At 56.4% G+C, this 57,003-nt stretch carries 54 protein-coding genes (1 of these 54 only partly in view); 23 read left to right on the plus strand and 31 right to left on the minus strand.

Annotation, left to right across the window (positions count from 1 at the left end; all coding sequences use genetic code 11):
- Positions 1-87 precede the first annotated feature (87 nt).
- Complete coding sequence (locus tag ABD735_RS16105; protein WP_344808326.1) at positions 88-2,442, plus strand: PAS domain-containing protein; 2,355 nt, start codon at positions 88-90, stop codon at positions 2,440-2,442.
- Here ABD735_RS16105 and ABD735_RS16110 read toward each other — a convergent pair.
- A complete protein-coding gene (locus tag ABD735_RS16110; protein WP_344808328.1) occupies positions 2,437-2,859 on the minus strand; it encodes a secondary thiamine-phosphate synthase enzyme YjbQ in 423 nt (140 codons plus the stop codon). The genes ABD735_RS16105 and ABD735_RS16110 overlap by 6 nt on opposite strands.
- Positions 2,860-2,901: 42 nt before the next feature.
- Positions 2,902-3,720: an SIR2 family NAD-dependent protein deacylase gene (locus ABD735_RS16115; protein WP_344808330.1), complete on the minus strand. Its 819-nt coding sequence runs from the start codon at positions 3,718-3,720 to the stop codon at positions 2,902-2,904.
- Between the two features lie 112 nt (positions 3,721-3,832).
- Here ABD735_RS16115 and ABD735_RS16120 point away from each other — a divergent pair, with 112 nt between their 5' ends.
- The gene (locus tag ABD735_RS16120) at positions 3,833-6,094 is read left to right on the plus strand and encodes a putative bifunctional diguanylate cyclase/phosphodiesterase (RefSeq protein ID WP_344808332.1); all 2,262 of its coding nucleotides are present in this window, start codon (positions 3,833-3,835) and stop codon (positions 6,092-6,094) included.
- A gap of 144 nt (positions 6,095-6,238) precedes the next feature.
- Positions 6,239-6,937: a phosphatase PAP2 family protein gene (locus ABD735_RS16125; RefSeq protein ID WP_344808334.1), complete on the plus strand. Its 699-nt coding sequence runs from the start codon at positions 6,239-6,241 to the stop codon at positions 6,935-6,937.
- On the opposite strand, the gene ABD735_RS16130 is transcribed toward ABD735_RS16125, so the two are convergent.
- Both ABD735_RS16130 and ABD735_RS16135 read right to left on the minus strand, forming a co-directional pair.
- Complete coding sequence (locus ABD735_RS16130) at positions 6,924-8,069, minus strand: RICIN domain-containing protein (RefSeq protein WP_344808336.1); 1,146 nt, start codon at positions 8,067-8,069, stop codon at positions 6,924-6,926. The two genes, ABD735_RS16125 and ABD735_RS16130, sit on opposite strands and share 14 nt — an antisense overlap.
- A 139-nt stretch (positions 8,070-8,208) precedes the next feature.
- Positions 8,209-8,676: a hemerythrin domain-containing protein gene (locus ABD735_RS16135; RefSeq protein ID WP_344808338.1), complete on the minus strand. Its 468-nt coding sequence runs from the start codon at positions 8,674-8,676 to the stop codon at positions 8,209-8,211.
- A 137-nt stretch (positions 8,677-8,813) separates the two neighbouring features.
- Here ABD735_RS16135 and ABD735_RS16140 point away from each other — a divergent pair, with 137 nt between their 5' ends.
- Positions 8,814-9,263 carry an RDD family protein gene (locus tag ABD735_RS16140; protein WP_344808340.1) on the plus strand — a complete coding sequence of 150 codons (450 nt, stop codon included), beginning with the start codon at positions 8,814-8,816 and terminating at the stop codon, positions 9,261-9,263.
- Here the strand turns inward: ABD735_RS16140 and ABD735_RS16145 are convergent.
- A complete protein-coding gene (locus ABD735_RS16145; RefSeq protein WP_344808342.1) occupies positions 9,246-9,710 on the minus strand; it encodes a hemerythrin domain-containing protein in 465 nt (154 codons plus the stop codon). The two genes, ABD735_RS16140 and ABD735_RS16145, sit on opposite strands and share 18 nt — an antisense overlap.
- A 148-nt stretch (positions 9,711-9,858) precedes the next feature.
- Between ABD735_RS16145 and ABD735_RS16150 the strand changes: the two genes are divergently transcribed.
- Complete coding sequence (locus ABD735_RS16150) at positions 9,859-10,866, plus strand: 2-hydroxyacid dehydrogenase (protein WP_344808344.1); 1,008 nt, start codon at positions 9,859-9,861, stop codon at positions 10,864-10,866.
- A 31-nt stretch (positions 10,867-10,897) separates the two neighbouring features.
- On the opposite strand, the gene ccoM is transcribed toward ABD735_RS16150, so the two are convergent.
- Both ccoM and ABD735_RS16160 read right to left on the minus strand, forming a co-directional pair.
- A complete protein-coding gene (gene ccoM, locus ABD735_RS16155; protein ID WP_344808346.1) occupies positions 10,898-11,026 on the minus strand; it encodes a cytochrome c oxidase subunit CcoM in 129 nt (42 codons plus the stop codon).
- 138 nt (positions 11,027-11,164) lie between these two features.
- The gene (locus ABD735_RS16160) at positions 11,165-11,902 is read right to left on the minus strand and encodes an OmpW/AlkL family protein (protein WP_344808348.1); all 738 of its coding nucleotides are present in this window, start codon (positions 11,900-11,902) and stop codon (positions 11,165-11,167) included.
- A 245-nt stretch (positions 11,903-12,147) separates the two neighbouring features.
- Between ABD735_RS16160 and ABD735_RS16165 the strand changes: the two genes are divergently transcribed.
- The 6 genes from ABD735_RS16165 (at position 12,148) to ABD735_RS16190 (ending at position 17,931) form a co-directional block, all read left to right on the plus strand.
- Positions 12,148-12,519, plus strand: a complete 372-nt coding sequence (locus tag ABD735_RS16165) for a metalloregulator ArsR/SmtB family transcription factor (RefSeq protein WP_344808350.1) — start codon at positions 12,148-12,150, stop codon at positions 12,517-12,519.
- Positions 12,516-13,526, plus strand: coding sequence for an ArsJ-associated glyceraldehyde-3-phosphate dehydrogenase (locus tag ABD735_RS16170; protein ID WP_344808352.1), 1,011 nt, complete (start codon positions 12,516-12,518; stop codon positions 13,524-13,526). The genes ABD735_RS16165 and ABD735_RS16170 overlap by 4 nt, the downstream gene beginning before the upstream one ends.
- Before the next feature lie 24 nt (positions 13,527-13,550).
- Entirely contained in the window at positions 13,551-14,783 is a 1,233-nt protein-coding gene (gene arsJ / locus ABD735_RS16175; protein ID WP_344808354.1) for an organoarsenical effux MFS transporter ArsJ, read from the plus strand.
- On the plus strand, positions 14,780-16,036 hold the full coding sequence (locus ABD735_RS16180; protein WP_344808356.1) for an MFS transporter: 1,257 nt from the start codon (positions 14,780-14,782) through the stop codon (positions 16,034-16,036). The genes arsJ and ABD735_RS16180 overlap by 4 nt, the downstream gene beginning before the upstream one ends.
- Positions 16,037-16,077: 41 nt before the next feature.
- Positions 16,078-17,409 (plus strand): cyclic nucleotide-binding domain-containing protein, encoded by a 1,332-nt coding sequence (locus ABD735_RS16185; protein WP_344808358.1) that lies wholly within the window; start codon positions 16,078-16,080, stop codon positions 17,407-17,409.
- 102 nt (positions 17,410-17,511) lie between these two features.
- Complete coding sequence (locus ABD735_RS16190) at positions 17,512-17,931, plus strand: CBS domain-containing protein (protein ID WP_344808360.1); 420 nt, start codon at positions 17,512-17,514, stop codon at positions 17,929-17,931.
- A gap of 107 nt (positions 17,932-18,038) precedes the next feature.
- Here ABD735_RS16190 and ABD735_RS16195 read toward each other — a convergent pair whose 3' ends face one another.
- The 13 genes from ABD735_RS16195 to ABD735_RS16255 all read right to left on the minus strand — a co-directional run bounded on the left by ABD735_RS16195 (position 18,039) and on the right by ABD735_RS16255 (position 32,385).
- Positions 18,039-19,004, minus strand: coding sequence for a lysylphosphatidylglycerol synthase transmembrane domain-containing protein (locus ABD735_RS16195; protein WP_344808362.1), 966 nt, complete (start codon positions 19,002-19,004; stop codon positions 18,039-18,041).
- Between the two features lie 37 nt (positions 19,005-19,041).
- A complete protein-coding gene (gene pip / locus ABD735_RS16200) occupies positions 19,042-19,995 on the minus strand; it encodes a prolyl aminopeptidase (RefSeq protein WP_344808364.1) in 954 nt (317 codons plus the stop codon).
- Positions 19,996-20,052: 57 nt separating this feature from the next.
- On the minus strand, positions 20,053-20,484 hold the full coding sequence (locus ABD735_RS16205) for an acyl-CoA thioesterase (protein WP_344808366.1): 432 nt from the start codon (positions 20,482-20,484) through the stop codon (positions 20,053-20,055).
- Complete coding sequence (recQ, locus tag ABD735_RS16210; RefSeq protein ID WP_344808368.1) at positions 20,484-22,316, minus strand: DNA helicase RecQ; 1,833 nt, start codon at positions 22,314-22,316, stop codon at positions 20,484-20,486. The genes ABD735_RS16205 and recQ overlap by 1 nt, the downstream gene beginning before the upstream one ends.
- A gap of 70 nt (positions 22,317-22,386) precedes the next feature.
- Complete coding sequence (locus tag ABD735_RS16215; protein ID WP_344808370.1) at positions 22,387-23,460, minus strand: glycosyltransferase; 1,074 nt, start codon at positions 23,458-23,460, stop codon at positions 22,387-22,389.
- 34 nt (positions 23,461-23,494) lie between these two features.
- On the minus strand, positions 23,495-24,406 hold the full coding sequence (locus ABD735_RS16220; protein ID WP_344808372.1) for a glycosyltransferase family 2 protein: 912 nt from the start codon (positions 24,404-24,406) through the stop codon (positions 23,495-23,497).
- Complete coding sequence (locus ABD735_RS16225; protein ID WP_344808374.1) at positions 24,403-25,665, minus strand: glycosyltransferase; 1,263 nt, start codon at positions 25,663-25,665, stop codon at positions 24,403-24,405. Before ABD735_RS16225 ends, ABD735_RS16220 begins: the two co-directional genes overlap by 4 nt.
- Entirely contained in the window at positions 25,662-26,648 is a 987-nt protein-coding gene (locus ABD735_RS16230) for a glycosyltransferase family 2 protein (RefSeq protein WP_344808376.1), read from the minus strand. Before ABD735_RS16230 ends, ABD735_RS16225 begins: the two co-directional genes overlap by 4 nt.
- A complete protein-coding gene (locus ABD735_RS16235) occupies positions 26,645-27,703 on the minus strand; it encodes a glycosyltransferase family 2 protein (protein WP_344808378.1) in 1,059 nt (352 codons plus the stop codon). Before ABD735_RS16235 ends, ABD735_RS16230 begins: the two co-directional genes overlap by 4 nt.
- Entirely contained in the window at positions 27,700-28,677 is a 978-nt protein-coding gene (locus ABD735_RS16240) for a glycosyltransferase family 2 protein (protein WP_344808381.1), read from the minus strand. Before ABD735_RS16240 ends, ABD735_RS16235 begins: the two co-directional genes overlap by 4 nt.
- Positions 28,674-30,104: an oligosaccharide flippase family protein gene (locus ABD735_RS16245; RefSeq protein WP_344808383.1), complete on the minus strand. Its 1,431-nt coding sequence runs from the start codon at positions 30,102-30,104 to the stop codon at positions 28,674-28,676. The genes ABD735_RS16240 and ABD735_RS16245 overlap by 4 nt, the downstream gene beginning before the upstream one ends.
- Positions 30,101-31,297: a glycosyltransferase family 4 protein gene (locus ABD735_RS16250; RefSeq protein ID WP_344808385.1), complete on the minus strand. Its 1,197-nt coding sequence runs from the start codon at positions 31,295-31,297 to the stop codon at positions 30,101-30,103. The genes ABD735_RS16245 and ABD735_RS16250 overlap by 4 nt, the downstream gene beginning before the upstream one ends.
- Positions 31,294-32,385: a glycosyltransferase family 2 protein gene (locus ABD735_RS16255; protein WP_344808387.1), complete on the minus strand. Its 1,092-nt coding sequence runs from the start codon at positions 32,383-32,385 to the stop codon at positions 31,294-31,296. The genes ABD735_RS16250 and ABD735_RS16255 overlap by 4 nt, the downstream gene beginning before the upstream one ends.
- 254 nt (positions 32,386-32,639) lie before the next feature.
- Between ABD735_RS16255 and rimO the strand changes: the two genes are divergently transcribed.
- Positions 32,640-34,028 (plus strand): 30S ribosomal protein S12 methylthiotransferase RimO, encoded by a 1,389-nt coding sequence (rimO, locus tag ABD735_RS16260; RefSeq protein WP_344808389.1) that lies wholly within the window; start codon positions 32,640-32,642, stop codon positions 34,026-34,028.
- A gap of 61 nt (positions 34,029-34,089) precedes the next feature.
- Here the strand turns inward: rimO and ABD735_RS16265 are convergent, their stop codons facing one another.
- Entirely contained in the window at positions 34,090-34,680 is a 591-nt protein-coding gene (locus tag ABD735_RS16265; protein WP_344808391.1) for a HupE/UreJ family protein, read from the minus strand.
- A 328-nt stretch (positions 34,681-35,008) separates the two neighbouring features.
- On the opposite strand from ABD735_RS16265, the gene ABD735_RS16270 reads away from it, so the two are divergent.
- From ABD735_RS16270 to ABD735_RS16280, 3 genes are all read left to right on the plus strand, one after another.
- The gene (locus ABD735_RS16270; RefSeq protein ID WP_344808393.1) at positions 35,009-35,494 is read left to right on the plus strand and encodes a DUF3015 domain-containing protein; all 486 of its coding nucleotides are present in this window, start codon (positions 35,009-35,011) and stop codon (positions 35,492-35,494) included.
- 150 nt (positions 35,495-35,644) lie between these two features.
- Complete coding sequence (locus ABD735_RS16275) at positions 35,645-37,573, plus strand: Lnb N-terminal periplasmic domain-containing protein (protein ID WP_344808395.1); 1,929 nt, start codon at positions 35,645-35,647, stop codon at positions 37,571-37,573.
- Positions 37,560-38,438 (plus strand): alpha/beta hydrolase, encoded by an 879-nt coding sequence (locus tag ABD735_RS16280; RefSeq protein WP_344808397.1) that lies wholly within the window; start codon positions 37,560-37,562, stop codon positions 38,436-38,438. Before ABD735_RS16275 ends, ABD735_RS16280 begins: the two co-directional genes overlap by 14 nt.
- Here the strand turns inward: ABD735_RS16280 and tpx are convergent.
- The 4 genes from tpx to gatC form a co-directional block, all read right to left on the minus strand.
- Complete coding sequence (tpx, locus tag ABD735_RS16285) at positions 38,398-38,895, minus strand: thiol peroxidase (RefSeq protein ID WP_344808503.1); 498 nt, start codon at positions 38,893-38,895, stop codon at positions 38,398-38,400. The genes ABD735_RS16280 and tpx overlap by 41 nt on opposite strands.
- 69 nt (positions 38,896-38,964) lie before the next feature.
- Entirely contained in the window at positions 38,965-40,413 is a 1,449-nt protein-coding gene (gatB, locus tag ABD735_RS16290; RefSeq protein WP_344808399.1) for an Asp-tRNA(Asn)/Glu-tRNA(Gln) amidotransferase subunit GatB, read from the minus strand.
- A gap of 22 nt (positions 40,414-40,435) precedes the next feature.
- Complete coding sequence (gene gatA / locus ABD735_RS16295; RefSeq protein WP_344808401.1) at positions 40,436-41,917, minus strand: Asp-tRNA(Asn)/Glu-tRNA(Gln) amidotransferase subunit GatA; 1,482 nt, start codon at positions 41,915-41,917, stop codon at positions 40,436-40,438.
- Positions 41,918-42,016: 99 nt separating this feature from the next.
- Positions 42,017-42,298, minus strand: coding sequence for an Asp-tRNA(Asn)/Glu-tRNA(Gln) amidotransferase subunit GatC (gene gatC, locus ABD735_RS16300; RefSeq protein WP_344808403.1), 282 nt, complete (start codon positions 42,296-42,298; stop codon positions 42,017-42,019).
- Positions 42,299-42,535: 237 nt separating this feature from the next.
- Here gatC and ABD735_RS16305 point away from each other — a divergent pair, with 237 nt between their 5' ends.
- From ABD735_RS16305 to ABD735_RS16335, 7 genes are all read left to right on the plus strand, one after another.
- The gene (locus tag ABD735_RS16305) at positions 42,536-43,573 is read left to right on the plus strand and encodes a rod shape-determining protein (protein WP_344808405.1); all 1,038 of its coding nucleotides are present in this window, start codon (positions 42,536-42,538) and stop codon (positions 43,571-43,573) included.
- A gap of 77 nt (positions 43,574-43,650) precedes the next feature.
- Positions 43,651-44,517 carry a rod shape-determining protein MreC gene (gene mreC, locus ABD735_RS16310; RefSeq protein WP_344808505.1) on the plus strand — a complete coding sequence of 289 codons (867 nt, stop codon included), beginning with the start codon at positions 43,651-43,653 and terminating at the stop codon, positions 44,515-44,517.
- A 20-nt stretch (positions 44,518-44,537) separates the two neighbouring features.
- Positions 44,538-45,008 carry a rod shape-determining protein MreD gene (gene mreD, locus ABD735_RS16315; protein ID WP_344808407.1) on the plus strand — a complete coding sequence of 157 codons (471 nt, stop codon included), beginning with the start codon at positions 44,538-44,540 and terminating at the stop codon, positions 45,006-45,008.
- Positions 45,009-45,025: 17 nt separating this feature from the next.
- Complete coding sequence (locus tag ABD735_RS16320; protein WP_344808409.1) at positions 45,026-45,628, plus strand: Maf family protein; 603 nt, start codon at positions 45,026-45,028, stop codon at positions 45,626-45,628.
- Between the two features lie 28 nt (positions 45,629-45,656).
- The gene (gene rng, locus ABD735_RS16325; protein WP_344808411.1) at positions 45,657-47,153 is read left to right on the plus strand and encodes a ribonuclease G; all 1,497 of its coding nucleotides are present in this window, start codon (positions 45,657-45,659) and stop codon (positions 47,151-47,153) included.
- Between the two features lie 18 nt (positions 47,154-47,171).
- Positions 47,172-51,266: a YhdP family phospholipid transporter gene (locus tag ABD735_RS16330; protein ID WP_344808413.1), complete on the plus strand. Its 4,095-nt coding sequence runs from the start codon at positions 47,172-47,174 to the stop codon at positions 51,264-51,266.
- Between the two features lie 27 nt (positions 51,267-51,293).
- The gene (locus ABD735_RS16335; RefSeq protein ID WP_344808415.1) at positions 51,294-52,151 is read left to right on the plus strand and encodes a carbon-nitrogen hydrolase family protein; all 858 of its coding nucleotides are present in this window, start codon (positions 51,294-51,296) and stop codon (positions 52,149-52,151) included.
- A gap of 24 nt (positions 52,152-52,175) precedes the next feature.
- On the opposite strand, the gene yjgA is transcribed toward ABD735_RS16335, so the two are convergent.
- Positions 52,176-52,766: a ribosome biogenesis factor YjgA gene (gene yjgA / locus ABD735_RS16340; protein WP_344808417.1), complete on the minus strand. Its 591-nt coding sequence runs from the start codon at positions 52,764-52,766 to the stop codon at positions 52,176-52,178.
- A 47-nt stretch (positions 52,767-52,813) separates the two neighbouring features.
- Positions 52,814-53,644: a DUF6279 family lipoprotein gene (locus ABD735_RS16345; protein ID WP_344808419.1), complete on the minus strand. Its 831-nt coding sequence runs from the start codon at positions 53,642-53,644 to the stop codon at positions 52,814-52,816.
- A gap of 85 nt (positions 53,645-53,729) precedes the next feature.
- Here ABD735_RS16345 and ABD735_RS16350 point away from each other — a divergent pair, with 85 nt between their 5' ends.
- On the plus strand, positions 53,730-54,050 hold the full coding sequence (locus ABD735_RS16350) for a DUF3301 domain-containing protein (RefSeq protein ID WP_344808421.1): 321 nt from the start codon (positions 53,730-53,732) through the stop codon (positions 54,048-54,050).
- Positions 54,051-54,058: 8 nt separating this feature from the next.
- Here the strand turns inward: ABD735_RS16350 and mgtE are convergent, their stop codons facing one another.
- The 4 genes from mgtE to ptsN all read right to left on the minus strand — a co-directional run.
- Complete coding sequence (gene mgtE / locus ABD735_RS16355) at positions 54,059-55,444, minus strand: magnesium transporter (RefSeq protein ID WP_425548623.1); 1,386 nt, start codon at positions 55,442-55,444, stop codon at positions 54,059-54,061.
- Positions 55,445-55,505: 61 nt separating this feature from the next.
- A complete protein-coding gene (locus tag ABD735_RS16360) occupies positions 55,506-55,775 on the minus strand; it encodes an HPr family phosphocarrier protein (RefSeq protein ID WP_344808423.1) in 270 nt (89 codons plus the stop codon).
- Positions 55,776-55,862: 87 nt separating this feature from the next.
- Positions 55,863-56,723: an RNase adapter RapZ gene (gene rapZ / locus ABD735_RS16365; RefSeq protein ID WP_344808425.1), complete on the minus strand. Its 861-nt coding sequence runs from the start codon at positions 56,721-56,723 to the stop codon at positions 55,863-55,865.
- Between the two features lie 9 nt (positions 56,724-56,732).
- On the minus strand, positions 56,733-57,003 hold the 3' portion of the coding sequence (gene ptsN / locus ABD735_RS16370) for a PTS IIA-like nitrogen regulatory protein PtsN (RefSeq protein WP_344808427.1). It continues 203 nt past the right edge of the window; only the last 271 of its 474 coding nucleotides appear in the window; the start codon falls outside the window, past its right edge; the stop codon is at positions 56,733-56,735.

Genomic DNA, 57,003 nt, shown 5'->3' on the forward strand with positions numbered 1-57,003 from the left:
TCCAAGATTACTTGACCACTACACAATCAAGAGAACCGTCATCGTGTATCCGAGCTTAGTCAGCTTTCTGACGACCTCCAGCATCTGATGGCAGCCACACATATAGCCACTCTGTTTCTCGACCGAAAGCTGCGAATTCTGCGCTTCACCCCGCAGATAGGAGAATTGTTCAATCTTCGAAATGTCGACAAGGGGCGGCCGCTATCTGACCTGACTCATCATCTGAACTATGACCAATTAATGAATGATGCGCAGGCTGTACTGAAGGATCTCATTCCCACCGAACGCGAGGTGCGCGACAATCAGAATAACTGGTTCCTGGCTCGCATGCGGCCGTATCGAACTGCTGACGATCGAATCGAAGGCGTCGTACTCACCTTTTTCGATATCAGTGCGCACAAGCATACGGAGCTGGCTCTGCGCAAGAGCGAGGAACGCTATCGTACCCTTTTCGAATCGATGGATGAGGTGTTCTGCGTGGTGGATAAGGTCCAAGATGCCGAGCAGTCTCCGAACATCGTCGCGGCGAATTCGGCCTTTTATCGACTCACTGGTGTAAATGGGCTGGTAGGGCGAAGAATCGCCGAGGCGATTCCTCATCTTACGGAGTTCTGGCAGGATATTTTCCTGCGCGTGAGCCAGGAGCAGGACGCTGTGCGTTTTCAGTGTGCGCGATCCGTTTTTGGAAGAGCGGTAGATGTTCATGCTTTCAGCCTTCCGAGTAGCGGCAGTAGTGAGGACGCGCATGTGGCTGTGCTGCTGGCTGATATTGAAGATCACAAGCGTGTTGAAGAGGCCCTGCGCGAGGCTAGCCTTCGAGATACCTTCCGAATCGAACTGGCAGATGCCCTCCGGCATTCAGACGACGTCGAAATGTCGAGTTGTCGACTGCTCAGCGAATATCTACAGGTCGACAAAGTTATCTTCGAGAGTGCGCTGCCCGACCAGTCGGCTGGCAAGTATATCTGTAATGCAGGTGGATCCGTCATTTCTGATGACTTCCGGCCCTGGGATGAGGTTGACGGTCTGCCGACGGATTTTGAACCTGGGGCTAGCGTGAGCTTCGACGACCTGAACGCGGCTGAAGGGCTTGAGCCGGAGCGGTTGGCTGCATGTAGACGGGCCGGTGTTGAAGCCTTTCTGGTGGCTTTCGTGATCGTGGACAGCAGTCCTGCTGCCTTGACAGTGATGCACTCCAGAGCTCGGCATTGGAGCGATGAAGAGCGAACACTGATCAAGGAAGTGGCCGAGCGGACCCGGGACGCGATCGAGCGGCTGCAGTCGGAGAAGGCCGTCCACGATCGGGAATCGGAGCTGCATGAAGCGGATGAGCGCAAGAATGAATTTCTGGCGGTCCTGTCGCACGAGCTGAGGAACCCGCTAGCGCCCATTCAGAACGCTATTCAACTCATAGAGGGCGCGAAACCCGACAGTGATGCTGCTCATCAGGCTTTTTCGATCCTGAAGCGTCAGGCAGCGCAAATGACGCGACTGATCGATGATCTCCTGGATATCACACGTATCGCACGTGGAAAGATACAGATCATCAAGGAGAAGCTTGAGCTGAATGAACTGCTCAAGGCGACAATGAGAGACTATAAAAGGCTCTTCGAAGCGGGAGGTATTCGTCTTGAATTTTCACCTGCAGAGCGGGAAGCCTGGATACTCGGCGACGAAAATCGGCTCTCGCAAAGCATAGGTAATCTGCTGCAGAACTGTTTGAAGTTCACCCCGAAGAATGGGCTGACATCAGTGGCGCTGCGGCAGGAGGGCCCCAACGCCGTACTCACGGTGAGTGATTCCGGGGTGGGGATGAGCCCGGAACTGCTGGCGCGTCTTTTTCAACCTTTTTCCCAGGGGCCAGCAGCGCTCGATCGTGCAAACGGGGGGCTTGGATTGGGACTCGCGCTCAGCAGACGACTAATCGAGCTGCACGGCGGCAGTATTTCTGCCAGTAGTGAGGGGGCTGGTACTGGCTCGGAATTCGTGATTCGTCTGGCCCTTGTTGAGCGCCCGTTGCCCAGTAAAGAAAGACGTCCACGAGTGAATGAGGTGTTTCGCAATCGCATTCTCATCATCGAAGATAACATCGACTCAGGGACTACCATGCGTGATCTGCTGCAGATGCATGGGCATGAAGTCGTGGTGGTTCATGATGGCCAGACTGGATTGGACACCGCTCAAACCTTTCGTCCAGATGTCGTGCTCTGTGATATCGGTCTTCCCGGTATGGATGGCTACGACGTCGCCCGGCGGATCAGGTCTGACAAGCATCTTGCCGATACAGTGCTTATCGCCCTCAGTGGCTATGCCATGCCTGAAGATCTTGAACGCGCTTCCGGTGCAGGTTTCGATCACCATCTCGCCAAGCCTGCAGACCTGCGTAAGCTCAGCACACTGCTGGCTTCGATAGAAAGCCGTACCACTACCAATAGCTCATGAAGCGCCGTTGAGCGTGAGTACGAGTTTGCGGCTACCACCATGGTCGCGGTGCTCACCGAGGTAGATGCCCTGCCAGGTGCCGAGGCGCATCCGGCCCTTGTCAACCGGTATTGTCAGTTGGCTGCCGAGCAGACTTGATTTCAGGTGAGCAGGCATGTCGTCCGGGCCCTCGTCCGTGTGTTGATACCAAGGCTCATTCTGTGGAACGGCCCGGTTGAAAAACCGCTCGAAGTCGCCGCGAACGGTGGGATCGGCATTTTCGTTGATCGTGAGCGATGCCGAGGTGTGCAGAATGAAAATATGCAGTAGGCCGGTGGCTACTGAGCGCAATTCCGGTAGCCCCTGCTCGATATCATCGGTGATGAGATGAAAGCCGCGTGGGCGAGGCTTCAGCGAGAGTTCTTTCTGTATCCACATGCCGATCTGATACGCTCAAACATGGCGATGGGATGCACATGCTCAGGTGTTTTGCTCGTTCACAGCATCGAGCAGCGCAGGTAATATTTCGCCCGCCTTTCCCCTAAGGTTTATGGTGGCCCGTGTATCCAGGGCGGTAGGCTCGGGATTGACCTGAACCACCTGACCACCGGCTTCGAGCACTATGCCCGGAAGATGCGCAGCCGGGTAGACGAGTGAGGAAGTACCGATGCAAAGCAGTACGTCGCATCGCTGAGCGGCAGCTTCCGCCTCAGCCCAGGCTGCCGCAGGGAGCATCTCACCAAACCATACCACCGAGGGGCGAATGAAGGCGCCGCAGTGGACACAACGAGGCGGCATCGCCTCCGACCCAGTGGCCGTAGCTCGATCTTTTTCCTCGGCGGTATCAGCCTCTTCTGAACAGGGCGCAAGACATTCGAAACAATGTGTGCCGAAAAGCTCTCCATGCAGATGAATCACGCGCTCGCTGCCTGCGCGCTCGTGAAGATCATCCACGTTCTGGGTGACCAGTGGATAGCTGCCTATGCGCTCTGCCAGGCGGGCCAGCGCCTTGTGACCAGCGTTGGGCTGTACCCTGCGAAGATCACGACGGCGTTGCTGGTACCAGCGCCAGACCAGCCCGGGGTTGCGCTGAAAGGCTTCAGGGGTGGCGAGATCTTCAGGACGATATTTTGCCCATAGTCCGGATTGCGCATCACGAAAAGTGGGAATACCGCTTTCAGCAGAAATTCCGGCACCCGTCATGACGAGAGCTCTTCGACTGGCTGCCAGCATCTTGGCAGCCTTGCGGATATCCCCCGTCTTAACTTTTGCTGCGTCCGCAATCTGTCCGCGAAGCATTTTTATCCCCTGAATCAGTATTTTGGATTAAGATAGTATTCAAATTCGATGCCGGCGCTGATATCGTTAAACAATACAGCAGTTCGATGAAACCTTGTCAGGATTGCTCATCGTGAATGCTACCCGATATTCTGCCCTCATCGAGGCGCAGCAGGAAGTCATAGAGAAGATAGCGCTCGGAAACGACCTGTCCAGTTGTCTCGATCTCATTTGCAATCGGATCGAGGCGATTATCGACTCTCCTCTGGTCAGAAGTTCCATCATGATTCTTAGTGGCGATAAGCTTTCACATGCTGCCGCCCCATCACTCCCTGCCACTTACTGCAGCGCAGTAGACAATCTGCCGATCGGCCCCGACATGGGCTCCTGCGGCACAGCCGCATATACGGGGCAACAGGTCATCGTCAGCGATATCGATCATGACCCGCTCTGGAAGGATTTCCGCGAGGTCGCGCTCGAGCATGGGCTGCATGCTTGTTGGTCGACGCCTATTCGCGCTTCGGATAATACGATCATTGGTAGCTTCGGCATCTATTATCTCGAGCCAAAACAGCCTGAAGCATTTCACCTCGAACTGATCAAACGCTTTTCCTGCCTGTCCAGCCTCGCTATCGAAACTGACAGCTCCAGGCAGCGTGAGGCACAACTGCATAATGAGTTGCAGTGCACCAAAGACAAGCTTGAAGCCTTTATTGAAGTGATGCCCGACGTGGCGCTCATACTTGATCTGCATGGCAAATGTGTAGATATCTATGGTACCGATACCCACCTGCTGATCAGGCCGCCTCAGGAGATGATAAACCATGCGATCCAGGATCTGTTGCCCGCGGACATCGCCCGACGATTCATGTCGGTCGTCGAGCGAGCGGTGAACTTAGATGAAGTGCAATTCTTCGAATACAGCCTGCCTGGTCAACATGAAGTCTGCGTATTCGAAGCCAGAGTGGTGAGGCTGGAAGGCTATCTGGACGAACGACCAGCGCTACCACATGTGCTCTGGCTGGCCAGGGATATCACTGCCAGGAAAAAGGCTGAAGATCAGATCGAGCAGTTGGCATTCTATGATCCGCTGACGGCGCTGCCGAACCGGCGCCTGCTCAAGGACCGCTTGCAGACGGCGATTGACCGGGCGGAGCGTCATCAGCAGTGTAGTGCACTCCTGTTTCTCGACCTGGACGACTTCAAACGGATCAACGACTCCCTCGGTCACGCGGTCGGGGACAAGCTGTTATGCACCGTGGTGTCACGCCTGAAGGCATTACTCAGGGAAGCGGACACACTGGCGCGACTTGGCGGAGACGAGTTTATCGTGATGCCTGATCTTTCTCACGATAGTCTCATCGAAGTGGCGGATGAGGTGTCGCGACTGGCAACGAAGATTCTCGGGGCCTTCAGGGAGGCTTTCGAACTTGAAGGCAACCTGTATCGAATTGGCATCAGTATTGGCATAAGCCTTATTGATGATGGCAAGAAGACGGCTGATGAAGTGATCCGTCAGGCCGACACGGCGATGTATCAGGCAAAGAAGCTCGGTGGCAGCTGCATGGCCTTTTTCGAACCGGAGCTGCAGACAGCGGCCGACGAAAGGATGCAGCTTGAACGCGAGCTGGGCTCCGGTATCGCTGAGGGACAATTCGTCGCCTATTTTCAGCCGCAATTTGATTGCGCCGGCGCACTCATCGGTGCGGAGGCGCTCATACGCTGGCAACATCCGACCCGAGGTCTGGTCCTGCCTGATGAATTCATTCCGTTTGCCGCCCAGTCTGATTGCATCAACCAGCTCCATGCGCTGATGCTGGCGCAGGTCTGCGAAGTGCTGGTGAAGATCGGTAACTTCGACACATTGCCGTCCGGTTTTTCGATTGCAGTCAATATCTGTCCGCGGCAGTTTCGTGATCATAAGCTGGAAAGCCATCTTGATAGCGTGTTGAGTGCATATGGCATATCGCCCCACCTGATCAAGCTCGAAATTACGGAAAATCTTCTGATGGATACACTGCAAGATGCTGCGGCTCAGCTCAGCCGGCTGCGGGAGCTGGGTTTTCGGGTATCGCTGGACGACTTTGGTACCGGCTATTCCTCATTGAGCTACTTGCAAAATATCCCGGTCGACGAGCTCAAGATCGACAAGACCTTTATCCACGCCATGCATTCGGGCACCGGTGGAACCGCCATTGTGGATGCTGTTATTGCACTGGCAAATCTGCTGGGTTTCGGGGTGATTGCTGAAGGTGTGGAAAGCGAAGACCAGCTGAAGCTGCTGCATGATAAACCGATCAGTGGACTTCAGGGCTACCAGACCTGCCGACCTTTGCCGGCAGATGCCTTTCTCTCGAGCATTGCCAACAGCCAGCCGACGCCGGAGCCTGCCTAGAAATGAGCTTCAGGCGGTCACCGCCAGTGATCTCTCGCAAGGCGACGTCGTATCTCCTTGATACCGTGAGTGTGAATTGAGGAGGCATTGATTTTGAGCGTAATCAGCAGGGGCTGGCAGTTGATTCGGCGACAGGAGCTATCGATGCTTCTGGCCATGTTCCTGTTGGCTGGTCTGGCCTGGATTTTTATCTGGGTGACAGGTGAGGTGATTGAAGGCGACAGTCATGGCTTCGACGAACGATTGCTGATGTCCATGCGGACGCCGGGAGATCAGACTGACCCGCTTGGCCCGCACTGGCTGGAAGAGCTCATGCGCGATATCACTGGCCTCGGTGGCGTGGGTGTGCTGACTTTTATCACGCTGGTGGTGGCCGGCTTTCTGGTGCTGGAGCGAAAAGCCAAGGTGGCGCTGGTGGTGCTGGTCACCATTGGCAGTGGTATCGCACTGAGCCTGCTGATGAAGATGGGTTTCGACCGACCGAGACCTGATCTGGTGCCGCATGGTAGCTATGTGTACACCACCAGCTTCCCAAGTGGTCACTCGATGATGTCGGCTGTGGTGTATCTGTCGCTGGCGAGTCTACTCGCCCGTGTGCAGAAAAATCGCAAGGCCAAGGTGTATCTCATCGCGGTGGCCATGTTTCTCACCATTGCGATTGGCATCAGCAGGGTCTACATGGGTGTGCATTGGCCTACCGATGTTCTGGCAGGATGGATGGCTGGCGCCTTCTGGGCCTTGCTCTGCTATATGGTCGCTCGACATCTGCAGCACACGGGGTCAGTCGAGCAGGAGGGACTCGACGACCCCGACGAGGCAAGGGCGCCGTCTACTGTCCGCTGATGTTGGCGCTGGTGCAGCTCTTCCACTTGCCAATACAGATCGAACCGGCGTTATCCAGGGTACTGTTGGTGATACGCGCCGTGGACGCTGAGCTGTCCGTTCGGAATATGCCTTCCTTCATGTTGGCGATACTGCAGTTGTCGACAGTGATCGAGACGGGGAACTTGGTACCGCCATTCTGCCGGATGAACTTGCCCATGCTGTCGACCGTGCAGGCGCTCACCTGAATGGTACTGGCCGCGTTGGCCTGCAGGAACTTGTCGCTGCCATCATAGGCCTCGATATTCCTGAGCACGACCTTGCCGCCGCTCGACTTTACAGTCAGGGCGTCTTCGCCGACGTTGGTCCAGCGAACGTTCTCAACGGTGGCACCATTGTAGACGTGAATGCCATCGGCGCCGTTGTTTCCAATGATAACGTTCTTCAGTGTGGCGCCATTTTCGAGGCGAAATACGGGCTTCTGACTCTCGTTCTGGCTCCCATCGCCCAGTGCTGAGGTAGGGTTGAAGGTCTTGCATTTGCCATCATACACGCCACCATTCACCCTGATGGTTTCAGAGACGCTCTGACTGCCAGTAGACTTGCAATTGGACCCCCTGTTCGGCAGCTTCGGCGGCTGTACCGTGCCGCCGTCAGTGCTCACAGGACGGAAATACCACTGCTGATTATCGCCACCTGTCAGCGGCCACTGCCGCACATCAGCGCCAGCGGCCTTGTTCCAGCCCCATACATCGAGTGCCAGCCCGCTGTGGCGTGACACGACGGTATAAAATCCATCGCCGCTTTCGCTGATTTTCCACTGCTGATTATAGTTGCCAGTAGCTGACCACTGACGGATGTCACCACCGGCCTCGGTACTGAACTCCCAGACATCTAGGGACTTGCCGCTGTGTACGGCATGGATGGTGTAGTAGCCATTGCCCAGCTTATCGACCTTGAAGTGCTGGTTTCTGGCGCCCCTATAATCCCATTGAATAACATCAGCGCCGTCCGCTGAGCTGGCACCGGTGACATCAAGAGCGAGGTTGCTGTGCTTTGCAACAAGGGCATATTGCCCGGTGGCGACTTCGGCCATCGCAAAAGGGGTCAAAAAAGTGAAGGCAAGGGCAATACTTGTTCTTTTAAATGACATGGGACATCCTGGCTTATTCGAGTGACACGGGCTTAGCGCCCTTTTGGGCTTTCCGGTGCCTACGCTAAAGGGCAGGTGTGCGAACTGTCATCATCGGTTTGGGTGAAATTGCGCATTCTGCGACCTGATTCACTGTTGGTCAGAGAACCAGTATGTCACTCCTGTCCTTGCTGTCTTCGTCAGCTTTCGCAGCGCGATACAACTCACCAAGTCTTATTTTCTGGTCGGCTGTCAGCAAATGCTGACCCACGGGAAAGAGTTCATTCTCTTCTTCATCGAGATGCCTCTTTACCAGCGTCTTCAATTGCAGAAACGTCGCTGGCCAGTCAGTGGGTGCCTCCCTCTTTCCGCCCAGCGTGTGGATAAGCTCGCTGATGGCATCATGTTCAGCGATGTGCAGGCTTTCGTCGTGAGAGGGACTTTCGCCAAGCATCGTGTCGTATAGCGAGCGCTCTTCGGCCTTGGCGTGAGCGATGAGGGCCTTCGCAAGGTTGGCAAAAGCCTCGCGCCGGAGGTCCGCGTCTTTTCCGCAGTCGTCTACCGCCTTCATCAGCACCCTGATAGTCGCATGATCCTTGATGACTGCCTGGAAAATATCGTCTGCCATGTCTGAAACTCCTCCGAAGCTGACGCTTGAGATCTGCGCCAGCGTCTGATGTTAACGCTAATGATAGATCACGTGGACGCAGACGATACTGATTGCTACCTTAGCAGCTTCAGTATGATCAGGCTCGGGGAAGTGAAATGCGCGAAATGGACTACGCCGGATTCTGGGTGCGGGCAGGGGCTGCGCTCATCGATTCGATACTGATTCTGCTCATCATCGCACCCTTGCTCACAGTGATTTATGGTGAACGCTACTGGACTGGCGCAGCCATTGTTTATGGACCGGCAGATGTGCTGATCACTTACGTCGCCCCGGCAGTGGTCGTCATTCTGTTCTGGATGTTCAAGTCCGCCACCCCTGGCAAGTTGTGGCTCAAGCTCGAAATTATCGACGCTGACACCGGCGGCCAACCAACTACTGCCCAGCTGATCAAACGATACCTTGGCTACTACGTCTCAATGCTACCGTTCTGTCTGGGTTTTTTCAGCGCAGGCAGAGATCCCCGGAAGCAAGGTTGGCACGACAAGCTGGCCAGTACGCTTGTCGTTCGCAGGGCGGCGGATGAGGCTTCAGGGCAGAAAGTCTGATCGATCTTTCTTGTCTTCCACCACTTTCTCCTTCTCGTACTGGGAACCCAGTTCATTCTGCCTGGTGGTGGAGAGCACGTCTCTGGCGGCCTCGAAGATCTCCTGTTCTTCCTCCTTCATGTGATGCTCGGTCAGTTCCCTGAGTTCGCGGAACTTTGGCAGCCACTGTGAGGAAGACATCTCCGTTTTGGCGAGTGCCTCCATGGCCTCTTCCATGTCCTGATGCTCGCCGATGCTGTGTGTGGCTTCATCCTGGCTTTCGGCCGAGCCGAGCATGGCATGGTAGAGCGTGCGCTCTTCGGCCTTGGCGTGGGCAAGCAGCTCCTTCACCAGCTTCGGATAATGTTCCTGCCGCTCAGCTGATGCGCCTTCGGTTTTTTCCAGTTTTCGCATGATGTCTCGGGCGACCTCATGGTCCTTGATCAGGGCTTCGAAGATATCTGCCATTTGTTTACTCCTTGTTGTTTTCCACCCATTGTCGGGTGTACCTCTCCGCTAGGTACGCCGGAGCATCCGAAATCGCTCAGCTAGCCTGTCATACCGACGTCGCGCGCCGTATCATGAAGTCTTCAGCCCCTGCCACGGAGTCCTGATCATGCGTGTAGCCTTCTTCAGTACACAGACTTACGACCGCACATTCTTTGACAGGCTGAACAGCAGCCATGGACACGAACTTATCTGGTTTGACACTCATCTGAATCAGAAAACGGCAGCGCTTGCCGCCGGTGCAGAGGCCGTTTGTGTGTTCGTGAACGACACGCTCGACGCGTCCACGCTGGAAACGCTGTCTGCGCTGGGTGTGCGTTTCGTAGCCCTGCGTTGTGCTGGGTTCAACAATGTCGACCTGCCTGCGGCCGCCGGCCTGGGCATGACAGTCGTTCGGGTGCCGGAGTACTCGCCCTATGCCGTCGCAGAACATGCCGTCGCACTGATACTGGCGCTGAATCGCAGAATACCCAGAGCTTACAATCGCGTGCGTGATGGCAACTTCAAACTGGACGGTCTGATGGGTTTCGACCTTCATGGCAAGACAGTCGGCGTGGTTGGAACAGGCAAGATAGGGGCTATCTTCGCCAGAATCATGCTGGGATTTGGCTGTCGCGTCCTGGCTGTTGATCCGTATCCTGATCTGACGCTGAAAAGCGATCTTGAAGCGGCCGGTAGCGGCTATGCGGAACTGGCTCAGGTGTTTGCCGAAAGCGACGTACTGAGCCTGCATTGTCCGCTCAATAAACACACTCATCATCTCATCGACGCCGCTGCCTTCGGCACCTCCAAATCGACACTGATGCTGGTCAATACCAGTCGCGGCGCGCTAGTGGATACCACCGCCCTCATTCAGGCGCTCAAGCAGGGACGAATCGGTAGTGTAGCCCTCGACGTGTATGAAGAAGAGGCTGAGCTGTTCTTTGCAGATCATTCAGCATCGCTCATTCAGGACGACGAATTCATGCGGTTGCTGACCTTTCCCAATGTGCTGATCACCGCTCATCAGGCTTTTTTCACTGAGGAGGCGGTTGAGAGCATCGCAACCATCACCTTACAGAATATGAGCGACCTGCAGGATCGGGGTAAATGTTCGAATGAGGTGGTGGCATCCTGAACGAACATTGCGAGCGGTGGTTCATCGGCAATCAGGGCTGCCCGGACTTCTTCTTGTGTGCGTCTTTCCAGACAAAGGTTCCAAAGGCCACGAGAAAGCCAATGGTCATTGCAACCACCGCCAGACCGGCCAATACATACTGATCCATGAACATGCTCATCGCTGCTTTCTCCGCTGAATACTGGTACTGATCACCTTGTCATTATACTGCTGCGAGCGGATGCCGAATTGACATGAATCAAGTCGGACGCTCGCGAGCATCACCTGCAATGATCAGATCTCTGCAGGTTTCACCAGATCAGAGTTTGATGGCTACACCCACCATGTAGACCCAGGGATCGATGTCTACGTCGACATCTGCCCTGACTCTGCCGGCATTCGTTTCTGCAGTGATGTCTGCCTTGGTGTCTATGTCTACATACCAGACAGCCGCGTTGAGACCGATGCGCTCTGTGAGTCGGTAGTCGAGGCCCGCCTGAGCGGCCAGCCCAATGGAGTCTTCCAGCTCAAGGTCAGTTGACGTGGCCTGTACGCCGGCTACAGGATTGTTCGGCAGACTGGCGAGTGCGCCAACCGAGTTGGTCAATGTCTGGGTGGTGTCTTCCTTGAAGAAGATGGTGTAGTTCAACCCTGCGCCGACATAGGGCTGCAGTTTCGCTTCTGATGGCATGGGGTAGTACTGGACGCTCAGAGTAGGTGGAAGATGCTGCACCTCGCCCAGCTTGCCCAGTCCGGAAAGAATGCCTGCGCCTTGGATGCTGTGTTTGAATGGCGTGGCCCCCAGTAGCTCGATCGCGATCTGTGGCCTGATGAAGTAGGTAAAACTGATGCCGAGACTGATATCACCGTCGACCCCAACTTCGGTGCCGGTCTTGTCGCCGGCGGCTGCAGACGGACGGTTGACCGCAATCGCCGAGCTGCTCTCAGCAGGATCGACGCTGGCAAGACCACCACGGATGACAAAGTCGCCAGCATCGTAAGCAGATGCGCTGGCGGCAGCGAGACATGAGGCAATCAACAACGGTGTTCTGAACATGGAAGCTCTCCTTGGATGATGAGAAAAGCTTACCGAAAGGCGCCGAGGAGGCCGTTGAGATAAATCAATGAGCAGGTCTATCCTGAAAATGTTTTTCCGGCTTCGGTTCATTGAAAATCATCATGGCCTTGTCATCAAACTGTAAACATCCAGCCGTAAGATCAATCGCGCAACATATGCGGCTTCACGAATATGTCGAAGTCCAGATATGGTATCGACTTGAGGCTTCCCCATGGATTCCATGCATGCATGACATTGCCGGGCTGAGTCCACCAGAATTGTTCAAGTGTCTCGCCGATGACACTCGCATTCGAATCGTCTTGCTCGTCGCGCGGGAGCTTGAGCTTTGCGTGTGTGAGCTCACAGAAGCGCTGGACGCTGCGCAGCCAAAAATTTCGCGTCATCTTGCGCAGCTTCGCGCCTGCGGATTGCTGGAAGATAGTAGGCAGGGCCAGTGGGTGTACTACCGGATTCATCCATATCTACCCGACTGGGCAAGGCAAATTATTGCCATTACAGGCCAGGCCAATCAGCAATGGCTGCTCGAGACTAGCGGGCGCCTGGAATGCATGGGAGACAGACCAATGCGAGCAACGAACTGCGGAGCAATGTCATGAGTAGAACGGTAAAGGTCGGTATCAATGGCATGGGCCGGATAGGGCGGCTGGCAGTGCGCGCACTGTGGGATATGGATGCCATCAGCATAGTGCAGGTCAACGACCCGGCCGCTGATGCAGCCACTTTTGCACACCTGATCAATTTCGACTCGGTACATGGGCGCTGGAAGAACGAGGCGAAGTCAGAGGGTGAAACGATCATTATCGGCGACTCGCGCATTGGCGTCACAGCTAACAAGGCCATCGAAGATACCGACTGGTCTGCCTGTGATGTGGTCATCGAAGCTAGTGGCAAGATGAAGACCACCTCAATGCTGGCTGCCTATCTGGAACAAGGCGTGAAGCGCGTCGTGGTGAGCGCGCCGGTGAAGGAGGCGAGTGTGCTCAATGTCGTGATGGGCGTGAATGATCATCTATATGATCCTTCCAAGCATCGAATCGTGACTGCGGCGTCCTGTACAACCAACTGTCTGGCACCGGTGGTCAAGGTCATTCATGAGGAACTCGGCATCCGCCATGGCTCCATCACGACGATTCATGATCTCACCAATACTCAGAGTATTCTGGATCAGCCGCACAAGGATTTGCGCCGTGCGCGTGCCAGTGGCATGAGCCTGATACCAACGACAACCGGATCAGCGACGGCTATCACCGAGATTTTCCCTGAATTGAAGGGGCGTCTGAATGGGCATGCCGTGAGGGTCCCGCTGGCCAACGCTTCGCTCACGGATTGTGTGTTCGAGGTAGAGCGCGAGACCACAGCCGAAGAGGTGAACCAGGTACTGAGAAAGGCAGCAGAGGGCGAACTCAGGAATATACTTGGCTATGAAGAGAGGCCCCTCGTGTCCATTGACTATAGGACAGATCCACGCTCGTCGATTATCGATGCGTTATCGACGATGGTCATCAACGGTACGCAGGTGAAGATCTATGCCTGGTACGACAACGAATGGGGCTACACCTGCAGAACCGCTGAGCTGACCCGCCTCGTGGGGCTGTCAGACTAAGTGCATGCCACTGGATTCGTCGTTATGAAAAACCTGGCAAGCCTGTCCCCCCAGATTCGTCAATACATGGTGGTCACCGGTAATTATTGGGCCTTTACGCTGACCGACGGTGCCCTACGCATGTTGGTCGTGTTGCATTTCCATAGCCTCGGTTACAGTCCTTTAGAGATTGCCTCACTGTTCCTGTTCTACGAATTCTTCGGCGTGGTCACCAATCTTGTCGGTGGCTATCTCGGTGCCCGGCTAGGTCTGAACCGCACCATGAACCTGGGCCTGGTGCTGCAGGTAGTGGCGCTGATGATGCTATTTGTTCCAGCGGACTGGCTTACGGTGGTCTGGGTCATGGCCGCCCAGGCACTCTCCGGTATAGCGAAGGATCTCAACAAGATGAGCGCCAAAAGCGCCATCAAGCAGTTGATTCCGAACGATCAGCAAGGGGCTTTGTATCGCTGGGTCGCCCTGCTGACTGGTTCGAAAAATGCGCTTAAGGGCGTTGGATTTTTTCTCGGCGGCGCGTTGCTGACCTGGGTCGGCTTCCAGCACGCCGTATTGACGATGGCGATTGCCCTCAGCCTGGTCTGGCTAAGCAGTCTGGTTTTGTTGAAGAAAGATCTTGGCAAGACCAAAGCCAAACCAAAGTTCAGCGAAATGCTATCGAAGAGCAGGGCTGTGAACGTGTTATCGGCGGCCAGGTTGTTTCTCTTCGCAGCCCGCGACGTCTGGTTTGTGGTAGCGCTGCCTGTCTATCTCAGCAGTCAGCTCAACTGGGATTTCTGGAAGGTTGGCGGTTTCCTGGCGCTCTGGATCATTGGTTACGGGGCCGTTCAAACCTTGGCCCCAACGATGACGGGTTTCCGCTCAGGTCGTGTGCCTGATGGGCGCACTGCCTTCGGTTGGGCCATGGCGCTCGCGGCCTTTCCAGCGCTGATTGCGCTGTCCATGGGAACGGAAATTCCCGTTGAAGTCGTACTGATAGGGGGGCTGCTGGCCTTCGGCGTCCTGTTCGCAGTGAATTCCTCACTGCATAGCTACCTCATCGTGTCGTACGCCAGAGAAGAAGGGGCCTCGCTCGATGTCGGCTTCTACTATATGTCGAATGCAGGTGGACGACTCTTCGGAACGCTCCTGTCAGGGTGGATTTACCAGGCTTATGGTCTGGAAGTCTGTCTCTGGGTCTCTACCGCCTTTGTGACGCTCGCTGCTGTCATTTCTGTCGCCCTGCCGCGGCATCCTGAACCGACTGTTGCCCAGGCATGAGCCTGTCCCCGGCTAGCGCGAACCGCCTGTTGATAGCGCTCGGTCTGGTGCTGATACTCAGTTGGGGCAGTCTTTACTACAGCCTGGCTGTGCTAGCTCTGCCCTTGCGCACAGAACTGGGGTTCAGCGAACTCACAGTGTTTGGCGCATTCACGCTAGGTGTACTGGTCTCTGGACTGGCCGCGCCGGCGGTTGGGCGCTGGATTGACCGTTCAGGTGGCCGCGGCCCTCTGGCTCTCGGTTCCATTCTCGCTGCCCTGGCATTCGTGCTACTAGCCACGGCCAACGGGCTTGTGGTCTATTTTCTGGGCTGGCTGATCGCCGGGGCTGCGATGGCGCTATGCCTGTACGATCCGGTTTTTGTCGTGATTCATCAGGTCTTGCCCGACCGGTTCCGTCGCTCGGTGACGGTGCTGACACTGTTTGGGGGCTTCGCCAGTACCGTGTTCTGGCCCCTGAGTCACTGGCTGGTGGAGATCGCGGGCTGGCGCGAAGCGCTATTGATGTTTGCCGCTTTTCAGCTGTTGATTGCGCTGCCCGTACACCTGTTCATGGTGCCCCCGAAGCCGGGTGTAGGCGATTCATCGGCGGCTGCTGAAGCACTGTCGATGCATGCCCAATCCGCGCCTGCGCCGCCTGAAAAAATTGAGCTGGCCTGGTTATCACTGGCCTTCGCCTCGGCCATGGGTGTCTTCGGCGCGCTGTCGCTCTTTTTGATCGATGCCCTGGAAAGCCGCGGATTCGATCGGGCTGATGCTGTCTGGCTGGCAGCCGCTATCGGACCAATGCAGGTGGTCGGCCGCCTGGTTGAGTGGCGCTTTGCCAACAGAAGCAGGGCAGTCACTGTTGGTGCAGTGTCGCTGTCACTCCTGCTGGTGAGTACTCTGCTACTGAATCTCATATCACCATACTGGGTTCTGGGGCTGGTGTTCGCGGCCTTTTATGGCATTGCCAATGGTCTCTTGACCGTAGTGCGCAGCACAGTGCCGGTTGAAATATTCGGACCAGCCAATGTCGGCGCCACACTTGGGCATCTTGCGCGGCCAGCCTTCGTGGTGAAAGCGCTGATGCCGGCGATATTTGCTGGGCTGCTGGCTGCAGGTGTGCAGATGTCGGTGGCCCTCTGGACCCTGGCTGCTTTCGCTGCGCTGGCCATAGTTGCTTACTGGCGATTGTTCGTTGCCCGGGAGCGGTCAAACCAGAACAGGCGGCAGCGTCGTATGCAGTTGGACAGACAGGCACTCGAGCCGTAAGCAGCGTATGCCTGCTGACGGCTTGTCAGCAGGAGCATCCAATGGTTGAGACCGCTTTTTTCTGGGGTATCGTCAGCGCACTGTCACTACCGCTCGGCGCGATACTGGGCCTTGTCTGGCGTCCGGGCTCCAGAATCACTTCGGCCTTCATGGCTTTTGGTGCTGGTGCGCTGCTGTTTGCTCTCACCATCGAGCTGATGGCTCATGTACCGCACTATGTGGACACTCACGGCAACGGCGCTCTGGTCGTGGCCGTGATCGGTGCAGTGGCGGGAGGCGTGCTGTTCTCCGTACTCAATAAATTTCTCAACGACCGTGGCGCCTTTCTGCGCAGCCTTTCCAATGTTCGGGATCATGTGGCCCGGACCAAAAAAGCTCGTGCCCGAAGGCTGCTGCGTAGGCTGGCTAAAATAAGTGTGCTGAAAGATTTGCCGTCCGACGACCTCGCAGAGCTCGTGAAATATGTTCGAAAGGAAAGATTCGCCCCTGGCGAACTGATTTTCAGACGAGGAGATGATTCACGTGAGATCCACTTCGTTCGTGAAGGTGGCGTTCGATTATACGAAGAGGTCCCGGACAGGTACGCCAGGGATGACTCTCCGCCGGCCACCAATGCTATCGCGGAATTTCAGGCTGGCGACACCTTCGGTGAGCGGGCCGTAATCAGTGGCGTCAGTCGGCAGACCACAGCGCGCGCCGCTACCAGGACCACTTTGTATACCCTCGACAAGGATGACCTCGATGTTCTACTGGAACAGAGGCCGCAACTGAAACCCGTCATTGAAGCCCTGGCCAGCCATCAGGACCACGCCGGCGCTGATGAGCTGGATGCGCAGGCCGAGGGGGACGATGAACTTGATACAGTGAACCTGCCAATCAGCGAGCGAGACATCCAGGAAGAGAGTCGTGGTGCAGCGGGCTCAGCTGGCGCAGCCATGGCCATCTGGCTCGGTATAGCCATCGACGGCGTGCCGGAGTCGTTGGTGATCGGCACGCTGGCGATTGACACTGGTGGCATGAGCCTGGCCTTCATTGTCGGTGTCTTTTTGGCGAACTTTCCTGAGGCCATGTCCAGCGCCGTCATCATGCGACGTCATGCCTTCTCGATCCCACGCATCATGTGGATGTGGTCGTCGCTGTGCCTGCTCACTGGCCTGGGTGCGATGTTTGGTGCCTGGGTATTCCCGCCAGATCCTGCCGGGACGGCTTTCTTCATCAAACTGGCAGTAGAGGGTGTAGCTGCTGGAGCCATGCTGACCATGATAGCCGAGACTATGCTGCCGGAAGCTTTCGAGCATGGTGGGTCGGTCACTGGCCTGGCCACACTCATTGGTTTTCTTGCCGCCTTATCGGTAGCAGCCCTCGGCGCCTAGAGCCTCCTTTTAGCGTTTGGTGCGTTGCTTGCTTGATATTTCCTTGAGCAACATGGTTGTTCGGTTGAAGAAAAACTATCCAAAAATAAAGGAGATATCATCATGCAAGTTCATGAGATCATGACAAAAAATCCCAAGGTCCTGCCTGCCAGCTCAACTATCCGTGAGGCGGCAAGTCGTATGAAAGAATTGCATATTGGCGCCGTTCCCGTGTCCCGGGATGACAAGGTGGTGGGCCTGCTCACGGACCGGGACATCGCCATCAAGGCTGTTGCCGAAGGCAAGGGGCCCGAGGATAGTGTAGATAGCCTGGTAGATGGGAAGGTCCTGTATTGCTATGAGAAGGACGATGTAGAAAATGTTCTGCGCAACATGCAGTCACAAAATGTGCAGCGGCTGCTCGTCATGGATAGCGATCAGAACAAGGATCTCACCGGCATCATTACCTTGAGCGATATTGCGGACAAATGTGCGGACTCGCTGCCTCAGGATATTGCCAGAGCATGCAAGACCTATCATTAAATGCCAGTGGTACGGGCTGCGCCATAGCGGTGCCGCCCGATCCTTGTAAAGCTCGTTGACACTTTGAAATTACTGCAAAAACACTACAATAACTGCCCATCTCGACATCATTGATCACGCCTTATAGGTAGCGGTGAGTCGGCGAACGCCGTTGCCTCCAGTAGAGCTCCAGCCAGTGCAGCAGCCAGCGGCCCGGAATACATCAATACCGACCACGCTGTTGCTTCCGCAGCGCCGATGCCAAAAGGTGCCAGCAACAGAATCATGCTTGCCTCCCGTACGCCGACGTTAGCGAATGATATTGGCAGCAATGCCAGTAGAAATACCATGCCGTAAATCCACATGACGCTGATGAGATCTATTGACAGGCCCAGGGCGAGGCCGAAGAACAGCATGCCTGCCGCCCCTATGACGTGTGCGGCGCAGCCAGCGAAGATCAGTACGAAAGTCTGCCGCCATCCCAGATCGTTCAGGATCTGCATTTGCGAAAGCAGAGCGCCTGCAGCTCTGGAGAAGCGGCCATGACCATTCGCGTATCGATGTTGCAATCTGGGCGCCAAGCCGAAAGCGTTGATGCCGGTCTTGAGCAAAAAAGGCAGTAGCAGCAGGGTTAGCAACGACAGGAGCGCTATCAAGGAGTTCAGGGCGGGCGAGGTGGCGTCCTGGGAGCGGACAAAATCGGCAAGCCAGGCGGTACAGGTGAGGAAACCGATGGTCAGCGCAGCGATGGCCTTGTTGACCACCACGTTGGTCAGTGCAGCTGCACCGCCCGCACCGTACTGCCGATATTTAACAAAAGTCACCGCCCCACCGGCAATACCGCCCGGTAGAAAAAGGCCGTAAAAGGCAGTCGCCAGCACGATCCTCAGCATGACCCAGAAACTCAGGCTAAGTCGCTGGAAATGAGCCAGCAGCTGCATTCTGGCAGCGGTGATCACCCTGATGAGCACCTGCAGAAAAAGCGCGGCCCAGAGCCAGGAGAGCTCGGTACTGGCGAGATGGGTGCTGATTTCGCGAAGCGGGGCTAGCTCCAGAACGAGTATGACCGCCGCTACTGTGAGCGCGATTCTCAACGCGCATTTTGCGTACCTGCCAACCTGCACCTGTTGCCTAGCCTTTGGCGAAACGGTCAGTGGCCCTGATCAGCTGGTCCAGGATGCCTGGTTCCGAATAGGCGTGGCCAGCACCTTCTATCAGATGGAACGCCGCCTCCGGCCAGGCTTTGTGCATGGCATAAGCGTATCGGGCCGGGCAGGGCATATCGTAACGCCCATGAACGAGTACAGCCGGGATGTTCCTGAGCGTATCGATATTCCGCATCAGCTGGTTCTCCTCCAGCCAGGCGCCGTGACTGAAGTAGTGATTTTCGATACGGGCGAAGGCGAGGGCGAATGTGCCGTCACTGAAGGCCGAGGTCATAGCTTCGTCCGGGAGCAGCGTGATGGTTTCACCCTCCCAGATAGTCCAGGCTTTCGCGGCCTCCAGCTGCACCTGACGGTCATCACCTGTCAGGCGCTGGCGATACGCCTTCATCATATTGCCACGCTCATTCTCAGGAATGGGCGCCTGGAAACGAGCCCATTTATCAGGGAACAATTCAGAGGCGCCGAACTGGTAGTACCAGTCGAGTTCGGCCTGTGTAAGGGTGTAGATGCCCCGAAGCACCAGTTCACTCACTCTGTCAGGATGCCTCTGGGCATAGGCCAGAGCCAGGGTGGACCCCCAGGATCCACCAAACACCAGCCAACGCTCGACGCCTGCGAGTGCTCTCAGACGCTCGATATCCGCTACCAGGTGCCAGGTCGTATTGGCCTCGAGCTCGGCATGAGGGGTCGAGCGGCCGCAGCCTCGCTGGTCGAACAGCAACAGATCGTAGACTGCGGGATCGAAGAGCCTACGGTGCTCTGCATTGCAGCCGCCACCCGGCCCACCGTGCAGAAATACAGCCGGTTTACCGCCTCGCACACCGCAGCGTTCGTAATACACCTGATGCCCGTCGCCGACATCGAGCATGCCGGTCTCATAGGGTTCGATGGGCGGGTAAGGTGTGCGGAGCTGCGGCATGGAGGTCCTGCTATGCATGTGGGTTGAGGGCAATGACCGTCAGGATAATCGACAGGTTCACTTATCGATGGCTTCGATAATTTGCTGTGGAATCTGGCAGGACGTGTTGTTGTTATAGTCATAGTAGACGATCACGCCACTGCCGCTGGCGACGATCTTCTGCTGTTGATGGCTGAAGATCTCATAGCTCATCGTGAAGCGTTTATCCCCGCGGTCGGTGATGCAGGTGCCGATCGTGATGGTATCGGGATAGGTCAATGGCGCCATGAACCTGCAGTCGGTTGAACCCAGAATGGGTCCGATCTGCGACTGCTTCATCAGCTCATTGACGCCAGTGTGATCGAAATAACGAATTCGGATGTTCTCGAAATAGCGGAAATAGATCGTGTTATTGACGTGGCGAAAGGCATCCATGTCACCCCACTGAATGTCCTGAGTGAGTGTCAGCGCCATGCGCTGCTTGAATGCTTCGAGGGTTTCATTGGCCATTAGGCTTCTCCCTGTACTGGCTGTGAAGTGAAATTGGCGATCGTGGCGAGAAAATCGCTGCCGTAACGCTGAAGCTTCGCTTCACCGATACCCGAGATCTGGCCAAGCGCTTCCTCACTGTCAGGCTTTAGCGTCAGCATCTGCATCAGCGTGGCGTCATGAAACACGACGTAGGGCGGCACGTTCTGCTCGCTGGCCAGTCTTGTGCGGCAGGCTCTCAGGGCCTCCCAGAGGTCCATCTCTTCGTCGGGTACGTCTACACTGCGTTTACCGCCTGATTTTGTGGGTCGGCTGCCCTTGGCCGGTGCTGGCGGATCTTCGCGAATGCTCAGCCTGGTCTCGCCTCGCAACAGCTCGCGGGATTTCTCATGCAGACGCAGCGCGCCAAAGCGTTCAGCATCGGCATAGACGTAGCCTTGTACGATCAACTGACGCAACAGGGATTGCCACTGAGCAGGGCTGCGATCCTGACCGATGCCAAATACGCTGAGCTGGTGGTGATCACCCTGGAACGCCTTATCGCTTTCCTTGCCGCGCAATACATCGATGACGTGGCCAGCACCGAAGCGCTGGCCTGTTCGGTAAATAGTAGACAGCAATTTTTGCGCTGCCTCTGTACCGTCCAGCGTTACCGGCGGCTCCAGACAGACGTCGCAGTTACCGCAGGCCTCAGGCGAGTCCTCATCAAAGTAGCTGAGCAGCGCTCGTCGCCGGCAGGTGGTCGCCTCGCACCAGCCGAGCAACTGGTTCAGCTTGCCCCGTTCAAAACGTTTGTGCTCAGGCGACAGCGAAGAGTTGTCGACCATCTGCCCCAATCGAACCACATCCTGCAAGCCATAAATCATCCAGGCCTCGGCCGGTTCACCGTCACGTCCGGCACGCCCTGTTTCCTGATAATAGGATTCGACGGTCTTTGGCAGGTCGAGGTGCACAACGAAGCGAACATCGGGTTTGTCGATACCCATGCCGAAAGCAATGGTGGCCACGATGATGACTGCTTCCTCACGCAGGAAGCGCTGCTGGTGCTTCGTCTTGGTGGCCGCAGGCAGCCCCGCATGATAGGGCAGGGCAGTGAAGCCCTGGCTGCTGAGCCAGGTCGCCGTTTCCTCAGTCTTCTTCCTCGACATGCAGTAGATGACACCGGCCTCGCCTTCGTGCCGGCTCAGAAACTGTTTCAGTTGCCGCCGGGCATCCTGCTTCGGTGCTACCGTGTAACGAATGTTTGGACGGTCGAACCCGCCGATCAGCCGCTCAGGCGTCTGCAGGTGGAGGTTCTCGATGATATCTTCGCGGGTACGCGCATCAGCTGTCGCCGTGAGCGCAATGACCGGAACCTTGGGAAAGCGCTGCTTGAGTTGTCCCAGGCCAAGATAATCCTGGCGGAAATCGTGACCCCACTGCGAGACACAGTGCGCCTCGTCAATCGCGAACAGACTGATATCGAGATTGCTGAGCAACTCGAGATTGTACGGGAGTAAGAGTCTTTCCGGGGCCATGTAGAGAAGCTTGATCTCGCCCTTCCGTAGCCGGGCTTCGATGGCCTGCTGCTGTTGCCGCTCGATGGAAGAGTTGAGTACCTCAGCTTCGATGCCAAGAAGCTTCAGAGCCGAGACCTGATCTTCCATCAGGGCGATCAGGGGAGAAACAATGATCGCTGTGCCTGGCATGACCAGGGCGGGGATCTGATAGCAGGCTGACTTGCCGCCACCGGTCGGCATGATGACGAGGGCATCCTGCCGCTCGAGCACTGCCTGAATGGCCGCGGCCTGTTCGCCCCGGAAATCGGTATATCCATAGGTATCGCGCAGAACTGCACGGGCCTGATCCATCATGCGCCGTTACTCCTGTGGTGAAAAAACGCGGAGTATATCACCGAAGAGTCTATCCCACCCAACGGCGAGGCTAAGCCCGAGACGCTGCCTTGTCCCATAGATCGGTCAGCAAATGCTTGTGTCGCTGTATGTCGGAGCGTCTGGCCTGCTCAAATCCGGCCTGGCGCATTATTTCCGGCACTGGACGTGAAATGATGTCCTTGACCTCTTCAATGCTGTCATACAGGAAACCGGCGTCGCCGACGTAGTCCTTGAGATCCGGACGGATGTTAGGCATGCAGACGCCGGTACCGGATGCCTGCGCTTCGGCCACCGCCATCGGCCAGCCTACCGTCGCGAGGTCGAAATCTGCTGTGTACACGAGCCACTGGTGCTTCTTGTACTCTGCAGGCATATCTTCTGGCTGGACGATAGGCATGAAGTTGACTGCGCCGCCCTTCTTTTCGTTATATTCCTGCAAATCGTCGCTGCGGTACCCCATGGCATAGAGATCAAAGGTTTTCTCTGGCAGCATACGGGCGAGTTCGATGAAGTCCTCCATGCGCTTCTTCGGGATCGCTGCCCCGGTATTCATGATGCCCTCACCATTTGGGCTGGTGTCATGAAATTGGTCGTAATTGATGATGGCCGGGCAGTCGATGATCTTGCTCCGCTCGACGCCAGCACCTTCCATGAACGGACGTGCCCAGGGGAAACCCAGCACCCCCAGGCACAGCTCGTGATTTGCCCAATGCAGATTGCGACGGATCTTTGCCACTTTCTTGTATTGCGGCGACTTGCGCCAGACCAGCGCGCGAAGCTTGCCTTTCAATCCTTTGGGGCGCAGAGCCATCGTGTCGAAAGAGTGTGAACGAACTGTGAAAGGAGTCCCCGTTTCTGCTGCCAGCGCTCCGACGAAGTCGAGCTGATTCAGATAATGGGTATGCAGAACATGTGGTTGGAATTCATGGATGATATCGCGTGCTTCTGCACTACTGCTGATCTGCTGAAATGGGTAGTGTTTGCGATAGGGTACATTGGAGGGCTTACGCGAAATAATCCGGACTTCATAGTCATCATATATCGCCTCCAGTTCTGACTTGAGATAAGTCTGTGAAATCTGGGGAAAGCCTCGAACAATGAACAATACCCTCGTCTTACTCATGTTGATCCTCTTCTGCCTTATCTGATGCAAAGCACTATGGTATGAAGCGCTTTTTCACGGCGACTATCGTGTGCCAGAGCGAGCGACTTGACTGACGCCAGGCCTGCTCTGGATGAATCTGAAATGCTTTCAGGAAATATTTGAGGGCGTGTTGGTGTTGACCAAGTTGCCGCGATTTAACGGCATGGCGATACACGAAATCGGCATACATCCTCGGGCTGCTGCGAAACAGCTTTCCATGCTTCTGAATCAGCCGCTCGAAGCTCTCCTGTCGCAGCGCACGGTTGCCAGAAATGCGATCGCCATCGTGGCTGATGAGCTGATAGGTCAGCCTCGGGATGCCAAGAATCGAGCAGACGGCGTTGAGTCTGAGGAACATCTCGGTATGCACCCGAGAACGAAAATCCTCGTCGTAGCCACCGATCTCGAGCAGGAGATCGCGCTCAACGACCAGGGTCTGTTTGGAGATGAAAGACTGGCCCTCAGGAATAGGCTCGAGGAAGAAGCGGCTACCTTTGGGAAGCGTAGGTGGTAGTCGCGTTTGCTGGCGCTGGCCATGCTTATCGATGACTTCCAGTCCAGAAAGCACCGCGATGGGGTCCGGTAACGATTTATCGTCATGAGCCTGTGCCAGGGCCGCCATCGAATCCGCCGCCATATTTGGCAACAGTCGATCATCATCATCGAGATAGCAGACGTAGCGTCCGCGCGCAGCCCTGAGACCAGCGTTACGAGCGCTGGCATTGCCAGCATTCTGTTCGAGCCGAACAACGCGAAGCCGGGGATGCTCTGGCAGACTGATGGGCTGGGGCGAACCATCATCCACCACCAGTACTTCGAGTGACTGAAAGCTCTGCTCGAGGGCGCTGTTTACGGCCCGGGGCAAAAGCTCAGGCCTGTTGTAGCTCGGAATGATGACAGTCAGCTCAGGTGGCATAGGGTTCATGGCTGTTCGCTTATCGCTCTGTAAATGTCGTTCAGCTGATCGTTCAATCGACGCTGGTCATAATCAGCTTCGACTCGCGCCCGCCCAGCGCTGCCAAGTGCTGCCCAGTCTTCTGGTTTCGCCAGCAGCTCAGAGAGAGCGGCTGCGATGGCGCCTGCATCTCGCTCGGGCACAAGTCGGCCGGATACACCGTCTTCCACGAGCTCTGGAATACCGCCGTGCCAGGTGGAAATCACAGGCAAACCCATGGCCATGGCTTCTTTCGCTGTGTTTATCGCAGCATCCTGATCACCATTGGCTGCTGTAACACTGGTGGCGAGAAAAAGGTGGGCGGAGTGGAGCAGGTTGACTACATCGTCGTGGTTGCCCGCGCCGTGGAACTTAACCGCATGGCGAATGCCCAGCTGATCAGTAAGGGCTTCGAGCTCCTGTCGCAAGGGTCCATCACCTAGGATATGGTATTCGAGGGCCGGCCAGCTCTGTAGCGCCTTGGCAAAGCCCTGCAGGCAATAGCTGACGCCTTTTTTTTCGACGAGCCGCCCCACTGAAGCGACGACCGTGTTGCCCGCTGTGGGTGCGTGACGGGTCCTGAAGCTGAAGCGATCGGTCACTACCCCTGATCTTTTGACCGTCAGACGCTCGCTATCACAGCCGAGTTGCAGCAGTTTGTCGCGGAAGAAGTCACAGTTGGTCAGGAAATAGTCGCCTTTCCTGAACAGCTCGGTGTACACCTCGCCGCCCACCTCCTGTACATGCCGACTGACGTCGTGCCCTCTGAACATGGTGATCAACTTGCCTTGCAGCACACCGCTTTCGCGAAACTGCAGACCTTTGAGACCGAGAAGCCCAAACTGACAATGGATGACATCGAAGGGTTTCATGCTCAGCAAGCGGAGGGCCTGATGCATGAATTTAGCACGGTCACCAGTGGCACCGAAATGCTGATGGTCATACCTGGCAGCCAGGGCAGGGAGGAAGCGCCTGTATTGCCAGAGTATGGCAAGCAACTTTTTGATCCAGGGCCCAGGAGACCTTGGCACACCGAGATACTCTGTCCGCGACAGCATATCCCATTTATTGAAATCACCGTGGACGACAGTCTCGCTAGGGGCTGCTGCCAGCGAAAGTATCGTGACATCGTGGCCTCGCTCCATTGCGCCGGCTACTTCATTGATAATGAAAGACTCGGAGAGCACCGGAAAGCGATCGACGATGAAGGCAATGCGCAGCGGTCCGGGCTTATCCTGTTTACTGCTCATGCCTGGCCTCTTTTGCGCAGTTTCGTCGCTAATCCGAAGATAGCGACCCGCAGAGGCTGCGGCATTTGCGCGGCGAGCACGGCCACACTGACTGACCATCCCTCATAGCGACGGATGACGCTTGTCGGATGTGCCCGCCAGGCCTGTAGCATGAGCTTCAGGGCGTCACGTGATTCACCGCCTCTATAGGCTGACTTGGCGAGAAACAGGCGTTGACGTGCACGCGCCTCATTCACAACTTTTTCAACGATGCCTGGTTGAAGCGTTCGCGCCTTCTGGATGACCTTTTCCCAGTTTCTTGCCATCCGCCGCCAGTCGCTGGTGATCTGGCCGGGTCGCGTACGCTGGTCTACAAGCACCTCGGGGACCTCTGCAAAATTATCTGGTCGCAAGTGGGCGACTCGCAGCCAAAGATCGAAATCTACATGTGAGCTGAGCGTATCATCGAAACCACCGGCATCCACCAAGGCCTGCTTGCGGGCAACGACGAGCGTTGTCACGATGGGGTTGTTGCGCACGAGGTCTGCGAAACTGAAGGCATCCGGGCGACCTATAAAGCCTGTGGCTTCGCCATGCTGATCAATCGAACGGAACCACGAGAAGCTCAGGTCTGCCGACTGCCGTTTTTCCAGTAGTGCCACGTGTCGGGCAAGTTTCTCGGGATACCAGAGATCATCAGCATCGAGAAAACCAACGTACTGCCCGCGAGCCACTGCCAGTCCTGCATTACGTGCGGCGCTCGGGCCACCGTTAGATTGATGGATCACCTGCAAGCATGGTGTTCTGCCAGCATGACTGGTCTCAATGCCTTTCAATACTTCAGCAGTGCCATCACTCGAACCATCGTCGACGACAATGATTTCCATATCCGCGAGGGTTTGTCTGAAGAGTGAGTCCAGCGCCTGAGCAATATAAGGCGCCACGTTATAAGCCGGTACAATGACACTGGCTAGTGGCCCGCCTTCAGATGCCGAAATGCTCACTTCTGCGCCATACCCGCAGCGCCACTGTGATTGCTTTCGCCGCCCACGATAGTGATAGGCTTGCGATCATTCCAGGCGAACAGCAGGCGGTTGATGCCACGGTCGACCAGCACCGAGCCTTCAACCAGGGCCTTATTGAAGCGCTTGCCGCCCTTGCCGCCGGTCAGTGACTTGATGAAGGGGACGATCATGAAATGACGGCGGCGCTTGCCGATGCTATCGAGTCGCTTCTGCAACATCCGGTCGATCGTCAGGTTCCACTTGTCCTTCAGGTACAGCAGGCTGCTGCGCTCGGAATTATCACCCCAGCGGTACATGAAGAAGGGCACATCGTAGTGCATGAGGCTGGTATCGAAGAGATAAGTAACGATAGATTTCGGCTCCAGCCATACCGTCCCGCCCTTGTGCATGACGCTGATGCAGAAATCCACATGCTCCCGGGTATTGAGCACATTTGGGTCGAGTCCGCCGACCTCGTCGAGGTAGTCCTTCCGAATCATCATGCAATGAAATTCAGCAAGCTCGGTCTGCTTGCGTTCCAGCGGCACCTTATCCACCCGCTTTTTCTGCTCGGCCAGCAACTCATATAAATGTCGTTGAATCTTTCCTTGCTCATCAGGTTTGGACTTGATGCCACAGACGCCGCCGGCGCAGTGAATGATGCTATGAATCGGCCTTCCTTCGCAGATCAGGGGACCGGTAACAGTCGCCCCCGTTTCTTCCGCGCAGTCCACCAGGGCTTCTAACCAGCCGGGCGATACAACCACGTCGTTTTCCACGAAAGCGATATATTTGCCCCTGGCTCGCTTCAGGCCGATGTTTCTGGCTACGTTCGTGGGTAGAAAGCGCTCTACCCGAACATGATCGAAGCCATTGTCAGTGCAACGTTTCGCGATACCGTCACGCACTGGCTTGGGCGAGCGTCCATCGACATAGATGAGCTCATAAGGCCCCTTGGTGTGAGCGATGATGCTGTCGAGCGAGTCGAAGGTGCAGCTGAATTTTTCCCGTGGCACTACGATGAGTGTGACCAGTGGTCGCTTGTTTGACGTCATTTTTTCACCTTGATCGTTTCGCTATCGGATAGTATTTCAGTGGGTCTGGTCAACGCTGCGCGGCGACCCTCAACTACGCCCAATGCCCAACTGACGGTGCCGCAGAGCACCAGTGGAGACAGGACGAGTAGTCGCAGGAACAGTAATGGGCTCCAGCGTGCCGTTCGCATCGACATATAGACGCCACGTTTGAGAACAAGCACCGGCAGATACCAGTAGGACGAGCTCAGCCGCTGTTCGATTGGATGGGTCAGCAGCGCGTGCTCGCCACGTGCCTGGCCGAACCGACGGTGGTGCGCCCAGAAGGTAGACAGGGTCCTGCGACCACGATGTCGAATCATCATCAGTGGCTCGAAGCGCAAGGCGTTTTCAGCCTGCGCAGCAATCTGCTGGGTCAGAAGCACGTCTTCACCTATCGGTACATCGGGAAAGCCGCCCATAGCCATGAACACGGCGCGCTTCACGGCCAGATTGCACGACGGCATATACGCCAATGGCCCGGCCGGTCGTCTTGCTGGAAAATCGTAAAACTGAAGAAAGTTGTCAGCGACGGCAGTGAAATCGTACGGTGCAATGTCTCCGACCGGACCACCAGCCCCGTCCGCGCCGGTCTGTAGTGCGGCCACTGCACTGTTGAGCCAGTGGCTGTCCGCCGTGCAATCGGCGTCGATGAAAGCAATCCCTGGCGCCTCGGTAGCATTCGCTCCCAGATTGCGCGCGGCTCCGGCAAACAGTGGCTCACGACTTTTGATCAGACGAGCACTCGAATACTGGTTCACCAGCAAGCGAATTGATTCGGACTCTTGTCGCGCCTTTTTGCCGCTATTTTCGCCGTTACTGTCAACGACAATGATGTCGAAAGCCTGTTCCATATCCTGTGCTGCCACACTTTGCAGACAGGCCTCGAGGGCCGACGCGTCATGTCGGCACGGGATAATGACAGATATGACGGGCGAGGGCGTGATGCGGTTCATGCGCTCAGCCTCGCCTGCAGATAACCGAAGGCTCTGCTGATCTCCTGCGCGATTGGATGTCTGAACAGGTAGACCGCGGCTAGCCAGGCCAGTCCGAAAACCCCGCTCACCCAGATGAAGCGAACGATGGGATGAAGCTCGGGCATCATCGCAAGCCAGGTAAATAGGCCGGTGAACAGGGTCATCAAGGCGCTCGTTACAAATGGGCGGATCAGCGTTAACAGGCGCAGTTCGACGGATTGTCTTATGAGCCACAGAGACACCAGACCTTTCAGTGAGGAGGCCACCACGAACGCCAGGCAGGCGGCCTCCAGCGAGTGAAGGCTGCCGAGCATCGCGAATGCTATGGTGATCAGCTGAATGCCTAGCTGCAAGGGGAGAAAGGCCCGCAAGAGGTCCAGCACCACAAGGAACTTGTAGGCGCCGAAGCTGAATGGCAAGAAGATACCGCTGAGGCAGAGTACCCGAATTACAGGTATGGCCGCTGTCCATTGATCACCGAGCAAGGTCAGTACTATGGGCTCAGCGGCTATAGCCATGTAGAGGAAGAAGGGCCAGGACAGCCCGCTGATGAATGCCAGTTTATGGGTATAGGCGTACTGAAGATTGCCACCTTCCCGAACAGTTTTGGACAGGTAGGGGAGGAGGACAGGCAGCAAACCCTTCAGCAGGAGTTCATTGGAGATTTTCGTGACCTTCTGGGCTCTGTTCAGCAGGCCCAGACCGGCGTACCCGAGCAATCCCCCTATTGTCAGACGGCTGACCGACTGACCGATCGTCGATAGTCCATTCATTGCAGTATTGAGGATGCCGAATCCAAGCAGGTCGTGAGCCTTGCGCAGCGAGGGCAGGACCCAGCCGTGGCGCTGATGGTGCACCAGGGCAACAGCCACGAGTACCAGTTGCTCTAGTAGCAAGCCTATGGCCAGGCCGAGAGCGCTATAGCCAAGATAAACGAACAGAATGCTTCCGAACACCAGGGCACAGTCTTTCGACACGTTGATCAGATAGAGCGTTTGGAACTGCATCTCCCGTAGCAGATTGGCCCGCAGCAGCATGGAGAGTGGGGCCAGCATAGAGCTGATCGCCAGCACGACAATAACCTGCCCCAGCAGAACCTGATCCGCTGGCACGAATAGCGTCGACCCCAGAATGATCAGTAGGCCTGAAGACCAGGACGACACCAGCGCGATGCCAAGTGCGGTTCGTCGATGCTGTGCATCCACGACATCTTTCTTCACCAGGTAGTCGAGCTGACCCAGCTCAACCAGCACACCGCCGAAAGCAACAATCGCCGCACCGGTCGCGAAGATACCCACTTCCTCAGGCAACATAAGTCTGGCAATGACGACCATCGAAATAAACTGAAGAAACATCGATGTGTACTGTTGTGCGTAGGACAGCAGCAGCTTGTTGCGGATACTCACGACGCGGGAAGGGCTCCCGTCAGTGATGATTGCCAGACATTTTCCACAGCTTCCGCGGCCGCTTCCCAGCTATACTGCCGGGTCACCAGGGTCTGCGCTGCGAGTCCGAGACTCCTGGCACGCGTCGGGTCTCTCAGAAGCGCCACAATGGCTTCCGCGAACGCCTGTACATCACCGCTCTCAACTACCAATCCATTCCTGTCGTGCGTGATGGCTTTGGCGGACCCACTGGAGGAGACCGTAGGCGTACCACTCGCCATATAGTTCAGCAACTTCTGCGGGATGCCGGCGCATTCAGCGCGGGGGTTGACCAGCACATCGGCTGCGGCAAGCTCCGCTGGCAGGTTCTCGAGACTGCTTGGCACAATATCGATGGCATCGGCTATCTGCAGGCTGACTGCCAGCTGCTCGAAGGTCGAAAAGTCGCCCTCGGTGACCAGACGGAGACGAGCTTCCGGTTCAGCCGCTTTCACGAGGGCGAAGGCCTGCAGGAGCAGGTCGATACCCTGATAGGCCGCCAGGTTTCCGGCGAAAGCAACTGTTCGTGCGGAAGACTGCACATTTGATTCACTGTGTGGCCCTGCTTTCGCCGCAATCGCCTTCGAAATGAAGTCACGCTCGACACCATTGACGATCGTGGTGACCTGGTGATCAGCTTTGCCAGCCTTGTTCAGGAACAGCTCGCGCAACTCATCGCTCACGGTCACGATATGATCTGCCGAGGCTGGCAGGCTGGCATCCAGCCAGTTACCCACCACCCGCTTGAGACTGTTGAGAGCAGCCGGGCCATAGACGGAGAGCTCTTCGCCGATACGGGTGTGGGCGTCATAGATGATGGGCGTTTCGATGCCTGCCATCCGAAGCCACTTGGCTACCAGAAGCGCTTCGATATGATGGGCGTATATCAGGTCGAACGGTTTGCTGCTGCAGAGCGAGCGTGCCAATTGAAACAGCATGGGATTGAGCAGCATGAGCTTCGTTAGTGACGGCCCCGGCGAAGTCTTGTTGTAGAATTTGAGTGGACGCGTGCGATTCACAGGGAAGGACACTGGAATGGCTTCATCACCCAGGAAATAAGCGGCCACCTCGACTTCATGTCCACGCTCGGCCAGGGCTTCAGACAGTCGATGAATCCGGATTGGCGTGCCGCGCCGCCACGGAAAGGGGCAGGCAGCAAGAACGAGAATTCTCATGAGAAGTACACCTTGCTGACATACCACTGCATCAGCATTTCGACTCGTCCTACCATATCCGCAATGAGCTGGTTGGTCTTGATCGCACTTGTAAGGGGCAGTGGCCCAGGCTTGAGGATGTCTTGATCCCGCTTTTGCCGATGATTCTGCCAATACTGTCGTTGTACGAGCAGTGAGGGAAAGTTGGCTAGCGTCGACCAGAATGCAGCGATCCATTGACGGCCGAAGCCCTTCTGAATCATGCCTGCGAACTGTAATAGTTCGATGACCAGTAGCACCGGGGCCAGCTTGAGCAAGGTCGGGCCGGAAAAGTACTTCAGCATGATCCACCAGCGATTTCGGATCAGGCAGAACATGCGGCGATCGGGAATGCGATAGCCCGGACGCCACGACAAGTCTGCAGTGCCTCCCCCGTGAGACACGACAGCGGAGCCGACGGCCAACACAGTGTGACCGAGAATATTTGCCCGTACACCGAAATCATGGTCCTCCAGATTGAACACCAGCCGCTCATCGAAGGGGAGGCCGCCTCGCCAGCGCCCCCGATGCAGCATGAAGCAGGCCGTGACGAGAGAGGAGGTGCTGGCAGTGCTTGCGGGTACTTCAGCGACGGCAATATTGGCGAAACGTACCGACATCATCCCGGTGAAGTGGCAGTCAGCACTCTCATACTGGATCGTGTCTGGCGCGCTGGCATACAGCACTCTCGGCGCTGCGATGACTGCATTGGCGTTTTCGCTCATGGCCTGGGTCAGATTCCTCACGGCATCAACATTCAGCTGAACATCATTGTCCTGGAACAGGATCAGATCGTTTCTCGCGAGCCGAAAGCCGGCGTTCCGTGCTGCACCCGGGCCACCATTGCTGGCCAGGCTCACAACTGAGACGAAAGGAAACCCCCTGGCTATCTCAACAGAATTATCGGTCGACGCGTTGTCTATGATCAGAACTTCATCGAAATAACCGGTAAACCCGGCCACCGCTTCCAGAGCGGTCATCAGATAATCAGCACCGTTATAATTGATGATGCAAAGGGTAAGGGGGCCGTGAAGCTTTGAAACGGCGAAGTCTCCTGAAGCGAGGGGCAAATAGGATAGAGACTACAAATCAATCATTACAGAATTGTGATATCGATGCAGATTGATCGCATTCTATACAATCCTGAACATGAATTCATCTCGCTTGTCTCGCGCTGCACAGTGCCAGCAGCTTGAGTTTCCGCCTATAACAGGCGGTACTGGCGTCGCTCCGGCTGGTAAGCGTGAGACAAGTGAGCGAAGTTCCAGCTCATTTGGTATACTACGCCCCGCATTTTTCCTTCCTCTAAATTCGAGAGCATTTCATGGCCGTTGACATTCATACGCCTCTGGAAACCAAAGGCGCTGCGCCAAAGATCGGCATGATCAGCCTGGGCTGTCCAAAGGCCCTGGTAGACTCCGAGCGCATCCTGACCCAGCTGCGACTTGAAGGCTACGAAGTCTCTCCAAGTTATGAGGGTGCAGATGTCGTGGTAGTCAATACCTGTGGCTTCATCGACAGCGCTGTAGCCGAATCCTTCGATGCCATCGGCGAAGCGATGCGTTCCAATGGCAAGGTGATCGTGACTGGCTGTCTGGGCGCGAAATCTGGCGATGTGCTCGAGCGCTACCCTGATGTGCTCGCAGTGTCCGGCCCGCAGGCCTATGAGTCAGTGGTCGACGCCGTGCACCAGCACGTGCCAGCGCCGATGGACCATGATCCCTTCACTTCGCTGGTGCCGCCGCAGGGTATCAAGCTCACGCCGCGCCATTACGCCTATCTCAAGATATCTGAAGGCTGCAACCACAAGTGCACCTTCTGCATTATACCTTCGATGCGGGGCCGCCTTGTGAGCCGGCCAATTGGAGAAGTGCTGGACGAAGCCCAACGCCTGGTCGACTCTGGTGTAAAGGAGCTGTTGGTCATTTCGCAGGATACGAGCGCCTACGGCGTGGACCTGAAGTACAGGACCGCGTTCTGGCAGGGGCGTCCGGTCAAGGGGAACATGCTCGAGTTGTGTCGTCAGCTTGGGCAATTGCGCGCAAAGGATGGCAGCAGGGCCTGGGTGAGGCTGCATTATGTCTATCCCTACCCACATGTTGATGAGGTGATTCCGTTGATGGCCGACGGTCTGGTCGTGCCTTATCTCGATATTCCATTTCAGCACGCCAGCGAGAAAGTGCTCAGGGCGATGAAGCGGCCCGCCTACGCTGAAAATACCCTGGCGCGAATCAAGTTGTGGCGCTCGATCTGTCCTGAATTGATCATTCGCTCGACCTTTATCGTTGGCTTTCCCGGTGAGACTGAAGAAGACTTTCAGATCCTTCTCGACTTTCTGGATGAAGCGCAGTTGGACAGGGTGGGGTGCTTTGCTTATTCACCAGTAGAAGGCGCTACAGCGAATGAACTGGCTGATCCAGTCCCGGAAGACGTGAAACAGGAGCGGCTGGCGCGTTTCATGGCCAAGCAGGCTGTCATCAGTGAAGCTCGATTGAAGAATCGCATTGGTGAAGAAATTGATGTCTTGATCGATGAAGTAGTCGATGAGGGTATCGTCGGCCGTTCCAAGGCTGATGCGCCTGAAATCGATGGTCAGGTATTTGTCGACCATCGAAGCGCCGGCGATCGCCTTGAGCTCAAGCCGGGACAAATCATTCGCGTGCGTGTCATCGACTCAGATGAGCACGATCTCTGGGGTGAGCATCTGAGCTGATCTGCCGCAATAGCCTGCGGTTCCTGTGCGAACCCAGGCTATCATCATTCTTACACTGACTTCAGACCGCTGCGCCCAGAAAGGCCAGCCCGGCAATAGTGACCATGCCGCCGATGGTTCTCACGATCGCTCTGCCGGCCGTGCCGGTCAGCAGTAGACCCATTGAAATGCCCGCCAGGTGAAGCAGCCCAGTGGCCATCATGAAGCCCCCAGTGTAGATCAGTGGGCCACTGCTGGCCGGTACTTCGCTGCCATGAGCGAAACCATGAAACACCGCAAAGACGCCAACCATACAGGCTGCAGGCACCAGAGGCATGCGCACACCGAACGCTATCAGGGAGCCGATGGCTATGGCAGACACCGCGATGCCGATTTCAATGCCAGAGAAGACTAGTCCGCTCATTCCCAGCGCCGCACCAAGGCCCATGGCCAGGGGGAAGACGACAGGTAGCAGGAGCATTGCAGTTCTTCCCATGAATGCGCCCCACAAGCCAACAGCTACCATGGCTGCAATGTGATCCCATCCAAGCAGGGGGTGAAGAAAGCCGCTCGCAAAGCCATCTACACTGCCGAGTGTATGGGCGCTGGCGGTCACAGGAAACAGTATGATCAGGCATGCAAAAAACAAGGTCCGGGCTTGGTAGGCAGTCATTGCAGTTCTCCTAGATAGCGGCAATACGGAAGGTGAGAAGTCGTGTCAGAAGCAGGTTATTAACTCAGGCGGCACCGCGCAAGCTGAAAAGTCGGGCATTTGAGATTGTTCAGGCCCCGCGGATGTGCCGCAGTCGGAGGGTTCTCAGCCGGCTTCGGGAGAATTCTGGCCTGAAGATGGCTGATCCTGTATGCCTTTTACCTGATCTATGTTTATACTCGAACCTGTTCCTGTCTGCGCAGTTCGCAGTGAACAGGTTGGCCTGGCAGTGTGTGAAGGCTGCTGGGTAATGGCTATAAAAGCAAAAAACCACATAGGACACAGTACTATGAAAAAGCTTATTCTCGGTCTGGCAATGGCATCGCTCTCTGCTTCCGCCCTTGCTGCCAACACTCACGGTCCTGCCGGTTGTGGCCTTGGCACCGAAGTCGTGTTCAGAGATGCCAACGAGTGGCATGAACACGTTCTCGCTGCCACGACAAATGGCACGTCCGGTAACCAGACTTTCGGCATCACCTCAGGCACGCTCGGATGCCAGGATGCAGGCGGCCCCCTGGCTGCTGACGTCAATACCTTTATCGACGCCAACCTCGAGCAGATTGCTGCCGATACGGCACGTGGTGATGGCGAAACCCTGCAGGCACTGGCTGATGTGATCGGTATCCAGCAGGCTGATCAGGCTCGCTTCAAATCTCAGATGCAGGCCAACTTTGACAGTCTGTTCCCCAGCGAGCAGACCACATCTGGCCAGACCTACAATGGTGTGGTGACTGTGATGGCAAGCGACGCGACACTGGCCAAGTACCTCGGCTAAGACAGCGTAACCTGGCTTATACTACAGCCAGGGCTGGCAGGAGGTCGGAGCGCACGTTCCGGCCTTTTCATTCCATGCTGATGGCGGCGCCATCCTGGCTATCCCTTCGAGAGTATCGGTATTTCACGCTTAGTCCTCTGGCACGTGGCCTTGTCCACAGCCCTGTTCCTGACGGCATCACTATCGGTTTCAGCATCCGAGACAGCTGATACACTGACCCCAATATCACCTGCTGAACTCACGCAGCTCTCTACCGAGTCGACCTGGCTGCATCTGCTGCATTATCATCGGGCGGGCCTGTTATCGACATTTAGTAGCCAGGTCGACGACGACCGATTTTTTCTGAGTCCGAATGGGGCCACTGATCCAGAGGCTGAGATGCTCGCCACCATCGCGGCCTTTCAGCGAGGCGTGAGCGGCAACAACGCCGATGACTCTGCACAGTGCCGTTTCCCCGCCAGATTTCACTGGCTGAGCGAGCGTCTACCGGCACTGGAGCCACTGAGGCTTGACTGCGCTGCCTTCCATGCCTGGTCGCAAAGGATCGGAGGCAAGGGGCTTAGCCTCGTCTTTCCCGCTGCCTTCATCAACAGCCCTTCGTCCATGTTCGGTCACACACTTATCCGGATCGACCGGGGAGAGGGCAGCAATCCGCTGCTCGACTACGCAGTAAACTATGCCGCGAACGCTAACGCAGCAGACGACCCACTCCTGTTCTCGATCAAAGGACTTGCCGGCGGCTACCCAGGTATCGTCAGCATCGTGCCGTATTATGAGAAAGTGAAGGAATATCACTTCCTTGAAAGTCGCAATGTCTGGGAATACGAGCTCAAGGTCACTCAAGCGGAAGTCGATCAGTTCGTGCGTCATGTCTGGGAAGTGCAGCACGCGGAGATGGACTACTTTTTCTTTACTGAAAACTGTTCCTATCAGCTGCTGGCATTGCTGGATGCGAGTAGTGATCGATTCGACTTCACTGATGAATTCCTGGTGCGGGCCATTCCGGGTGATACGGTCAGAATTCTGGTCGAAAATGGGGTGGTCGGTGACACGGCATTTCGCCCCTCCGCCGCGACACAGCTCGCCGCCGAAACCGGTCAGCTTGATCAGCAGCAGGTCGCAGCGGTTCGCGATTATGTCGAGGTGTCCGAAGAGTCTCCGTCCGACTGGCTTGATACATTGCGTCAGGCTGGGCTCAATAGCGATGATGACAGTAGTCGGATCCTGCTTGATACCGCCTATCGGTATGCCCGTTTCCTGGCTGCCAAAAAGAAGGTCAACATTCCTGGTCTGGGCCGTAAGACAGTTCAGTTATTGTCTGCCCGCAGCAAGCTCGGTCCCGCCTCTGCAGCCCCGTTAGTAGATCGACCTGCTGTTCGCGACGACGAAGGGCATGAGACCTTGCGTCTGGAAGCGAGTGCCGGTGTCGACGCGGACGAACCGTTTCTGGAGTTCGGCGTTCGGCCAGCCTTTCATGATCTGCTTGACCCTATGGGCGGCTACCCTGTAGGTGCATCGCTCGAAATGTTCCGGCTTCGTTTGCGTCAGGCGCTCTCTGAAGATGCGAAACTGAGGGTGCATGACCTGACGCTCATCGATATAGACTCGAGAGCCGTCGTGACACAGCTCGATCGGCCGCTCTCATGGGGGGTGGCAGCGGGCTTCAACAGAGAGTCCACCTACGAGCCTTTCGCGCCGTATTTGCAACCCTCTGTTGGCTTGACCTATGCCCTGGGTGACCAGCCCTCGCTTGCAGGTTCAGGCGATCCGTTGAGCGGTTGGCTCTTCACGGCTCGGGTGAACGGCAGTCTTCGCCTTCACGCCGATATAGAATCTGGTTTTGCGCTGGCGTCCGGACCTGAGCTCGCCCTGTTGAGGCAGTCAGATCAATTCTCGGTCTCGCTGGTGGCTGCGCAGTACTTCCGAGTCGCGGGCCGGAAGACCGATCCGTCTGCTGTCGATATCACCGGCGCCTTGCATTTCAACAGGTCGCTGCAATTGAGACTGTCTACTGGCTACGAAGATGATTCAGCTGCTCAAGGCTGGGGTGGGCGCGCGGGGTTTTATGTGGCCTTCTAACTACCAGAAAACTGCTGCGCTGATGCTCGTGCTGCTATTGAGCGGCTGCGAAAGCCTGACGAGCATGCTGTTCTATCCACAAACGCAGTATCTGCAGACACCACAGCGCTACGCGCTGGCGTGGCAGTCAGTTGAACTGAAGGCGCGGGATGGCACGCGACTCAGCAACTGGTATTTGCCTGCTGTAGGTGAAACAAAAGCCAGAGTGCTGTTCCTGCACGGCAACGGAGAGAATATTTCTACCCACCTGAATGCAGTCGCCTGGCTTCCGGCAGAGGGCTACGCCGTGTTTCTGCTCGACTATCGGGGCTACGGTCAGTCTGATGGCGAGCCTTTGTTGCCAGCCGTTTTTCAGGATATCCATGCGGCCCATGAGTGGTTGCTGAGCCAGAATGAGGACTCTCCTGTCGTGCTGATGGGGCAGAGTATCGGCGGGGCGCTGGGGCTCAGCTATGCTGGCAGCTATCGTAGAGAACTGCCGCAGTTTGATGCGCTGGTCATCGAGTCTGCGCCAGCATCGCTGCCGCAGGTCGCCAGGGAGGCAATGGCCAAACACTGGCTGACATGGCTGCTGCAGGTGCCGGCGCAGTTATTGTTACCGAATGCCTACGATGCTGAGCTCAATGTGAAGTCGCTCGCGAATGAGCCGATCATGTTGCTGCACGGAACGCAGGACAGCATCGTCAGCATCGATCACCTTCAGCAACTGCAGGACAAGCTGCCGAAGGCGAAGGTTCTACGATACCCTGATGGGCATATTCGCGGCTTCGCCAGCCAGTCGGTCCGTGAGGCGGTAACCGACTTTCTGACGCCAGAGGGCTGGTCTACAGTGCTGCGAGCGCCGCCTCATAGTCTGGCTCGTTAGCTATTTCAGCGACCTGCTCGCTGTGAAGCACCCGACCTTCTTCATCAATGACGACGATGGCACGTGACAGGATGCCTTTCAGCGGGCCATCGGTCATGAGTACACCGTAGTCCCTGCCGAAGTTGCCATTTCTGAAGATGGAAGCCACCACTACATTGCTGATGCCTTCAGCGCCGCAAAATCGGCCGATAGCGAACGGAAGATCCGCCGAAATACAGATGACCTTCGTGCCCGCCTGCTGGGCGGCCTTTTCGTTGAACTTGCGAACGGACGTTGCACACGTCGGGGTATCGACGCTCGGGAAGATATTGAGCACGACCTTGCTGCCCTTGTAGTCCGCGAGCGAAATTTCGGACATATCCGCCTTGACGGCCGTAAAGTCAGGGGCATCGTCGCCTTTGGCGGGAAGATCTCCATAGGTAGTCACTGTCGAACCTTTCAATGTCGGCTGAGCCATCATTCTATTCCTTGTAGTGAAGTGCTGTGGTTAAAGCCTGATTCTGCAGTTACATGATGCCCTAAACACTTATTCCGGCAGTTTCTGCTTCAGGATGGTATTGACCTGTTGGGGGTTCGCCTTGCCCTTGCTGGCCTGCATGACCTGACCTACGAAGAACCCGATCATCTTGCCACGTTTGGCCGGCTCAGCAGACTGATACTGCTCGACCTGGGCCGGGTTTGCCGCGATGACCTGATCAACGATGCCCTCTATCGCGCCGCTGTCTGTGACTTGCTTCAGACCTTGTTTCTCGATGATCTCGTCAGCGCTACCGCCTTCTGCCCACATCGTATCGAAGACAGTCTTGGCGATCTTTCCCGAAATCGTGTTGTCACAGATTCTGGCGATCAGGCCACCGAGTTGCCCTGGTGTGAGTGGTGCGGCTTCAATGGAAATGCTGTCCTGATTCAGTCGCTTGCTGACTTCACCCATTAGCCAGTTGGCACTCAGCTTGGCATCTCCGGATTCCCGCGCTGTCGCTTCGAAGAAGTCAGCGAGTGGCCGCGTAGCGGTCAAAAGGCCAGCATCGTAGTCAGACAAACCATACTCTGATTCGAAACGCGCGGCTTTTGCTTCAGGTAGTTCAGGTAAGCTGTCTCGTATGGCCTGGATATAGGCGTCGTCGATGACGACCGGCAACAGATCCGGGTCAGGGAAGTAACGATAATCGTTGGCGAACTCCTTGCTGCGCATGGGACGGGTCTCGTCCTTGTCTGCATCATATAGGCGCGTTTCCTGGGTAATGGCGCCGCCATCCTCAAGAATATCGATCTGCCGCTCGATTTCGCCGTTAATCGCTTTCTCGACGAACTTGAAGGAGTTGACGTTTTTCGTTTCTGTGCGCGTGCCGAGCTCGGTGCTGCCAGCCTTCCTCACCGAAACGTTGCAGTCACAACGCATGGAGCCCTGAGACATATCGCCGTCGGAAATGCCAAGATAGGTAATAATGGTATGCAGCTTGCGGAGATAGGCTACCGCCTCCTTCGCTGACTTGAGCTCTGGCTCTGAAACAATTTCCAGCAGCGGTGTGCCGGCGCGGTTGAGATCGATGCCGGTCATGCCTTGGAAGTCTTCATGGAGACTCTTGCCGGCATCCTCTTCCAGATGCGCGCGAGTCAGATTGATCGTGCGCTGCTGACCGTCTTCACCGCTCTCTATCGAGAGTGTGCCGCCAAGCACAATCGGCGCTTCGAGCTGACTGATCTGATAGCCCTTGGGCAGATCGGGATAAAAGTAGTTCTTGCGATCGAATACAGACTCATGATTGATGTGGGCGCCAATGGCAAGGCCAAAGCGCACCGCCATTTCAAGCGCCTTCTCGTTGAATACCGGCAGCGTGCCCGGCAGGGCAAGATCGACAGGGCAGGCCTGGGTATTGGGCTCGGCGCCGAAGGCCGTGCTGCTGCCTGAGAATATCTTGGAGTCTGTCGCCAGCTGGACGTGAACTTCCAGTCCTATTACGGCCTCCCAGCTCATCGTGGTGTCCTCGCAATCGTGCTCATTTCATCTCTCGTGCAGATGAAGGTGGTGTTCTGCTGTGCCAGTCGGTCAACTGCTGCCACTGGTGGGCGACGTTGAGCAGCCTGGCTTCATCAAAGTAGTTCCCGATCAGCTGCATGCCGAGTGGCAGACTCGTGCCAGAGGCGTCTGCCGTACCGCAAGGTACCGAGATGGCAGGCAGTCCAGCTAGACTGACTGGTATGGTGAACAGATCTTCCTTGTACATGCTGACTGGATCATCGGTTTTTTCGCCAAGACGGAATGCAGCACCGAGCGTGACCGGTGCCAGTAGCAGATCGACCTGATCGAGCGCATCGATAAAGTCATTCTTGACCAGCCTGCGGACGCGCTGCGCCTGCTTGTAGAACGCATCCTGGTAGCCCGCCGAAAGCGCGAAAGTACCAATCAGGATACGGCGCTGGACTTCAGCGCCAAAGCCTTCGCTGCGCGAGCGGGCATAGAGATCGGCGAGATCGCGGGCGCTGTTGCATCGATGACCAAACCTGACGCCGTCGAAGCGCGACAGGTTGGTAGAGGCTTCCGCCGGAGCGATGATGTAATAGGCTGACAGCGCCAGGTTGCTGTGGGGCAGCGAGACGTCGACAAACGTAACGCCCTGCTGTTCCAGCGCCTTTTTAGCCTCCATGATGGCGTTTAGTACCGGACCCTCGCCGAGCGCCTCGAAATACTCTTTCGGCAAGCCAACCCGCAGCCCCTGCAAGGGCTTGTTGATGTCCTTGAGATAGTCGGCAACAGGTTCGGCGCTGGATGTGGAGTCGCGATCATCGGGGCCGGCAATGGCTGTCAGCATCAGAGCGGCGTCATAGGCCGTGCGTGTCATCGGGCCGGCTTGGTCCAGGCTCGACGCATAGGCCACCATGCCGTAGCGGGAGGTCCGGCCATAAGTCGGCTTCAGACCGGTGATGCCGCAGTAGGCCGCAGGCTGTCGAATCGAGCCGCCGGTATCAGTGCCGAGTGCACCGAGGCACAGACCCGCTGCAACCGCTGCAGCGGAGCCGCCACTCGATCCGCCGGGTACATGCTCTTTATGCCAGGGATTTCGCACCGGGCCGAAAAAGCTGTTTTCATTCGACGAGCCCATGGCGAATTCGTCCATGTTGGTCTTGCCAAGGAAAACGGCACCCGTTTGCAGCAGGCGTGAGCTGGCTGTCGACTCGAAAGGCGAAACGTAGTTCTCGAGCATCTTCGAGCCACAGGTTGTCGGCATCAGTTCCGTGCAGAAGAGATCCTTGATCGCCAATGGAATGCCAGCCAGGTCGAGTGGCGCATCTTTCAATGCCAGGTCCCTAGCGTAGGTGGTCTGCTGTTCCAGTTGGTCTTCAGTGGCTATGGTGATGTAAGCGTTAAGCTCAGGCTGTGCATCGCGAGCGCGAGTAGCGAATTCCGTGACGAGTTCCTTGATCGAGAACTCGCCGTTTCTCAGTCCCTTCAGGGCGGACTGTATGGTATCTGGGAACATGATTGGCTTGTATTCCGCTATGAGTGGCGTGCGTGGTTGGCAAGATATGGCCGAATGTTGCTGTATTTCAGGTGACAATACAACTCGGTGAGCCGCGGCTTATTCGACGACTCTCGGCACCAGGAACAGGCCTGCTTCGGTAAGCGGGGCGCACTTCTGGTAGCGCTCGCGATCATCGGGCTCAGTAACGACATCGGGTCGCAGTCGCTGCGTCATCTCCAGCGGATTGAGTAGTGGGGCAGTCTGGCTCGTATCCACCGATTGCAGTTGCTCGACGAAGTGAAGGATGCGATCGACGTCATCGCGCAGACTCATATCCGAAGCGCAGTCCAGTCTTGCGAGTACGGCAAGCTGTGCAAGCTGTTCATCTGAAATGTTCATTCAGGGCGTTCCTGTTCTGGAGGCTCTGCTCCATCTGCGTTGATAGGCATTGCAGTCTACTATCGACGGGCCGTGCTGTGAACAGCAGACGGCAGTTTCCAACTTGCTTGTACTGCGGGTGTACCCTTGCTAAAGTTGCCTGCAGTTCAGCCTGTGCGCCAGAGCACAGATGATTGGTCTTTTCTTACTCAGCTTTCAAACCAGCTCTGTGCATTCTCAAGGAACTAGCAGCTTACAATGTTCAAACGTCTCCGTGGCTTATTTTCCAGTGATCTGTCCATCGATCTTGGAACGGCTAACACGCTTATTTATGTCCGCGGTCGCGGGATCGTTCTGGATGAACCTTCAGTGGTGGCCATTCGTCGTCAGGGCGCTACCAAGTCCGTCGCCGCTGTGGGCGCAGAAGCCAAACGCATGCTTGGCAGAACCCCCGGCAACATCACTGCGATCCGTCCTCTGAAAGATGGCGTCATTGCCGATTTCCAGGTTACCGAAAAGATGCTCCAGCACTTTATCCACAAGGTGCATGAGAACAGTTTCATTACACCGAGCCCACGGGTTCTGGTCTGCATTCCCAGTCGCTCCACCGAAGTCGAGCGTAAAGCTATTCGTGAGTCGGCCATGGGCGCTGGCGCTCGTGAGGTCTTTCTCATCGAAGAGCCCATGGCTGCGGCCATCGGTGCCGGGCTGCCCGTAGAGGATGCCAACGGTTCGATGGTGGTGGATATTGGTGGTGGTACCACCGAAATCGCTATCATTTCATTGAACGGCATTGTATTTGCCAATTCCGTTCGCGTCGGCGGCGATCGTTTCGACGAAGCCATCGTGGCCTATGTGCGCAGAAACTATGGCGCCCTCATTGGTGATGCCACTGCCGAGCGGATCAAGCTGGAGATAGGCTGCGCCTACGAAGGTCTCGAGCTGAGAGAAATCGATGTTCGTGGTCGTAATCTCGCCGAGGGTGTGCCACGTAGCTTTGCACTGAACAGCGAAGAGATTCTCGAAGCGCTGCAGGATGACCTGGCGACTATCGTGCAGGCCTGCAAGGGTGCTCTCGAAGAGTCTCCGCCAGAGCTGGCCTCTGATATCGCCGAGCGCGGTATCGTGCTGACTGGTGGCGGTGCGCTTCTGCGGGGACTGGATCGACTGATTTCAGAAGAAACCGGTTTGCCGGTCATCGTCGCTGATGACCCTCTCACCTGCGTCGCCCGTGGTGGTGGACGCGCCCTCGAAGTGATGGATCAGCGCGGAGCCGGTCTCTTCTTTATGGATTAGGCGATGCGGCTGCAAAAGCAGTCCGCATACGCTAGTCTGTAAACAGAAAGAACATCGGAGAGCGTTTCATCAAGACCATCTTCGCACGAGGCCCCTTGCTGGGGTTCCGCATTTTACTGGTTGGCGTCTTGTCGCTAGCCATAGGTGTGGCTGACCTGAAGCTGGACTGGCTGGATTCACTGAAGGAAAGTATGTCCGTGCTGCTGGTGCCGGTGCAGTGGAGTGTGCAGCTGCCTGGCCGGATCGGCGACTTCGGTGAGTCCATTACCGAGTCCCGATCGAGCCTGCTGGAAAAGAACGCTTCACTTGAAAATCGTCTCCGCATCCTCCAGGTCAAAGCACTCAAGACCGCCTCCCTGACTGCAGAAGTCAATCGTTTGCGGGCCCTGCTCAATGCCTCGGCCTTTGTCGATGAATCTGTTCTCGTGGCCGAAATCATTGGAATCAATCCGGATCCTTACATGCACGAGGTCATGATCAACAAAGGCTCGAACGATGGCGTGTTCGAGGGCCAGCCACTGCTCGATTCCATGGGCCTCATGGGCCAGGTCACCGCCGTTACGCCCTATAGTGCCCGTGTCCTGCTCATCGCGGACAGCGCGCACGCCATTCCCATCGAGGTCAATCGCAACGGCTCGCGAGGTATCCTCGTCGGTACGGGTGTGCTGGATCGTCTGGAGTTGGTGAACATACCGGATACCACAGATATCAAGGTCGGAGACATGCTGGTGAGCTCGGGATTGGGGGGCCGCTTTCCCAAAGGCTATCCAGTGGCACGGGTGGAGTCGGTGACGCACGATCCTGGTTTGCCGTTCGCCCAGATTTACGCGAGGCCATTGGCCGAATTGAACAGGAGCAAGCACGTGCTGCTGGTATTCAAGCGGCCCGGAGAAGATCGTGCCTTGCCCAACATTGTAGAGCAGCAGACCGAACCGGCTTCCTAGCCGGGTAGGCTGCAGAGCGAATGGCATCTTCTTCAATGAGTTACGGCGTCTTTGCGGGTTCGCTGTTTCTGGCTGCGTGTCTGACGATCATTCCGATGGAAGGCGTTGCCGCCATCTTGCGGCCCGAGTGGATCGCCCTGGTGATGGTATACTGGACGCTGTATCGCGATCAGAGCGTCGGTATCATGGCGAACTGGATGGTCGGTCTGTTCTGGGATGTGCTCGTCGGAACGACCCTGGGGCTGCATGCTGGTAGTATGGCTCTGCAGGCCTACCTTCTGCTGACCATGTCCCAACGTCTTCTGCTGTTTCCTGTATTGCAGCAGAGTGTCATCGTCTTTGCCGTTATTGGCATCAATCTCATGCTGTTTCGCTGGATTGACGGTTTCATCTCGAATCCGGCCATCGATATGGGGTTTCTCATCCCCGCAGTGACTTCGGCGCTGCTCTGGCCACTGCTCAGGTTTACCTTGCACCGACTCGATAATTGAGGCAATCAGGGACTGATATGGCACAGCAGAAACAACTTGTACTGGCCTCGGCCTCGCCACGACGTGCTGAGCTACTCCGTCAGATCGGCATACATTTCTCGAGCCAGGCTGCGGATATTGACGAAACGCCTCATCCACAGGAATCGCCGGAGCGGTATGTGGATCGGATGGCACTGACAAAAGCGCATGCCATTTATGAGGGCCTGACTACACCGCAGTCCGAGACGGTTGTGCTCGGTTCTGATACAGCCGGTGTGCTCGACAGCAGCGGTGAACTCCTGCTCAAACCGCAGGATGCAGCGGACGCGGTAGCGATGTTGCAGCGTCTGTCGAACACTGTTCACACTATTCTGACCTCAGTAGCTTTTGTCGATCAGGAAGGAGAGCATCTCATTCAAACAACATCCAGGGTCTGGTTCAGAACCCTGAGTGCTCAGGAAATAGATATTTACGTCGCGAGTGGGGAGCCGCTCGACAAGGCTGGCGCCTATGGTATTCAGGGCGCCGCCGCTGCTTTCGTCAACCGGATCGAGGGCAGCTACAGTGCGATCGTGGGCCTCCCACTGGGCGAGGTCAGCGAGTATCTGGCCAGCAAGGGCCTCTACGCTGTACGACGATAAAGGACACACAATAAAAACGGACAGTACCATGACAGAAGAAATACTGGTGAACGTCACTCCGGTCGAGACCCGAGTCGCGGTGGTCGAGAATGGCATGCTGCAGGAAGTCTACATCGAGCGCAGTCGCCGTCGCGGTATCGTCGGCAATATATACAAAGGTGTCGTGGTGCGTGTGTTACCAGGCATGGAGGCAGCCTTCGTCGACATCGGGCTGGAGCGTGCTGCTTTCATTCATGTATCGGAACTGACAGGCAACGGTAATGGCGAAGGCAATGGCCGCAGCGTGGAAATAGGCGGTCTGCTCCGCGAAGGGCAGGAACTGGTCGTTCAGGTCACCAAGGACCCTATCGGTACCAAAGGCGCCCGGCTGACCACCCATTTGTCCATACCCTCCCGCTACCTGGTCTATATGCCTGGCACTGACCACATCGGTATATCGCAGCGCATTGAAAACGAGATGGAGCGCGAAAGGCTCAAGCTGCTCATCCAGACCTGCGTCGATGATGGCCTGTTGGCGGAAGACGAAGCGAAGGATGCCAGTACGGCTTCCTCAGGCTTTATCATCAGAACAGCGGCCGAAGGCGTGGGTTCGGAAGAATTCACGGCGGATATCATGTATCTGCGCCGCTTGTGGCGCGCCGTGTATCGCAAGTTACAGAGCGTGAAGCCTCCAGCTGTCGTCTACGAAGATCTCAGCCTGTACGCCCGCACCCTGCGCGATCTGGTAAGGCCCGAAACCGAAAAGATACGCATCGACTCGAAAGAGGGCTATCAGCGAGCCATCGAGTTCACTGATCAGTTCGTGTCCGAGATCAAGGACAAGATCGAGTACTACCCGGGTGAGCGGCCAATCTTCGACCTGTACGGCGTCGAGGACGAAATCCAGAAAGCGCTCGGTAGGAAAGTACAGCTGAAATCCGGCGGATATCTCATCATCGATCAAACAGAGGCCATGACAACGATCGACGTCAATACTGGCGGGTTCGTTGGTCACAAGAATCTCGAAGAAACCATATTCAAGACCAATCTTGAGGCCACCAGAGCCATTGCCCGACAGCTGCGACTGCGCAACCTGGGGGGGATCATTATTCTTGATCTCATCGACATGACGGACCCTGAACATAACCGGCAGGTGCTGCGCATGTTGGAAAAGATGCTCGAACGGGACCATGCCAAGACCAAGATCAGCTGCGTGAGTGAGCTCGGGCTTGTGGAAATGACGAGAAAGCGTACGACTGAGAGCCTTGGCCAGATGCTGTCCGAAGCCTGTCCGGCTTGCGAAGGGCGCGGTACGGTAAAGACGCCTGAAACGCTGTGTTATGAAATTTTCCGTGAAATATTGCGTATCAACAGGAATTACGATGCACAGAGTTATCTCGTTATGGCATCACAGCAGGTCGTCGATCTCTTGTTGGACGATCAGTCGGATAACGTGGCTGACCTTGAGGAGTTCATTGGCAAGAGCATCCGTTTTCAGGTCGAGGTCATTTATACACAGGAGCAGTTTGACGTTGTTCTCCAATGACTCCAAGGCAGTGTCTAATTGACGGAGACTGTTGATAAGGCCAATCGGTCGGGTGCACGCCTGAGCGTGGGTACTGTGCTGTATGTGGCTGTCGCGATGGTGCTGGCCCTGACGGCGCTGACCATGTCTGCCGCGCGTGTTGCCCTGCATTATGCAGACGTTCTGCGGCCCGAAATCGTGTCGTTGATAGAGCGCGAAACATCGATGCAGATCGCCATTAGTGAGTTGCGCGGTGGCTGGTGGGGTCGGAATCCTTCACTCAGGCTGAGTGGCTTGCGAATCAGCCCCACTGGACGTGCTGAAGATGCGTTGAATCTGGGCGAGGTCGATCTCGAGCTCGATTTGCTTGAGTCTGTGCGGAACTGGTCAATCGTACCCGCTGCCTTTTCTGTGGAAAATCTGGTCGTCCGGCTGAATGAGCTGGACGATGGGAGCTGGGCACCGACCGTCGCGATTGGAGGGCAGTCGATTGAGGATCTTACCGACTCGCTCGACCAGACCATGATGGAAAAGCTTGAATCAGCGCTCTCCCTGATTGGCGATGGCAGCTATCGGCTCGGCAACATCGATCTTGTCTGGCGCTATATGAGCGGCCGACATGTTCAATGGCGTTTGCCTTCGGTGTTCCTGACCAAGCGGCGCGACACCCTGGAACTGTCGACCCGCGTGATTCAGGAACAGCAGGAAATCATGGCCTTCGAGCTCTTTGTCGACCGAAGTGCAGGAGCGAGCCCCGCCGCCACCGGCTATATGCGGTGGCACGACGATCAGGTACTGCAACCTTTCCAGCGACTGCTGACAGCGGATGCCGCCCTGAGTCTCGAGGATCTCACTGGCCAGGGTGAACTCTGGCTGCGCTACGATGCCGAAACGGCCGACTTCGAGGTCAACGCAGCTGTCGATCTGGCAGGTCTGACACTGAAAGTGCCTGAGTCTGCATCAGCAATTCCGCCACGGCAGAGCGAAACCTTTCTGATTCGCGATCTTTCTGCACAGATAGCCTTTGGCGGACGACTCGATATCGGACCGGGGCATCGTCTCGAAGAACTGACCAAGGTGCCCTTCGGTTTTGAACAATGGCAGCTTCGGGCAGCCAATCTCGACGCCAGCTGGAACGATATGCCCTTACTCACGAGCAAGTTGAGTGCAAGAGGGGGCGAAGATTTTCATCTTGCTGTCGATACGGTGAATCTGGAGCTCGTGTCGAAAGCTGCCGTGGCGAGTCGGCAGATCGGCGCGGAGGGCGTGGCCGATATCATTGCGTATGGTGCCGAGGGCCGTCTCACCAGTCTTCTCGTCAGCCAGTCAGCCGATGAAGGGCTGCTGGTGCGAGGCATGCTTCGCGATGCGACAGTGCAGGCCGCCTACGGTGCTCCGATGATCGAGCGTCTGGATGCCTATCTGCACGTAGAGGACAGCCGAGGGCACGTCACCTATGCCGATGAAGACGTTGGCCTTCAATTCCCTGATCTCTATGAAGAAAGCTGGCAGCTGCCCTATGCTGAAGGGCGGGTAGACTGGTCGTTCTACAATGGGATCACTCAGGTCTGGGGCACTCGTATGACACTGGATAGGCCTAACGAGAAGCCGGGTCTCTTGCAGGCTGAGTTTGACTTGCTCAATCCTGATGCGGAAGACCAGCCCGAGAGTCTCCAATTGGCCATCCATATGCATGAAGCCGACTCTGCACTCGTCGCCGCCTTTCTGCCGACCCGCATACTGGATAAGGCGCTGAGTGAATGGGTGCTTGATGCCGTTCAGGGGGGGCAGATTCGCCGTGGGAGCTACTTCTACTCCGGCGTCGTCGGTGAGGCTGCGGATGCCACCAATTCAAGCTCACAGATGGCCTTCGATGTTCAGGATGGCACCCTCAAGTTTGCAGAGGAATGGCCAGCGCTGACCGAACTCTCCACTCGTCTCAAGATCACTGACGATAGCGTGAGCGCCGACATATCGACTGCGAAAATCAACGGCCTGCCAATTTCAAATGGTCGGGTTGAATTGAGGGAAGACAAGGGGCAGTCACTGCTGGACGCCAGCTTTACCAGCCAGCCTGAAGCGGCTGACTGGAATTATTGGCTCAGATCGTCGCCAGTAGCCGAGACCACCAGGCCGGTCGCTGGAGATTGGCAGTTGTCGGGCCCATCGGTGGTCAGCACCGCATTGACCGTCAACCTTGATTCTGCCGAGGCCGAAGCCCTCCGGGTGCGTATCGACGCCAACGATATGAGCGTTAGTTCGAAAGAGCATGACCTGAGCGCAGATCAGGTTCGAGGCCGTTTCGAATACAGTATGGCCAATGGTGTCAGCGGAAAGAGCGAACACTTGAGATTGCAGGGCGAGAAAGCCTCCCTGAGCATTCAGTCACCGGTGTGGAACGAGGCTACCCAGCAGGTGCAAGTCAGGGCCTCCACACGTGTCTCGCTGGCCTCGCTCCGGAAGCGGGTTACTTTGCCTGAAGTGGTCAGACTGGAGGGGGGTGCCGAAATCAGTAGCATCTTCGGCTGGACAGGCACGGCCAATAACGACCGATACTCCTTGCTGATTCGCTCAGACCTGCGCGGTGTCGCGTTTGATTACCCTCAGCCCTTCGGCAAGTCCGCGGACGAACGTCGTAACCTGGAGCTCGAAGTTCGTTGGTCGGAGCAGGCCCGCGCCAAGGATTACCGCTTTCAGCTCGGCGAACTCGTTGGCGGCGATATTTCAGTGGTGACCAGCGGAACAGGGGCGACATCTGATCTCGAAGATCTGCAGGGCAGAATCCGCTTCGGTGGCATCAAGGCTGATAATCGTGTTCGCATGAATTTTGATCGACTTGGACAGCCTGCTGCGCCAGTGCCGGGCCAACTGCCAGATGTCAGTGGTGGGCTCGATATTTCCGGCTATCTGCCGCGGCTGAATGTGAGTGAGTGGCGAGCCTTCCTCTCGAAGGAATACGGTCAGGACGATCAGGGTGAGATCGCGGTCCTGGTCGACGAGCCAGTCCTGAACCAGCGAGCGAGACAGCTCGTGTCGAATTGGCCCGACTGGCTGACCGGCGTCGACCTCACAATTGCCGAACTCATGTTGGACGAGACGCTCTACAAGGAGTTCGCCATTCTGGCGTCCCGCAACACGGATAATTCAGTCGACGTTGCCGTGGATGTGCCAAATCTCATGAAGGGGGCCATCCGGGTGCCTGGTGGGGCGAACGAGTATCCCACCGCAAGGCTCGCTTACCTGAAGATCCCCGAGGCTGAAGGTGAGGCCAGCGATGAAAAAAGCACCTTCACGCCCACCGATGTACCGTTGGGGGACGTGTCCATCGATGCCTTGGATTATGGCGCACAGTCACTCGGAAGCTGGCGGTGGATTGCTGAAAAGCGGGATGAAGGCGTCGTCTTCCGCGATTTGCGAGCCACCGTGGAAGGTGCTCGGCTCGAGGGTCGGCTGAGCTGGCTGCGTGAGCCGATAACCCAGCAGCAGACGACAATTCTGACCGGCGAGCTCAGTGGCGAAAAGTTTGAACAGATCTATAGCCATTTTCAGGGACCGGCGCCGATGACGGCGGCAGACTATCGCTTCAAAACCGGTGTCGTCTGGACAGGCACGCCATTCGATTTCAGCTGGGAGAATCTGTCCGGCCAGATTTCAATGCGGCTTCGTGACGGGCGTTTTACTGAAACCTCAAGATCAGCTGATCTGTTCAAGGTATTCAGTGTTCTCAATATGGATACGCTGGTGAGGCGGCTGAAGCTGGATTTCAGTGATATCTATGAAGCAGGCATTTCGTACGACGATATCGAGGGGAGCGCGAAGATCAAGGAAGGCGTCGTGGATTTCGAATCGCCGCTGGCCATACAGGCCACCTCGAGCGCGTTTCAGCTGACAGGCACGATGAGCATGGTGACTGATGCACTGGACATGGAGCTCCTCGTAGTGCTGCCGTTGACCAAGAACCTGCCGCTGGCTGCCCTTCTTGTGGGAGCGCCGCAAATTGGTGGTGCGCTTTTTCTCATCGACAAGCTCATGGGCGATGCCTTGAGCAAGCTGACCAGTGCCACCTACGAACTCACCGGTACGCTGGAAGATCCTGAGGTCAATCTGAAGCAGTCCTTCGGCGATCCGAGATAGCCCCCAAGCATGATCTGGAGAGAGACGATGACAGACGATAACAGCGGATCAGACAGTACCTGTGTGGCTGCGGTGGTGCAGATGGTCAGTGGCCAGGATATATCGGCTAACCTGGCGGCCGCCGAATCGCAGGTCCGTGCTGCGGCGTCACAGGGCGCCAGACTGATTGTTCTGCCAGAAAATTTCCTGGTGTTCGACAGTGAAGCAGCCATATCACTGGCTCAGAGCGAGGCGCGCAATGGAGAGCAGATCCGCAAGCGACTGGCTGACCTGAGCAGGGCAGAAGGAATCTATCTCGTCGCTGGCTCGCTACCCGTTGCCAAGACTACGCTCCACCAGCCGGAAGATGATCGCCGAGCGCTGTCGGCCAGCCTGGTGTATGGTCCCGAGGGTGGCCTGCTGGCCGAATACCACAAGATGCATCTATTCGATGTCGAAGTCAGCGGTGATAGTCAACGCTACATGGAATCGGATTATTTCCGTGAGGGTGAGGCGCCCCAAACAGTGGAACTGCCATGGGGTCTGTTGGGGCTGAGCATTTGTTACGATCTGCGCTTTCCCGAGCTGTACCGGGCGTATGCCCGTTCAGGCTGCACGATGTTGACGGTTCCATCGGCCTTTACGGCGAAAACCGGTGAAGCGCATTGGGATGTATTGCTGCGGGCGCGCGCCATAGAAAATCAGTGCTTCGTTTTCGCGCCCAACCAGGGTGGTCAGCACGAAAATGGACGCCATACCTTTGGTCACAGCCAGATCGTCGATCCATGGGGAAGGGTGCTGGCCATGGTAGAGTCTGGCCCGGGAATTGCCATTGCGGAACTTGATTTCAAAGAGCTGGCCCAGATACGGCGTCGCATGCCTGTGGAGCAGCATCGGCGCCTGTAATCACAGACTTCTGGTAGGCGGCGCTCAGCTCTGGAGGTCGCGTGCGAGACCGTCTCTCAACAGCTGATACAACTTCTTGGTATTACCCCGGTTCCGATTCAACTGCAAATCCTTCACTGCATTTCTGAGCGTCTGCCTCAGGACCTGAACCTCGGTAGCCGGGTTGGCACTGACAAACTCGGTGATGAGGTCGTTCATCGTTTGCTGCTCTTCAGATCTACGGCCAGCGATGAGTAGCCGCTCCCGCCACTTTTCAGCTTCGTGATGCAGATTCTTCTGATAGTCCGAACCACTATCGCGCAATTCTATGGCAGCCAGTACGGCATCGTAATCAATGTTCCGCATCTGTTTGCCGATGAACTGCAGATGACGGCGCTTGGCCTCTCGGGATGGAATCGCATTGAAATCTTCCAGCGCCTTCAGTAGGCGATCAGGCAATTCGAGTTCCGGCCACAGATCCGGCATGGCCGCCAGGCGCTCGCCAAGTGCCTGCAAGGCATGCATGTGACGCTTCATCTCGGACTTGCTGACGGTTTCGACATCGTCGCTCAGCATGTCCTGCTCAGCGGCATCAACTTCGCTGTCGGGGTCGTGCTGGTATTTTTCCTTGGTCATGATCTCAGTTCGCGATGTCATCAGGACCGAAGATTATACCTGCTTTTTCAGTCGAGAACCTCCTGCAGGCGATCGATCCAGTCTTCGAGCCGTTCGCCGGCATGCTTGCGTTGACCACTATCGAGCGTGGGGAACAGCGCATGCAGGGAACTCACAATCTGATCCCTTTCCTGCGCACGCCACTGAACATAGGCAGGCGTCTGAAAGTTCGAGGGGTGCTTGAACATCGTTTCGAGTGCGGCAAGATCCTCATCCAGCGCCAGCTGAAGGAAACGCTCTCGCCGGTGGCGGCTGTTCTGCATTCGAATTTGCAGCTCATTGTCCAACAGTTCGGTCCGTTGGCGAACGAGCTGGACCTGACGCCGGTCCAGGTCACCGAACCAGTCCTCGAAGCGTTCCACCCGGTCTTCCACTTTTGCCTCCAGCGTCTCCGACTCGTCGAACCAGTCAGCCATCTTTTCTTCGCTGTACTCCCTGTAGGCCTCGGCATTTGCCGGCGTGATCCTGATCAGGAGCGGCTTCACAGCCGGCCAGCTGGCTTCGAGGAAGCGGTCGATGATTGTGCTGGCTTCCTGCTCGAACGTCGCCAGAGCGGCCTCAGATTCGCCAGCAGCCCAGAGCTGTTCGATGTTTTCCAGCCTCGGGATCAGATCCGGGAAGCCATCTTGCCGGAGCCATTCCCGTAGCTCGACTATCACAGGCTCGACTTCTTCTTTCTGACTGTCGGTAAGGTCGAGCATGTCGTCGAGCCGCCACATCACCAGCGTGTCCATGCGCTCGAACCAGAACGCGAAGCTGAAGCAACCCGACAGTGAAAGACAGAGCAGGAGAACAGAAACGAGCTTTACGCCTGAGTGTCGAACTGAAAGCTGTGGCATAGTTCGCTATTGTCCTGTCTTGTTGAAAGGTGGGGCAGAGATCCCTGCCTGAACAATTGATACGAGGAGCTGACGAAGGTCGCCCATGACGCTGGCATTAATCGACATTTTCTGGATTACCCTCACGCTCTCTGCCGTTGGCATCTGGTGGCAGGGACTGCGAATCCGTGAGCGCGCCCTGGCCCTGGTCAGGCAGCGCTGTGAGCAGCTGGATCTTCAACTTCTGGATCAGAGCATTGCCTTTCGCAGCATCAAGCTCAGGCGGCACGGCAGCCTCGGTTTCGGTCTGCAGCGTGTGTATGGTTTCGAATTCTCCTCCACGGGTCTGGAGCGATACCGGGGTGAAATTACCATGGTCGGACTGAGACAGGCGGATATCAGGATGGATGCCCACCGCGTCAGCTGAAGAGTCGTTCAGAAACCGTAGACGATGGTCGCCAAACCCAGGAAGGACAGGAAGCCCACCACGTCGGTGATGGTCGTGAGAATGACACCACCAGCCAGGGCAGGGTCAATCTTCATTGACTGCAGCACCATTGGCAGGATCGTGCCTGCCAGTCCTGCCACTGCCATGTTGATAATGAGTGCTGCGCCGATCACTGCACCTAGCTGTAGATCCTCGAACCAGACGATGGCCGCAGTGGCGACTACCAGGGCCCAGATACAGCCGTTGAACAGCCCCACCAGAAACTCCCTGTTCGTTAGCCAGCTGATATTACCTCGACTCACCTTGCCCGTGGCCATGCCGCGGATGACCAGGGTCAGGGCTTGTGAACCAGCGATGCCGCCCATGCTCGCAACGATCGGCATCAGCACGGCGAGGGCAACGACCTTATCGATCGTGCCTTCAAACATGCCGATCACTGCTGAGGCTAGAAAGGCAGTAATCAGGTTGATACCTAGCCAGACCGCACGACTCTTGGCCGTTTTGAAAAACGGCGCCAGCATATCCTCATCTTCGTCGAGACCCGCCCGGCTGAGGATTTCGTGGTTGGCCCGTTCGCGGATGACGTCGACCACGTCATCAATAGTAATTCGACCGAGCAAGCGTCCGCTGTCGGCTACGACCGGAGCGGAAATCAGATCCTGACGCTCAAACAGATTCGCGACATCATTTTCCGACATCGTTGGCGGTATCTGGTCCACATCCGTCTGCATGATTTCTCTCACTGTGGCGTTCAGGTTTGAGACCAGCAGCGTGGATATCGGCAGGACGCCAACGAATTGATCCCGCCTGTTCACGACGAGAAGATTATCCGTAGAGGCAGGGATGGCCTTGTGCTTGCGGAGATAGCGCAGAACTACTTCGACACTGATATCCGGCCGCACCGTGATCATGTCAGTGGTCATCAGACCGCCAGCAGAGTCCTCGGGGAAGGCGAGTACTTCCTCGATACGGACCCGGTCCTGGGTGTCCATCGATTCCAGGACTTCTGCAATCAGGGCTTCTGGCAGCTGCTGCAGCAGATCGGCGAAGTCGTCGGTTTCAAAATCTTCGGCGATTGAGAGGACAGCCTCGGCATCCATGTCCCGAAGGAACTCGGAGCGGATATCGTCACTCAGGTAGGAGAGGACTTCACCTTCGAGATCGTCGTCCAGCAGTTCCCAGAGAATCAGACGCTGCTTGGGCGGAGACGATTCGAGGAGGTGGGCAATGTCGCCCGGGGCAAGACCATTGTTGAGCGTGTAGGTCGCCTGATGCAGGGAGCCACTGTCCAGCCCTTCAACGATCGAGCGGAATCTCGCCTTGGTCACACTGCGCGACGAATGATCTTCGTACTGTTCGCTTGCGTTCTGCACGTTCGCCTTGCACCGGTTGAATCATGAAGCTGACTGGCCAGAACCTAAACCGATCGCAAAGCTATTCGCCCTCTCCAAAGTAATCTTCGATGAGGGCTACTATTTCAGCCATGGCCTCAGTTTCATCTTCGCCTTCTATACAGAGCTCGAGCGTCGTACCTTTGCTGGCGGCGAGCATCATGACAGCCATTATGCTTTTGCCATCAACCCACTGTTCGCCTTTTCCGACTCGCACCGAGCTGGTATGGCGATTCGCAGTGGCGACGAATTTTGCTGCCGCACGTGCATGTAAGCCAAGTTTATTGATTATGGTAACAGTTCTGGTCAGCATCTGTGCTCACAAGAGTAGTTAAGCTGCTAGCTTATGCAATTGGGGATTTACGCAAATTGTACAAAGGAGGACTGTACCCGGCCTTGGTTACCCAGCCAGTTCCTTGTGCCGTATCTGCACGTTGTCGTAGAAATCTCTGAACTCACGGCCAAGTTGCTCGCACAGGTAGACAGATCGGTGCTGCCCACCGGTACAGCCGATGCTGATGGTCAGATAGGTTCGATTGCTTTTCTTGAATTCCGGCAACCAGCGCTGCAGAAAACGGGATATGTCCTCCTTCATCTGCTGCACTTCAGGTGCATTGTCCAGAAATTCGATGACCGGATCCTCAGTGCCCCGAAACCGCCGCAGTGCCGGATCCCAATACGGGTTCGGCAAGCAGCGAACATCGAAGACGTAGTCACTGTCTGATGGCACGCCATGCTTGTAGCCAAAGCTCTGGAACAGCAGGGCAAGCTCCTGCGTGCTATGGCCGCTGACTCGGAGTTTGACCTGATCCCTGAGCTGGTAGATAGACAGGTTGCTGGTATTGATATACAGGCTAGCCATGGTACTGATCGGATCGAGCAGCTGGGTTTCGTGGCTGATAGCCTCCTTGAGCGAAATCGTTCTGGTGCTGAGCGGATGCTTCCGGCGGGTGGCGTTAAAGCGCTGCAGGAGCGTTTCGTCATCAGCATCCAGAAAGATGACTTCGCATTCGACCTGTTTTGACTTCAGGTCAGCAAACATCTCGGGAAAACTGGCAAAATCCTTATTCAGGTTCCGGGCATCGATACTGACGGCGATATTCTGCGCCGGCTTGTTTTCTTCGCTCAGTGCCTCCTCCACGAGAGGCTTGAGAAGCCCCACCGGCAAATTATCGATGCAGTAAAAACTCAGGTCTTCCAGTACGTGCAAGGCTGTACTCTTGCCCGAGCCGGAGCGCCCGCTAACGATAATCAGTTTCAAGGAGTCACCTCAGTCTTGCGAATCGGCTTGCGTGCCCTCTCGAGTAATGAGCTCGAAAAGCTGTGTACTGTTATCGGCGGCTCGGACTTCTTCACAGAAAGCCTCGTCGTTGAACTTCTGCGCAAGTTGACCGAGAAGATCCAGATGCTCTGAAGTGGCTTCCTGAGGGACCACCAGCACGAACAGCAGGTCGACGGGTTCATTATCTATCGCATCGAATTCTACCGGTGTGCCGAGCGTGATGAATGCGCCGATGACGCGGTCACAGTTCTCGAGCCGA

The organism is Allohahella marinimesophila (assembly GCF_039538005.1).
Classification (GTDB): Bacteria; Pseudomonadota; Gammaproteobacteria; order Pseudomonadales; family Oleiphilaceae; genus Allohahella; species Allohahella marinimesophila.

Excerpts from the sequence above, each read along its gene's own strand:
- ABD735_RS16105 (WP_344808326.1), top strand. The coding sequence starts at position 88 with ATGGCAGCCACACATATAGCCACTCTGTTTCTCGACCGAAAGCTGCGA.
- ABD735_RS16110 (WP_344808328.1), bottom strand. The coding sequence starts at position 2,859 with ATGTGGATACAGAAAGAACTCTCGCTGAAGCCTCGCCCACGCGGCTTT.
- ABD735_RS16115 (WP_344808330.1), bottom strand. The coding sequence starts at position 3,720 with ATGCTTCGCGGACAGATTGCGGACGCAGCAAAAGTTAAGACGGGGGAT.
- ABD735_RS16125 (WP_344808334.1), top strand. The coding sequence starts at position 6,239 with ATGCTTCTGGCCATGTTCCTGTTGGCTGGTCTGGCCTGGATTTTTATC.
- ABD735_RS16130 (WP_344808336.1), bottom strand. The coding sequence starts at position 8,069 with ATGTCATTTAAAAGAACAAGTATTGCCCTTGCCTTCACTTTTTTGACC.
- ABD735_RS16135 (WP_344808338.1), bottom strand. The coding sequence starts at position 8,676 with ATGGCAGACGATATTTTCCAGGCAGTCATCAAGGATCATGCGACTATC.
- ABD735_RS16140 (WP_344808340.1), top strand. The coding sequence starts at position 8,814 with ATGCGCGAAATGGACTACGCCGGATTCTGGGTGCGGGCAGGGGCTGCG.
- ABD735_RS16145 (WP_344808342.1), bottom strand. The coding sequence starts at position 9,710 with ATGGCAGATATCTTCGAAGCCCTGATCAAGGACCATGAGGTCGCCCGA.
- ABD735_RS16150 (WP_344808344.1), top strand. The coding sequence starts at position 9,859 with ATGCGTGTAGCCTTCTTCAGTACACAGACTTACGACCGCACATTCTTT.
- ccoM (WP_344808346.1), bottom strand. The coding sequence starts at position 11,026 with ATGAGCATGTTCATGGATCAGTATGTATTGGCCGGTCTGGCGGTGGTT.
- ABD735_RS16160 (WP_344808348.1), bottom strand. The coding sequence starts at position 11,902 with ATGTTCAGAACACCGTTGTTGATTGCCTCATGTCTCGCTGCCGCCAGC.
- ABD735_RS16165 (WP_344808350.1), top strand. The coding sequence starts at position 12,148 with ATGCATGACATTGCCGGGCTGAGTCCACCAGAATTGTTCAAGTGTCTC.
- ABD735_RS16170 (WP_344808352.1), top strand. The coding sequence starts at position 12,516 with ATGAGTAGAACGGTAAAGGTCGGTATCAATGGCATGGGCCGGATAGGG.
- arsJ (WP_344808354.1), top strand. The coding sequence starts at position 13,551 with ATGAAAAACCTGGCAAGCCTGTCCCCCCAGATTCGTCAATACATGGTG.
- ABD735_RS16180 (WP_344808356.1), top strand. The coding sequence starts at position 14,780 with ATGAGCCTGTCCCCGGCTAGCGCGAACCGCCTGTTGATAGCGCTCGGT.
- ABD735_RS16185 (WP_344808358.1), top strand. The coding sequence starts at position 16,078 with ATGGTTGAGACCGCTTTTTTCTGGGGTATCGTCAGCGCACTGTCACTA.
- ABD735_RS16190 (WP_344808360.1), top strand. The coding sequence starts at position 17,512 with ATGCAAGTTCATGAGATCATGACAAAAAATCCCAAGGTCCTGCCTGCC.
- pip (WP_344808364.1), bottom strand. The coding sequence starts at position 19,995 with ATGCCGCAGCTCCGCACACCTTACCCGCCCATCGAACCCTATGAGACC.
- ABD735_RS16205 (WP_344808366.1), bottom strand. The coding sequence starts at position 20,484 with ATGGCCAATGAAACCCTCGAAGCATTCAAGCAGCGCATGGCGCTGACA.
- recQ (WP_344808368.1), bottom strand. The coding sequence starts at position 22,316 with ATGATGGATCAGGCCCGTGCAGTTCTGCGCGATACCTATGGATATACC.
- ABD735_RS16215 (WP_344808370.1), bottom strand. The coding sequence starts at position 23,460 with ATGAGTAAGACGAGGGTATTGTTCATTGTTCGAGGCTTTCCCCAGATT.
- ABD735_RS16220 (WP_344808372.1), bottom strand. The coding sequence starts at position 24,406 with ATGAACCCTATGCCACCTGAGCTGACTGTCATCATTCCGAGCTACAAC.
- ABD735_RS16225 (WP_344808374.1), bottom strand. The coding sequence starts at position 25,665 with ATGAGCAGTAAACAGGATAAGCCCGGACCGCTGCGCATTGCCTTCATC.
- ABD735_RS16235 (WP_344808378.1), bottom strand. The coding sequence starts at position 27,703 with ATGACGTCAAACAAGCGACCACTGGTCACACTCATCGTAGTGCCACGG.
- ABD735_RS16240 (WP_344808381.1), bottom strand. The coding sequence starts at position 28,677 with ATGAACCGCATCACGCCCTCGCCCGTCATATCTGTCATTATCCCGTGC.
- ABD735_RS16250 (WP_344808385.1), bottom strand. The coding sequence starts at position 31,297 with ATGAGAATTCTCGTTCTTGCTGCCTGCCCCTTTCCGTGGCGGCGCGGC.
- rimO (WP_344808389.1), top strand. The coding sequence starts at position 32,640 with ATGGCCGTTGACATTCATACGCCTCTGGAAACCAAAGGCGCTGCGCCA.
- ABD735_RS16265 (WP_344808391.1), bottom strand. The coding sequence starts at position 34,680 with ATGACTGCCTACCAAGCCCGGACCTTGTTTTTTGCATGCCTGATCATA.
- ABD735_RS16270 (WP_344808393.1), top strand. The coding sequence starts at position 35,009 with ATGAAAAAGCTTATTCTCGGTCTGGCAATGGCATCGCTCTCTGCTTCC.
- ABD735_RS16280 (WP_344808397.1), top strand. The coding sequence starts at position 37,560 with ATGTGGCCTTCTAACTACCAGAAAACTGCTGCGCTGATGCTCGTGCTG.
- tpx (WP_344808503.1), bottom strand. The coding sequence starts at position 38,895 with ATGGCTCAGCCGACATTGAAAGGTTCGACAGTGACTACCTATGGAGAT.
- gatB (WP_344808399.1), bottom strand. The coding sequence starts at position 40,413 with ATGAGCTGGGAGGCCGTAATAGGACTGGAAGTTCACGTCCAGCTGGCG.
- gatA (WP_344808401.1), bottom strand. The coding sequence starts at position 41,917 with ATGTTCCCAGATACCATACAGTCCGCCCTGAAGGGACTGAGAAACGGC.
- gatC (WP_344808403.1), bottom strand. The coding sequence starts at position 42,298 with ATGAACATTTCAGATGAACAGCTTGCACAGCTTGCCGTACTCGCAAGA.
- ABD735_RS16305 (WP_344808405.1), top strand. The coding sequence starts at position 42,536 with ATGTTCAAACGTCTCCGTGGCTTATTTTCCAGTGATCTGTCCATCGAT.
- mreD (WP_344808407.1), top strand. The coding sequence starts at position 44,538 with ATGGCATCTTCTTCAATGAGTTACGGCGTCTTTGCGGGTTCGCTGTTT.
- ABD735_RS16320 (WP_344808409.1), top strand. The coding sequence starts at position 45,026 with ATGGCACAGCAGAAACAACTTGTACTGGCCTCGGCCTCGCCACGACGT.
- rng (WP_344808411.1), top strand. The coding sequence starts at position 45,657 with ATGACAGAAGAAATACTGGTGAACGTCACTCCGGTCGAGACCCGAGTC.
- ABD735_RS16335 (WP_344808415.1), top strand. The coding sequence starts at position 51,294 with ATGACAGACGATAACAGCGGATCAGACAGTACCTGTGTGGCTGCGGTG.
- yjgA (WP_344808417.1), bottom strand. The coding sequence starts at position 52,766 with ATGACCAAGGAAAAATACCAGCACGACCCCGACAGCGAAGTTGATGCC.
- ABD735_RS16345 (WP_344808419.1), bottom strand. The coding sequence starts at position 53,644 with ATGCCACAGCTTTCAGTTCGACACTCAGGCGTAAAGCTCGTTTCTGTT.
- ABD735_RS16350 (WP_344808421.1), top strand. The coding sequence starts at position 53,730 with ATGACGCTGGCATTAATCGACATTTTCTGGATTACCCTCACGCTCTCT.
- ABD735_RS16360 (WP_344808423.1), bottom strand. The coding sequence starts at position 55,775 with ATGCTGACCAGAACTGTTACCATAATCAATAAACTTGGCTTACATGCA.